This window comes from Myxosarcina sp. GI1, from assembly GCF_000756305.1.
Taxonomy (GTDB): Bacteria; Cyanobacteriota; Cyanobacteriia; order Cyanobacteriales; family Xenococcaceae; genus Myxosarcina.
Genome location: NZ_JRFE01000001.1, coordinates 115,344 through 173,014, shown reverse-complemented (window position 1 = coordinate 173,014; position 57,671 = coordinate 115,344). Strand labels below are relative to the sequence as shown.

Sequence of the window (57,671 nt, the reverse complement as noted above, 5' to 3'; positions counted from 1 at the left end):
TACCAAAAGGCGATAAGCTTAGAACCAAAACATGCCGAGGCTCATAACAATTTAGGAACGATATTACAGGAAAAAGGTGAAATAGAGGCAGCAATAGCATCGTATCGAACCGCTATTAGCTTGCAGCCCGAATATGCTGAAGCCTATTATAATCTGGGAACTGCACTCAAAGAGCAAGGACAAATAGAGGCAGCACTGACAGCATATCAAAAGGCACTAGACCTAAAACCCGATTATCATTTCGCCAAAGTAGGTATAGCAATTGCCCAGCTACCCGTTATTTATTCAAGTAGCAAAGAAATCGAACGAAGACGCAGCAATTATCGGCAGCATCTTCAAAATTTAGCCAATTATTATCAATTAACTGACGATAGAGAGCGAGCCGAAGCTGCTGCTACTGTTGGTTTTCGACAACCTTTTTATTTGGCTTATCAAGGCTTAAACGATCGCGACTTGCAGCAAACCTACGGCTCGATGATTCATCAATTAATGACGAGTCGTTATCCTCAGTGGGGACAACCCCTATCTATACCCAAACTAGCAGCATCTCAAAGGATTCGTATTGGTTTTGTTTCTGGCTTTTTCAATCATCATTCCGTATGGAAAATTCCCCTACAGGGATGGATAGAAAACTTAGACCGCAGCGAATTCGAGCTATTTGGTTACTATACTGGCAGCAGGCGCGATCGCGTGACGACAAGAGCAGCAAAAGCTTTCGATCGATTTGAGGCAGATTTTTTATCTGTCGCTCAGTGGGCAGAACAGATCGTCAAAGATAAATTACAGGTTCTGGTATTTCCCGAATTCGGCATGGATCCAATTGCCGCTCAACTGGGGTGTCTGCGATTGGCTCCCGTACAAATTGCTTTTGGCGGACATCCCGAAACTAGTGGCTTGCCAACTATTGACTATCACTTAACTAGCAATTTAATGGAGCCAGCCAATGCTCGGGAACACTACACCGAGCAGCTAATCAGACTGCCCAATCTGGCTGTATGCTACCAACCCCTTCCCATTCAACCCGAAGCAATTGATAGAGCAGACATCGGTATTGCAGAAAATGAAATCATGTTTTGGTGCTGTCAATCGTTATTCAAATATCTACCGCAGCACGATGATGTTTTTCCGCGAATTGCCAAAGAGTTAACCGACTGCAAATTTGTATTTATCGCTCACGAAAGTGAGTTTGCCACTAATGTATTTCGTCAGCGATTAGTTCGTGCTTTTCAAGAGTTCGAGCTTGCCTGTGAAGACTACTGCCTATTTTTACCCCGATTGAATTCCTATGCTTTTGCAGGTATTACTGCCATTGCCGATGTATTCTTAGACAATATTGGCTGGTCGGGAAATAACACGACTATGGAATCAACTGTCTTCGATTTACCTATAGTTACCCTACCAGGCGATTTAATGCGCGGTCGTCATACTATGGCGATCCTGAAAAGAATGGGTATCGAAGAGACAATTGCCAACAGTAAGAAAGAATACATTGAGATTGCGGTGCGTCTCGGTAAAGATGCTAGCTATCGGCAGTATATCTCTCAAAAAATCGCGCTTAACAAACACAAGCTTTATGATGACTTAAAGCCAGTAAGAGCCTTAGAGGATTTTTTACTCAGTCTGTTTGACAAACCCAGATACAGCAACAAAAAAATAGCTAAAGCCTTTCAATTAGCGGTTCGACATCACCAAGCAAATCGGCTTGAGGCAGCGCAGCAACAATACATTAAAGTTTTAGAAGCACAACCAGAACATGCCGATGCCTTGTATGGTTTGGGAATTTTGGCACAGCAAATTGGCGAGTCTGAAGCAGCAGAGCAGTATTTAAAAGCTGCGGTTAAACTGCGATCGCAATTTCTCAAAGCCTGGTTTAGCTTGGGCAATGTGTGCCAAAGTCGAGGTCAACTTACAACAGCAGAACAGGCTTATCGGCAAGCTCTAAATCTGCAAAACAACTCCGCACCTATTTGTAACAATTTAGGCTATGTTTTACAACAGCAGAATAAATGGCAAGAAGCAGCCTACTACTACAAAAAAGCCTTAGAAATTCAGCCCAACTGTACTGAAGCTGATGTCAATTTGGGTAACGCTCTGTTTGCTCAAGGACAGCTATCACCAGAACAGCAAGTCCACTATGCAGACCTAAACTTTAAACTCGGTTTGAGTCGCCAGCAAGTTGGAGACTGGCATACTGCTGTCATTTACTATCAACAAGCAGTTTCTATGCAGCCCGATTTAGTAGATGCTCGCTACCATTTGGGTTTAGTACTGCAACACCAAAGAAAGTTAGTAAAAGCAACTGCTGCTTATCAGGAAGTTATCCGCTTAAATCCCGAGTACGAGCTAGCTTATTATAGTCTGGGCGAAACATATCAAGACCTCGGCAATTTGTCTCAAGCAACTGCAACTTTTAGACAGGGATTAAAACTGATTAATTCTGACTACGCTTTGGCGATAGAGTCTCATCAGCATGAAGCTACATTTGCCGAGAATTTTACTATTCCTCAAATCCCTCAAGGCGAAGTAACTATTGGTGCATATCAGTTTCCAGTAATTCCCAAGGTACCAGTTTCCGAAGAAAAGCGACCTTTTTGGAGTGTTGTAATTCCAGTAGTAAACCGCCCCGAATATTTTCCCGAATGTCTGGCTAGCGTTCTAGCTCAGTGGACACAAGAAGATATGGAGATTATTGTTTTAGATAATGGTAGCGAACCACCGCAGTGGGAAATTCCCAGTGAGCTAGGTAAAGGAATTGTTCGTTACTATCGATTTCCCAAAACTGTAAGCCTACAGGAAAATTGGAATACTGCTGTATCTCTATGTCGGGGTCAGTGGATTCATCTGCTGCATCACGATGACTATGTTCTCCCCGAATTCTACGAGCGATTACAAGCAAGTTTATCAACCTGTTCGGAATCAGTTGGAGCAGCTTTTACCGCTCATCAAATAATAAATGAAAAGCGTCAAATCCTTTATACAGAAAGACACGAGCTAGAAAACTATCGCGGCATCGTTCGAGATTGGATACGACAGATTGGTGTCGTGAATACAACTAGTCCTCCATCAATAGTAATTAAGAGAGCCGCCTATGAAAAGCTGGGGGGCTATAAACTCGATATTCTCTATACTTGTGACTGGGAATTGTATAAACGTATTGCTTCTGTTTATGATTGGTGGTACGAACCAGAAGTTTTAGCTCATTATCGTCAGCAGCATAATAGTATCACCATTGCTGAAAATACCAACGGTGCTTCGGGATACGATCATCTTCGGGCTATTGAAATTTCTGAAAGCTACTTACCAGAAGAATATCGTGCAGAAATTACGGCAAAATCGCGTCAAAATTATTTTTATTGGTGTTTGGAAAGAGCGAAAATACCGTTAGATGCAGGCAATTGGAATGGAGCATTGCAACTAATCGAAGCTGCGATGCAAATAAATCATTCTGCCGAGGCTGTTGCCGCTCTTTCTACTTGGTTGCAAAACGAACGAGCAGTGTTCCTGGCAGATAAGCTAGCTTTGGCGAATATAGAGTGGTTTAAAAATAAACAAAATGCTGGATAATTATTTTATCTAGAAGCCAACACGACCCCACAGTAGTAATAGTAGTAATTTATTAACTATAGAGGTTCTAAAAATGTTGATAGCCGATCTCTCATATCTCGAACAGATTACAGACAAAAAGACAATTTTAGGTGGTAATTCCGTGTTAGACATTACTGCTAATGCATCTGCCACTGGCGATAATAGTTATACTTTGACTGAGACAGATGTTATTCTCAAAAACAAGAGCAAAAAAACTATGGCTAAGGGCAAAGGAACGGCGTTAGCAATCGGCGAAGATCCTTATGCAAGTGTTGGTGTTTATTACGCAGGCTTCGATCGAGTAAAAGTAAAAACTAAATCTAAAGAAAAAGATAACTACGCTTTTACAGTCGTAAAGGCAAAAGCAAAATAGCAGTTAAAAATTTTCTTTTGTAGTTCGGACTATAGTTTTTGCAGCAAAATGGCAACAGAAAGAACGAGCTATTTTTGCTCCTTCTAAATTTGTTCGGGTTAAAACTATCCGATTTTACAATCGACTTCTAATTACGGTTCCGATTGAGAGATTGGGAGGAAAAAATCTTATGTCCGAAGCAACAGAAGCCGAAATGCTTAAGCTTGCAGAGCAACATATAAAAGATAATCGCCTTGATGAGGCAGGGCAAATTTATCGACAAATTCTCGACCGTCAGCCTGAAACTTGTGAGGCTCTTTACGGACTGGGACTGATAGCTCAAAAAATTGAAAATTTCTCAACCGCAGAGCAAATATTTCGCCAGGCTCTGAGCATTCAACCCAACTCTCTTAAAATATTGTTTAGTTTGGGCAATCTTTATTACGCTGTAACTAATTTACCAAAAGCCGAAGCGTGCTACTCTAAAATTTTAGAACTTCAACCTAATTTAGTCGCCGTATACAATAACTTAGGTTACGTCCGTCAACTGCAAGGTAAAGTAGCAGAAGCTATTGCTTGCTATCAACAAGCTTTGAGTATTCAACCCAACTGTATAGAAGCAGAAGTTAATTTGTCTGGTTTACTTCATCTCCAAGATGAACTATCGCTAGATGAACGAGCATACTATGCCGCAAAAAGTAACAAACTAGGTTTGACTCGAAAAGCCGCAGGAGAACCTAAGACTGCTATAGCTTATTATCAACAGGCGATCGCTTTACAGCCAGATCTAGCTATCGCCCATTACAATTTGGCGGTAGTACTACAAGAACGAGGTAAGCTAGAAGAAGCGATCGCCTGCTATGAAAAGGTTTTAGAGTACGAGCCTGAAGCAGCAAATATACATTACGCGATTGGCAATTTACTGCAACAACAAGATAGAGGCAAGGCAGCGAGCGATTGCTATCAACAAGCCATGAAGGTTAGGTTCTCTAGTCTCGAAATTATTCGACATTCGCCTTATGACAATATTTACTATTGTTGTACCCAAAAAACAGCGAGTCAATGGTTTAGATCTATCTTCGACGACCCAACTTTCTATAAGTATACTGGTTTGGTAACTCATCCTTACGTTCAGTTGGGACTGCGGTATGCTTCATTCGATCGAGCTTTGCCTGATAAAACAATTGGCACCCATTTATATATAGACTATCCAACTTATTCGGGTATTGCCAAACCAGCAAATTATAAAACATTTTTTGTGTTGAGAGATCCTAGAGATGCCGTTATTTCCTGGTATTTTTCCGCTAAATATTCACATTTATTAATCAGCGTCATCCCTAAATTACGCCAAGATCTTGAAAAACTAGACTTTAGTGATGGTTTGAGATATATTATCGATCGCTTAGAGGAGTTTGGCTACTTTGAGACTCAAAGGTCTTGGATGAATATTGACGAGGATGAAAATAAGATCGCTATTTTCCGTTATGAGGATTTGGTCAGCAGCAATTATTCTTTTCTGAAAAAACTGTTTAGCTATTTAAAAATTGCAATGCCAGAAGAGGAACTGCGAACTCTGTGGGAAAGAAATAAATTTGAAAAATTAACCAGAGGACGCAAACATGGCGAAGAAGATATTAACAGCCACTATCGCAAAGGAATAGTAGGTGATTGGAAAAATTATTTCGATAGTTCTACCCTCAATTACTTTCAGCAAGTAACGGGAAACTTAGTAGAAGTGTTAGGCTATTCAGATTCAACAACGAACAATGAACAATGAGCAATGAGCAATGAGCAATGAACACTACAAACGATAAATGTTAAATGCTTAATGTTTAATGATATGATTAAATGTCTCAGTTAGATAAAATCGCTCTGCGTCGCGATTTGTTAACAAAACGGCGAGCGCTTTCAATAGAAGAATGGCAACAAAAAAGTCTGGCTATATGCGATCGCCTGCAAGCTTGGTCTTTATTTACCGAAGCTAACACGGTTTTGGCATACTTCAGTTTTCGGCAAGAACCCAATTTGGAGTTGCTATTTAGTACTCCTAAAAGATGGGGTTTCCCGCGCTGCGAGCAAGCTTCTTTAATATGGCACTGGTGGCAACCTGGAGAAACCCTATTCAAGGGTAAATACGGTATTCAAGAACCGTTAATTGACGCGCCTCTAGTCGAACCTTCAGAGGTAGATTTAATTTTAGTTCCCACTGTAGCTTGCGATCGCCAAGGATATCGTTTGGGTTACGGTGGCGGGTTTTACGATCGCCTGTTAAGTTCTCCTCAATGGTCGCAGATCCCTACAATTGGCATTGTCTACGATTTTGCTTATTTACCCCAGTTACCTATAGAACCCTGGGATATTCGACTAGATTATATTTGCACCGAGACGATTATCGAACGGAGCGATCGCTAGAACGCTCGCTCTTAAAAACAACGCCACTAATAGCCGAGAATAAGATCCAACCGATAGTATTTACTCTCAGGTCGAATATCGTAACATCAAACAAATTAAACAAAATAATACCTGAAAATGCCACCATGTAGGTAAACAAGATCGAATGTTCGCCGCTAACTATAGTTTTTTTGGGTTCTTTTAACAACCATATTGCTTTTGCCATTACCCAACCGACAATCGATAGCAACAACAAAGTCCCAACTATCCCCGTTTCTGTCGCCAGCATCAACGGCAAACTATGAGGATGCCCAAACCAAACATTCATCTTAGCTTCGTAGAGAGGGGTAAAGTTACGCAAACCCCAGCCAATTACAGGACGTTCTTTAATCAAATTCCAGCAAAACCGCCACTGAGTCAGACGTAAAGTTTCTACGGGGCGATCTGGATACATGCGATCTGAAAGTCTCGCCCAAATAAATACAGGAACGATTTTACGCCACCATATTCCACCCCAATTGGGAACAAAAGCCGCCCAACAAATGACAGTTACTATAGCAGCTATCGAGCCAACCAACCACCGCCAGCCAGCATACATAGCAAAGGCGATCGCGCTAAAAAAAGCTATTCCCCAGGCATTACGAGAGCTAGTTAGTACTAAGCCAACGCTATTAATAAGTAAGATCGCCGTCAGTGCAAATAAGATCCAGCCAGATCTAGAAGTTCTTTTCGATCGCCACCGCTGCCAGGTTTCCAGCCACAGTCCCAAACAGAGAGTAAAAGCGGTCGTTAGATAAACGGCTAAAAAATTAGCATAAATAAACACCGATGACATTCTTCCTGCTGGTTCCCCTACAGCAACCAAACCCCAGCCAAAAATAGTCTGCCACCAGGAAGGAGTCTGCCAGCCAAGATATAGTTGTCCCAAACCTAAAATAACTATTGCTGGAGAAGGAATAACTAGCAATCTAGCTAACTGTCTTAACTGGTGCGATCTCTTTATCAATACGTTTAAAGCTGCAAATAAGGCAAAAAAAGGTAAAAAGTTTGCCAAACCCAGCCAAGATTCCAGAGGACGATAAGCAAAGAGCGAACAAACAATCAGCCAGATACTTAAAACTGCCAATCCCCAATTGAGTGGAAACCTAATTATTTGACGATAGCGCGATCGCCAAACCCAAACCAAAACTACCGCTAATCCTACCTCTCCCAAAGCAGGAAACAACGGCAACGCTAAAACGCTAAACTGCAAACATCTCCAAACCCAATCTAATTTTGGTCGTCTATTATTCACTAACTAAAAAGCGATCGCCTTAATTCTACAAAAGATGAACTAGATTTTATAGTTTTTGTGCGAATAATATTCAGTATGTTAGAAAAGTTAAAAGGTCGATTGAGTTTACGCTATTTAGCCTATGAAAAAAACTAAAATTGGTAAATTAACTTTTTTAGAAAACAATGACAGCATAGAAATTATAATTCCACCAGCAAGGTTTAATAACTATATGACAATTGTTTTAATTGTTATGAACCTTATTCTTTTATTTCCCCTGTCTGCGATCGCTTATGGAATTTATTCTACTGAGCCTATATACACAATTATTTTAGTTTTCTTTTTGTTTCCCTGGCTTGGTGGTGTTGTATTTGCTAACTTTTTTTGGAAAGAGTTATTTTTTAATTCTACTCGTATAAATGTCAATAACGAACAAATTTGTATTTCTCGTACTTTAGATAAACAAGCCAATTCTTTGTTGCTACACACAGAAGAAGTTAATAGCTTGAAAATATTGAAAGTTCATACAGATTCACCAGCTTGTTTTCCAACTATCTTATTTTTGGTTTCCGATATAGAATACGATCTTAGAGTTTTTACGTCATTTAGATTGGATGATGAAGAAATTGTTTTAATAGCAAATAAACTTAATAAATATCTCAAAACAGAGATCGTAGAATAATTTATTTGCGGAGAAATATTTATTTTGTATCTTTATTACCTAATTAATAATTGCATTTACTTCAATAGCAACATCGGGAAATGCTAGAGAATAAATTATTCCCGTATTTAAAGTCGATCTTGAAGCGTATTCGGTTTCTTGTGGTTCTCTAAATACAATTAGCTGTCTTTTTTTTAGATTTATCACCCAGTATTCTTTAATCCCTACCTCTGCATAAATTTTGGTTTTTATATTCAAGTCTTTTTCCAAACTAGAGTTGGCATATTCTATTAACCAAAAAATATTTTTGGGATAGGGATGATGAGCTAAATATTCTCGTCCTAACTTTTGAACGACTGCAATATCTGGTTCGGGTTCGCTGCTGTCGGGAAGTGTAATTGGTTTGCCAGAGCGAATTGTAACGCGATTACCAAGTAAACCTCTTAAATAATCTTCTGCTTCACTACTAAAATATGCGTGGGCTTCCCCTTCAGGCGACATTTCAACGATCTCCCCTTTTAGTAATTCCACGCGGCGATTGTCTAGTAAACCCGTCTCAATCATGTGGTGGTATTCGTCTATAGTCCATTTAGCTAATGTTAAAGACATCTGGTTTGAGCATCTTAATAAGACAGTAATGAATTTTAAGTAACTATTAAAACTAATTTACCTACAAGATTCTTAAGCCGTTGCCCAATATTCGCCGCGAGTCAAGCGTATTTGCGCCAGGGTGAAAATAATCGGAATTACGCGACTATAATTAGTAGCGATCGCCTTCCAGCCCAAATCGGCAACAAAGTAGCCCCACATTATCGGACCAATCAGACCAAACACACTTCTAGTCACCCCGTAACGCGCTGCATTCACCGCCATACCTCGTTTTGCTGTCTGCAAGGCTAACTGACTTTGCAGTCCTGCAACCGCTACCGTTCCCCCTTTAATTAATGCTGCTTTAGCGGTTTGGTAGGTAGCAAAATGGATGGCAAACTGCTGGGCAATGTGTTTTAACAGCCAAGTTTTAAGTAGAGAATTGACGGCAAAAATACTGCTGCCCTTAAGCAAAATCTTGAGGGGATCGTGCTGTAGCTGAACGGGTAAAGCTTCAGGTGGATTGGCTGTCGCCAAAGATGTACCAATTTTTTGTTGTAGAGACAATTGTTCCTCAGCAGGTAGTTTATCCCAAGCTTTACTTACCAAATGCAAAAATATTTCCGCTTCAATATTGGTAGTATTCATCTGCTGAGAATAGGGAATCTTGAGATAATGACAAACCTGGATCAGTATTTGTCGATAAGACAATTCTTGAGTTCGGTTTCGCAATACAGTAAAACCATCGGCAGCAAGATAGCGAAATCGCCGATCTAATGAAGTGAGCCAAGAATCCCAATCTTGACTTTGAACGTAAATAGGTTCGGGCGTTTGCCAATAATCTAAAGGATTAAAGCGACGACGAAACAGAATCTGGGTGATCTGCTGCAATTCTTCTTCTGTAGCCAATTCCAGTACTGAATTTAGTTCGTCCAATGTTGTTGCCTCCACAACATCACGTTATGCTACGGATTTATATCTGATGTCAATACTTTATAATAACTCTTTTAAAAAAATTGGAATAGATCGAGAACTGGCAAACAAACGTTATAAAAATAACTCAAATCCTACACCAACTCCGATAAAAATGGTGGTGAGGAAATAAGCTATGGTTAACAGGCTATCTCCCTCAAACAAATGTTGCCGCAAACAATAGCTTAAATTAAATATTTCGGCGATCGCAATTGCGGTTGAAATCGCTACTGCTGGTTGTTTGCCTAGTACGATCGCGGCAATAATTACTAACAACACTGGTATGGCAACGGCTATAGTTATAGCCGATCTGCTCGTCGTTTCCTCAGTAGCGGCAATGGTAGTAGCGGCTAACTCGATCGCGGTAATTACTACCACTGAGAGTAAAAAAATTGCCAAATTAACGGTAGTGCGATCGAGATGATGGAGGGCAAAATTAACCGCAGCAACGCCAAAGGCACTCAAACCTGCCAGAGTAAACGTACCTAAGACAGCTTTTTTTGTAGGACGGTTAAGAGAAAAAGTAGGTTTAGTAGCTAGCAATAGGCGATCTAAATTGACTTTGACAATACTACTATTTTCACTTGGCTGTAGCGCGATCGCTTCTAAAGCGGCTTTAGCTGTAGCTGCATCTGCAAAGCGTTTGTTAGCCTGTGGCTGCACCATTTTGTCCAGCCAGCTTACAAATTGACGGTTTAAGGGAGGTAAATGAGATTTAAACTGAAGCTGATAGGGATTATCTTCACTAGCTAGTTCGCTAATCTCCCAACTTTTTTTTCCTGTTAGCAAACAAATAGCTGTAACACCTAAACTATAAAGATCTGAAGCGGTAGTAGGCTTAGATATTTGCTCTGGGGGCATAAATCCTGGTGTTCCTCTGAGGATGCTGCTTACAGAAGCTTCTTTATCACCCAAGCTAGCAAAGCCAAAGTCAACCAAATAGACGTGTAGGCGATTGCCGATTAAAATGTTTTCTGGTTTGAGATCGCGATGAAATACGGAGGGATTTTGCTGCTGGAGATAAATTAAAATATCTAAAATTTGCAATAAAACCTGCTTGGTTTCTTCTAAGTTTAACTGTCGAAAATCACTTAAGTTTGGTGCGTCTATATATTCTTGAATTAAACAAAAACCATTATCGGTTTCCAAACTATCGATAAACTTAGGAATACCAGAATGTTCTAATTTTGAGAGCAGTTCTATTTCACGTTCGTATGCTCGATAACCAGACCAAGTCGAATCAGCCGTTGCAAAGCAAAACTGTTTGATAGCTACCAGTTCTTCTGTAGCCAAATTGGTAGCTTTCCAAGTAATACGTCCTCCCTCTCGATTATTTCCTAATTCACTTTCAATGCGATATTGATGTTCGCTTAGGTCGAGAAGATTAGTTACCATAGTTAATTTCTAATTCGCGATTGAGGTCTGTTAATTTGATAACCACTATTATGTATATCTCTAAGGTATCTTAGAAAACTAAGATCTAATGCAATAGTGAAATTTTATGCGGCTATTGAATAAAATCGCCCAAACAATATTAATAAACTCCACAATTAAGAATTATCTTTCAACCTCTAAAATTGCTCTAATGTCGATATATACTTACTAGCAAATTCAACTCAGGCAGAATAAATCCGATTAAATCTACAGATAATGACAAATTTTAATATTTTTGCTCAAAAAACTAGTTCTTTTCTGTTAGCAGGAGCTTTACTATTTACTTTAGGTGCCTGTGGCGGTGAAGAGAATACTGCTAACAATGGTGAAGGTGAAGCTGCTGGTGGTAATAGTATTTTGAGTACGGTTAGCGGACGAGGAAACTTAGTCTGCGGCGTAAACGGTCAGCTTCCAGGCTTTAGTTTTGTTAACGAAAATGGTGAATATTCTGGTTTAGATGTCGATCTTTGTCGGGCAGTGGCAGCAGCCTTATTTGACGATCCGACAATGGTAGAATTTCGCGATCTTAGCGCCCAAGAGCGTTTTACTGCCGTACAGTCTGGTGAAGTAGACTTGCTCAGTCGCAATACTACCTGGACTCTAAGCCGCGATACTTCGGTAGGAATGGAATTTGCTCCTACTACTTTTTATGACGGGCAAGGATTATTAGTCTCTCAAGGTAGCGGCGTTCGAGAATTAGCAGACTTGGAAGGAAAATCAGTTTGCGTGTTGTCGGGAACCACTAACGAACAAAATTTGGCAGATAGAATGCGTAAGCTTGGGGTTAACTACACTCCAGTAGTTTTTGAAGATGTCGATGCCCTTTATGCAGCTTACGAACAAGGACGCTGTGGGGTAGCTACCAGCGATCGCTCGCAACTTACGGCTCGTCGGGCAATTTTAGCCAACCCAGACGAACACGAAGTTTTAGGTGTGGTTTTATCGAAAGAACCTTTAGGACCTTTGGTCGCTGATGGTGATGCTCGCTGGTTTGATGCGGTCAAGTGGATTACCTACGCGATGATTGAAGCTGAGGAACTGGGTATTAATTCGCAAAATATTAACGATTACGCCGAAACTGAAGATCCTGAAATTAGACGCTTTCTCGGTCAAGAAGGCAACTTGGGTGAAGATATGGGACTACCCAATGATTTTGCTGCTAGAGTTGTCCGACATGTAGGCAATTACGGGGAAGTTTACGATCGCAACATCGGTCAGCCTTTTGAATTAGAGAGAGGGCTTAATGATTTGTGGACTAACGGCGGCTTGATGTATTCTCCCCCATTCCGCTAGGAAAGACTGCCGATGACAGCAAAAAAAATTCCCTTTTGGCGCGATCGCCAGATAATTCAAATTGCAGGACAAATTTTAGTTCTAGTATTGGTTATTGCGGCGATCGCCTATTTGGGCAACAATCTAGTCAATAGTTTTCAAAGACTCAATCTTACCTTTGGGTTTGGCTTTCTCTCCCGTTCCGCTTCTTTTGGCATTGGCAACCCGCCCATTAGCTACAGTCCTACCGATCCCTATACCCGTGCGATTTTAGTCGGACTGATTAATTCGCTGATAGTTATGTTTTTTGGCATTATTATCGCCTTGCTATTAGGAATTACTATCGGAATCGGCAGATTGTCCGATAACTGGCTCGTGCGTCAGCTAGCTACTGTTTATGTCGAAACTCTCCGCAATACGCCTTTACTGTTACAACTATTTTTCTGGTATTTTGCCGTTTTTCTAAGGCTGCCAAGAATAGAACGTCCCGTAGTATTTGGCAACATAATATTTCTGACCAATCGCGGGCTAGATCTACCTTGGTTGGCAGCAACTGCTCGAACTTGGCTGGCAGTTGGCGCGATCGCCCTGGGGATTATCTCAGCCATACTTTTTTGGCGTAGGGGGATAAAAGCTGTCGAAGCTGGGGTATCGGCTGCCAAATGGTGGTGGTTGATAGCAATTGCTGCGATCGCTACCGTGTTAGTTTTCTGGTTTGGTATTGACTGGCTAATACCTCAATTTACAGGAAATTCAATTACAGGAGGCATTAGCCTCTCGCCAGAGTTAGCTACCTTGCTAATTGGCTTGAGTATTTATACTGCTGCATTTATTGCCGAAGTAGTGAGAGCGGGCATTCAATCAGTTAACAAAGGTCAGTGGGAAGCAGCGAGAGCTTTAGGTTTAAAACCTAATCTGGTCATGCAGTTAGTCGTATTTCCTCAGGCTTTGAGATTGATGATTCCGCCTTTAACTAGCGAATTTCTCAATTTGGCTAAAAACTCCAGTCTGGCGATCGCTATAGGCTATAACGATATTTATGCAATTTCTAACACCATCGCCAATCAAACAGGCAAAGCTGTAGAAATGTTGCTAATTGTTATGGTTACTTACCTCACAATTAACCTGATTATTTCCGCCATCATGAATCGGTTCAATCGTGCCGTTCAACTAAAAGAAAGATGAACGAGGCAAACATACAGGGGTAGTGCGATCGATTGCAATAAGTAAAGCTTTAAGTAGCACCCAACAAGCCGCACTGCTAACTTGCTTCTTTGCTTCTTTTAAGCTATCAATGCTTCCATAACTTGTTTAAAACTCACGATTGAGTACAACTTAAAATTCAATCGGTAACATACGGAGAAGTTGTTTATTTAACCCCCGATCTATACAGTAGTTAGTAATATTAATTAGTACAGTTTTATCTCAATCGCTTTACTGTTATCTTTTAATTTTTATTTGTGTTCGACAGACAGTTTTTAGGGCGACCGCTTTTTTTTTGTTTATTAGAAAATAATAAGCACGGTCGTAAATATTATACAATCTACCGTGACTATTTTTCTTAAATATTGTTGTTTTTCTTATTTAACTTGTGAAATATTGTTGGCAATAAGCAGTGATTGAAAAAACCTGGTAAATCAACGAATAGAAGCGGCAACAACGGCAGCATACAAATAAAGTGATTTAAATTTTTGCTTGGTGTCTAGTTAGAATAGTCCAAAAAAATTAAGTTTTAAAATTTCTTTAGTGATAATGCGGTAAGATCTAAAAATTTATCAATTAGGTTTTCTAAAATGTATTATTTAAACTTAACTATTGAAATCTATCTTTAGTAATTGCAGAACGTATCATGTAAAAACTATTAATTGTAATTATTTTAAATATTTATTTAGTTGCTATTAAACCCCTAATATGAGATTCTTTATTTATTAGGCCTTTTGTATGAATAAATAAAAAAGAGATTGTCTTTAAATTCTCAACACTGTGTTAGTGCAGGTTCTAATTTAGGAAACCTTTAAAGTTTAAGAGATGTCTTGAGTTTTAGTGGTGTATAAACGTTTGAACCGTAATGACGACACAGAGAGATAGTGCAGTTTAAAGCGAATGGGATGCCGAGTTTATTTTGGCATACCCAAAGCTAGCCATGACTGGCGACATAAATGCCTGCGGATCGGAAACCTCTGTAGGCTTTCTAGCTCAATCGAAGCTTTGATAGTTTTATTAATTGAATAGCGACTAGCGACTGTCAGATCTTTTACAAGTTATATCCCTTTGCACTATTACCAAGATAATTATCTAGTGATTCGTGCAAGAAGCCTATTAAAATTTCTGATGTTTTAATTTTAATGATGAAAGTTTTCAAAATCGCCCGAAAAGCCGTATCTTTAACTCTTGCTGTACCTTCGGTATTTATTTTAGTAGCTTTTTCTGCGTCGAGTTTAGCTCAGGAAGATGCTCCCGAATGGTCCTATAGTGGTGCTAATAATCCAACTAAACCGCATCTACTTTGAAAACCGTAGTTTTTCTTCTTCTGGATCGAGGTGTTTTTTAACCCACAAGCGATCGCTTAAAAACAGTGGAGTAGTATTAATTAGATGCTGAAAATCAGCAACAGCAGAAATTAACTCTTGTTGTTGGTCATAACAAACATGATAAGTTATGTCTTCTCTGAGCCATTGCCAAAGATGTTCGACAGGCATAAAATCTGGGCTATAGCCAGGTAATTGTAGAAGATGGATGTCCATTGCTGATGCTGCCTCGGTGACCACTTTAGCACGATGATATGGTGCGCCATCCCAAACCACAGTTATTTGTTGCTGGGGAAATTCGACTCGCAACTTTTTGAGAACATCAATGGTATTAATTTTCTCTGCTTTCTCATAAGGAAAAATTCTGGTTTGCGCCTGATTATAGAGGTAAACACCATAAAAAGAGACTTTCTTTCTTCCAGGAGAACTAGAGCTGACCCAAAACCTTTCTCCCCGAATTGACCAACCGTAACCTTCATCGGTATCTAAATGTATATGGGCTTCATCAATATAGATAATTAATCGCTTTTGATGAAGTGCATCCTCTAATAATTCAGTAATTTGTTCGACAAATTCAGCTCTTTTGGCGGTATTGCCTTTATTAAGCAACTTCTTCGCTTTCTTCCAGGAAAAACCCATCTGCTTAAGAGTTTTTCTGACTGTCTCTCGACAACAATTTATCTTCCACTTCTGTTTCAGCCAGTGGACGAATCTTTTTAACGTCCAACGTGGAAACCCTTGAGATTTCCTCCCTCTTTCTTGTGGTGCTAATGCTGACCTTAAAAGAGCTTTCTGGATTTGATTCCCTAAATCTTTTCGCACCGTTTCGGAAAAAAAGGGTTTCTTCCTCCCGTTCTTTGATACTCGACGGCTTTGAGACCTTCTTGATTATAACGATGCACCCATTCCATTACTGTTTGGGGATTTCTTCGGGTTTGTTCCCCTACCTTTGTAGCACTTTTCCCTTCACTAATTTCATACAATGCCATCAGTCTCTCTCTTGTTCGAGGATGTTTGGCAGCCAATGCCTCTGTTCTTAATAACTCTTTGCTTTGATTCCAACGAGCGTAATCTACTTTTAACATCAAATCGATCTTATTTTTCTTCTCTTAATCAGCCTATTTGATTTTGAGCCAAAACTCCAGTTTTCAAACTGGACGGGGTTTAAGTGGGATAACTTGAGTAATGAGTTTGCTCAATGTGAAATGGGAAGAGATCAATCTCCTGTAAATATTGAAGATGCTGCTAATGGCAAACCAGCAGAAATAAAATTTAACTATAATCCAGTTCCGTTAGATGTGGAAAATACTGGTAGCACTGTTCAAGTTAACTACGAACCAGGTAGTACTGTTACTATCGATGGAGAAGAATACGAACTAGTACAGTTTCATTTTCATACGCCTAGCGAGCATGTTATCTCAGGAGAGGCTTCTGCGATGGAATTACACTTAGTTCATAGTAATGAGTCAGAGGAGTTAGCAGTTGTTGGCGTTATGTTGGAACCAGGAACAGCACATCCTTTAATTGATACAGTTTGGGAAAATATACCTCAAGAAGAAGGAAATAATATGGTCGAGGGCGTGACAATTAATGCTGCCGACCTATTACCCGAAGATCAAACTTATTTTAGTTATGCAGGTTCGCTCACTACGCCACCTTGTAGTGAAAACGTAAAGTGGAACGTGTTAGTAGAAAAAACTCAAGTTTCGGAAGAGCAAATTGCTGCGTTTGAAAACTTATTTCCAGTAAATGCTCGTCCAATTCAAGCTACTAATGGAAGAGTTATTGAATTACACAAAGAATAATCTGTAGTTGATTCAAACGAAATCTTGTTTGATGTTTGTTAAAACGTTTTAAGCTGACGTTTGCTACCACTACCTTTTGCTTTTGGTAGTGGTATTTTTTGGCTCTACTTCATCTATAACATCTTTGACTAGTCCGACATCATCGATCTTAGAGAATATAGACAAGCACGTTTGCATCCATGCAAATGCCTGTTTTCTAATTAGAAGGAGAGGTAATTGCTCACTGCTCATTGTTCATTGGTGAACCCATTAATGCTAAAAGATCGCGTAATTGAGTAATATTGACTACCAAATCTCCATCTTTTTGACGTACTTCTCCTCTGGGAGGTTGGCAACCCAGACAGCCATATTTAAAGCCCATTCCTCTGGCTAGATTGGCAAATTCTCGACCGACATAAGCACCAAATAATTCTAAAATAATTGGATTATCGGCAAAAATGAGATTGGTTAAACCAGCACCGTGAGGGGCAACAATTACTTTAGCCTGGGCGAATAATTTTACTTGTTCTACATAGCTCATTTCTTCTAAAATATAAGTTGCAAATCCCAGTGGTTTTAGAGCTTCTATAACTTCGTTTTCATTAATAATTCGCCTTCCCAGGGCTTTACGTCTGGAGATAAATACTTTAGGAGAAAATAGGCGATCGCACTTTATATTAGTAAGATTACTGAGAATTTTTTGTCTCAGCCATTGGCAGGCATTAACCGAAATTTCTCCGTGTAGATCTTCATAGGAACGGCGAAAAGAAGGAACGATTAATTTATTAACAGTTCGTCTAAAGTCTTGCCAAAAAATTAAATCGGTTTCATCATAACCTAGAAGTTCGAGTGAATCTTTTTGCCACGATCGCAAGTTAGAATTTACAATTAGCTTGGGTTTAATTCCCGTTTGTTGTTGATAGTGTTCGATACCTTCTAGCTGTGTTAGAGTATCTACCGTCCAGTGCCAGAAGTTACTACTCCAAGGATTGGTAAGTATGCAGGCAGTTTCAATTGCTGGCTGTCGATTTTTTTTGCCAAACTGCGAGGCAATTATAGTTTTTATCGAGACATTTTTAGCAATATGAGCTTCAACTGAAGTAAATCTGGGTAGAGTTGTTTCTAAAATTAAGTTTCCTTCGCAATCGAAAGCTACGGGAAAATTACCAATTATTTCTGCTCGTTCTATTTCACATACAAACGGTCTGGCGATTTTTTCTTTCATCGGATATATTCGAGCGGCAATGCGATCGGGAATCGGCTTAAATGTATGAAAATCTCCAAAACTTACCAGTTCTTCTGAGCCGAATTCTTGTAAGTTATATTTTTGACTAGAGATCGATAAGTCATTTCTAGTAATTGCTTTAAAGTTAGATTTTTTTAAATAAAAGCCAAACAGTAATACAGATGCTTTTCTCCAACTATGATAAAATTCTCGATAAATTACTCTAAGTTTTTTATATTTTTTAAAATAAACTTTTAATTGGTTATTCATTACGATCGTCTTTATTAAGTTTAAAAAATTTCGGTCTATCTGCAATCGCTTTTTTTTTGCTACTGTTTTTGTCAAACTATTTAGACTATTTTATTTTTTTAACACGTACTAACTTTTCTGTCATCGAACAGCGTCTCGATTTAAATAAAAATTAGAAAAATGTCTAAAGCTTTTAAAAGATGCTTTATTTTTTGTCAACCGTAAATTTACTATCAAACAACAATGGCAATTAATACGATCGCTTGAAATAGTTAAAAACAGGGTGGTCGAACGAATGTCTGCTAATTTACGATGGACGAGAAGAAAAATCGTATTAAAAAATGGAGTAATTTTAGAATTTTTTTGAAGTAATAAAGATACTTATACTTGGGATTCTAATCGGAGGCTGAAAAGGAATGTCGATCGCCGTAGGGCAAAAATTTAGCTTTAGCGTTTACTTAAGCATGGTTATAACAATCGTGTTTAATGCCACATCGACTATGGCTCTACCTCTTTCGCCTGGCGATCGCCTCGAAGTTTCAATTCCCAATGAACCCTATTTTAGTCGCGTGTATGAGGTCAACGAAGAAGGAAATTTAGAAGTACCTTATCTTGGTGCGATGTCTGTAGCTGGATTAGAACCATCTTATGTCGAACACAAACTCGCCCATGCGTTAGTTAATAGAGGTTTTTTTCCGCCCAATACTTTGCAAATGACAATTCAGGTAATTGAATGGTCGCAAATAACAGTAAACATAGCGGGAGAAGTGTTTCAACCAGGAGCAATTCAAATCAATCTTCCTTATTATCCCGAAGAATCGGCAGTATCTCCCGATGCCAATCAAATTACGGGAGAATTTCCCTATCGCAGAAATTTGACAGATGCTCTTGAGGCAGCAGGCGGAGTACTACCTACTGCCAATGTCAAAAAAATTCGCTTAATTCGCAATGGCAAAGAACGAGTTTTCGATCTTTCTGGTGCGTTGACGGGGGAACCAATTGAAAATTTACCTTTAATTGCAGGCGATCGCATTATCGTTCCTGGTGCCGATCGGTTTCAAGCTGAGTTAGTTCGCCCTTCTGCTATTACCCGTGCTGGGATGAAAGTTTTCGTTTCTAACTTGACCATTCCTTCTACCAGTAACGCCACTTCATCGATTAACAACATGGAAGAAGGGATTACTTTTCCCTATGGCGCACGTTTTAGTCAGGCGGTGATTGCCACTAACTGCGCTGGTGGTACTGATGCTACGAATGCCCATCGTCGGGCAATTTTAGTAAGGGTAGATCGCCTAACTGGGGAAACAACGCACATGGATCGGGGGGTAGAAGAACTGCTGCGTAATTCACACGACAATGACGATAATCCTTTATTGATGCCTAAAGATGGTGTAGCCTGCTATGACTCTGCCGTAACTAACGTCAGAGATGTTTTTCAATTCCTGGGTGATATTTTCACTCCTATAAAAGACATATTTTTGCCGTAGCAAATGTTTATGCCATCATCATCCGAATCCTTAGTTACTATCAAAAACAAGAAAACCAGCAGAAATCAACTTTTATGGCGTTGGCTGAGATATTTACTGGTAGGCGCGATTTGTAATGGTGCTGTCTGGGGACTGGCACTTTCTTATCTCAAAAAAACTCCTCTAACTTTTACTAGCGATTCTGTAATTCATGTAGCTGGCGGTTCTCCTGGGGTTAGCGTCAATCTACCCAGTATCGGGCAAGCAAATACATCTAGCGGTACATCTTTTGGCGCGCATTCCGATCCTCGCGAAAACTACAAGCTAATGATGACTAGCGAGACAGTATTAGAAACGGCTGCCCAATCTTTAGATATACCTAAGTCTGAGTTTGGTCAACCAAATGTCGAGTTGATTAACAATACTACCCTGTTAAAAATAGAAATTGGTGCTAAAAGTCCCGAAGTTGCCGAAGATAAAGTTTGGGCACTCTATCAAGCTTTTTATAAACGACTGAATGTCTTGCGGTCGCAAGAACAAGAAGAACGCGATCGAGCAGTTCAACAAGCTTTAGAAGATACTCGCGTTAAATTAACCGAAGCGCAAAACAAGCTATCTGATTACAAGTTAGAATCGGGATTTAATTCTTCCGATCAAATAAAAGATTTAATCGGCAACATAGGTAATTTACAAAACCAGTTAATCGAAGAGACTGCAAAATATCGGCAGGTAAACGATAGCTTACAACAGTTATCTACTACTTTAGATTTATCACCACAAAAGGCAGCCGATGCTTTGGTTTTACAAACCGACAGAGTATTTCAACAACTTTTAAGCGAATACACTGAGGCTACGACGCTATTAACCAATCTTTTACCCAGTCGCGGACCAAACTATCCCGACGTAATTGAGGCCAGGCGAGAACGGCAAGCCGCTTTAAAAGCCTTACTAGCAAGAGGACAAGAGTTATTAGGTATCCCAATAGAGCAACTCAGCTTAGAACGTTTGAATTTAGATAATAGCAATGGTTCGGGAGTCAAACGGGGCGATCTATTCGTACAGTTAGTAACCATGAATGCAGAGCTAGAAGGACTAGATGGTCAGATAAAAACTCTTAAAGAACAACTCAACAACTTGGAGGCAGAATTAAATATTCTAACCAAAAAAGAAACTATTCACGACAACCTAGACCGCGATTTACAAATAGCTCAGGCAGTATTTGCTTCGACTCTCACCAAAATCGATCTTAGTAAAGGCGATCCTTTTGCCTCCTTCCCCATGATTCAAATTATTGAAGAACCGACTCTACCAGAAGAACCTAGTGCGCCAAAACCCAAACTGGTAATGGCTGGAGCGTTTATCGGTTCGCTATTTGTAAGTGCGGGATTGACTCTGCTGTGGTGGCGTGAACCCCTATTAAAAATTTCCAAACAAATCGTTAAAAAAGCGATCGAATAGTTCTTTCTGGAGTGTAGTAAAGTGATTTTTTCCAAAGAGATTCAACCGCAAAATTTTCCCGAACGAGTAGTTTGGTATTCAATGACCTGGACGTATTTTTCTTTTCTTCTCGGTGCAACTTACGTTGTTGGTTCGGTAGTCGCCTGGATTTTATTTTTCTATCTGTTACTCAAACTTTGGCTGCAAGATGAATATACTTCCGAAGCTGAAAGAATTACCATTCCCTGGATTACCTGGGTTTGGATTATCGGTATGTTGATGATGGAAGTGGCTTTAATTTTTGGGCATTTAGACTACAATCTTCCTACTTCCCAAATTATTAAATCTTCTATTGGTTGGGCAAAAGGTTGGGCATTAATTGCCCTTTATCCTCTGGCGGGCTGTCTGAATATAAGACCGCAAATAATTTATCGTGCTGCCTGCGTTATTTGTTTTCATACTTTGGTAATTTCACCGCTACTAATCCTCGCACCAATCTTAGGGTTGCCAGAAACCTTATATGTTTCTCCCCTTAAAGCCGTAGGTGCAGGACTAGGTCCAATCTTTTTTGATGTTTCTTTATATGCAGTTGATTTTGACGGACAAATACGGCAACGTCTATTTACTCCCTGGGGACCTGCCCTCGGTTTTGTAGCTAACGTTTATTTTACTCTGGCAGTGCGAGAAAAAGATAAAAAGTGGCGTTGGTATGGAATTATTGGTGCGATTTATCTTTCGCAAATTTGTAAATCCCGTTTGGCACAGGTATGTATTCTCAGTACGCCGATCTTTATTTTTGTACTGTCGCGGTTAATCCGTCCTTATATGCTAATGCTGATGGGTGGGGCTAGCGTCGCCGTCGGCATTCTCGCTACCAACATAATGAACGCTATAGCAGCTTTCTGGAAAAATTTTAAAGCCCAGAGAGCGGCATCGAGTAGGGTTCGTGCGGCATTAAAAGAAATTGCCTTCTATCGAGCCGAAACCGAAGCACCGATTTGGGGTCATGGCATATTGCAAATGGGTCCTCACGTAGTCGAATTTATGCCTATAGGCTCTCATCATACCTGGGCAGGTCTGGCTTTTGTTAAAGGAGCGGTTGGTTTTTATTCTTTGGCTATTCCGATGTTTGTAGGTTTTTTATTCTTATTAGTTAAAGCGCAAAATAACAAAGATGCAGGAACGGCGTTAGCTATTTTGTTTATTTTATTCCTCTATACTTTCGGAGAAAATTTGGAAATTCTGGCCTATCTTTATTGGCCTGGATTGATAATGATCGGTATTGGATTCAGGAAAAGTAAGACCGAGCAAAGCTCAAACAGTATAGTTTCTGAATCTGCTTAAAATTGTATTTTGTTTTAAAGTGTCAATTACAATCAAGATAAAATAAAAAGCCTGGCTTTAGTCAATTTGATAGCACGATAGCTTAGATTTATGTAATTTTTCTTATAATTATGTTATTAACTAAAAAAACAAACAAAAATTGTCAATCTCAATCAGAAAATATTTGGTTTTAAATTTTTAAGATTTTAAGTCTTAGTTTATTTCTAGCTTTGGGTATTCGCACCTTTGTTGCTGAAGCGCGTTACCTTCTTTCTGAATTGATGTTGCCTACGCTACAAATTAACGATCGCCCTGTCGATCTATTAAAAGGTCATAGGTAATTATAAATATAAAAATTAAAACAACAACTGCAACAACTTTTTGTGCTAAGTAAACATTTTAATGGTGTATTTTATCCGTACAATCATAGTTGGTCTATTTGCTAAATTTTCAGATTGAGTTTAATACGGCTAGTATTGATGAAATTGCATTGCAAAACGAAATAAGGTCTTCGTTACCGAAGACCTTAAAAAGGTTATTATTAAATCTCAATTGTGAATAGATTTAAGCTATGAGGGAGTTTTTTAAGTATAAATGCTACGCTTTCTTTTTTTCTGAGTAATTGTACCTGAAAAAGGTTGGATACCAACTGCTGGATAGTCGTCGTGACTAGGACCAAACAATTCTAAGAAAGCTTCGGCAAAATACTCTGTAATCCGTCGAACATTAGAGGAAATAATCATTTTTTCTGCTCTTTTAACTGAATTGTTTAAACTTAAACATTCTCTATGTCAGTCCTATCCCAAAGCTGTGACGATGTTGTGTCGGCAAAATACTGCCATTTTCAGTTGAATAGAATACAACTAATAATCTTTTTTCTCCTGTCTCTTGTATTCTCTGCAATACTGAAGTGTGTCTACCCAATCAAAAACTGTTGTAAATTTTTTGTTATGGCTTTGCCATTTTAGATTTGAAAAATTGCTTGTAAATAGAAACTTTTCCCTATATAGACTGTATTTATCAAAATAAAGCCGCTCAAAATTTCTTTTTAACTAACAGCGCACTTTGGTAATAGCCTTTTCTACCTATCTAAACCGATGGCGGTTGAGTTGGAAACGATTCTGGATTTGGCTTGGAGGTAAGTTCATCAAAAAACGTCATAACTACGACCGCAGCAGGTATGGCAAAAACAACCCCAATCAAACCTAACAATTGACCCATGACCAAAACTGCAATAATCACGGCAATTGGATGCAGATTTACTTGTTGCCCGACCACGATAGGTTGAAAAATATGAGCGTCAATTTGGTTGAGCAGTAAAAATAAAACTAACACCAGAACTAACTTCAACGGTGAGATAGTAAAAGCTACCAACGCTGGCAAAAATCCGCCAGCAAAACTACCAATATAAGGAATAACTTCAAACAAACCAGCAATTAAACCAAAGGGCAAGGGCAAAGGAATGCCCAAAATCCAAAGTCCTATTGTCACACCTACACCGAGAAACAGCATTGCTAGTAATGTACCGCTCATCCAGCCTTGAAGACGCAATCTAATACTTTTAAATAAATGCCGTACCTGCTGATGATGTTGGCGTGGTATGAGTCGTAACAAGCCGCCAGAGAGAAAATTGGGATCGTAAGTAATATAAAGAGCCAAAATTATGGTAGCAAAAGCTTCGATTGTAATACCAAAAGCTTGTTCGAGCAATCGAGGGAGTCCTGTTAATAGTCCATAAACAAAATCATTAAGTCGGGCAATTTCTTGAGAAATATCGGGAACGAAATTAAACCGAGCGTGAAGATGTTGCGATTTTTGAGTCAAACTATTTAAATACGCCGGTAAATCGGTAGAAAGCTGCTGCAATTCTTTTAACAAATCGGGGATAATGACAATTGGTATCAGCACGCTTACGCTAAAAATGCAGAACGCTAAAACCAAAACTGCCAACCACCGTTGTTTAATCACTCTATGTATACCATTAAGAAGCGTTTGTAGAATCAGCGACAATAAAATAGCGATTGCAATTAGTTCTAAAACCGAGCGCAGTTGATAGACAATCAAAAGAGAGAGCACCAATAAAACTGCCAGAGGTGCGCCTTCAGTCAGCTTGTCTTTTAAAGAACGCGATGAAGCGTATCCTTCAGGCAATCGCTTTTGAGTCATAGTTCAATTTTTGCCTCAGATATTGATAACCATAATTGTCCAATACCACTAACCGAAACAGAAGTTTTACAGCTTTGACACAATTCTGACACAGCCAATTTTTATACTGCGAGCGTGAGTAAAATTAATTCACATAGATGAAAAATGAATCTTTTATCTTGGCTCTGTTTGGGACTAATCGCTGGCGTTATTGCTAAATTTATCGCTCCTAATACTAACACTGGTGTAACTATAGGAAGCTTGATGTTTGGAATTATTGGTGCTTTTTCAGGTGGTAGCTTTGCCATTTTTTATCTCACGGGACATTTAGTATTAACGACAAATCACTTCAGCATTCTGGGTGTCTCTTTAGCCATTTTAGGAGCGAGTGTAGCTGTGTTTCTCTGGCAAGTTATTATTCGTAGTTCATATTCATAGTAATAATTTATTAGTAACAATTAAAAATTATGCTACCACCTTTTTTATTCTTTGGATTTTTAAGCTTGCACATTTTGTTTGCCTTATTGGTTCTGACTTTTTTATTCCCCGACAGTGATGCTGCCGATGAAGATTAACTTTTTATATTTTTTTATTTACAGCAATTTTTAGTTGGATGAGGTATACTTTGGATTAGTCAAGTACTAGGTACTAAAGGTACAGCAATTATCGTTTAGTCTAAATTTGTACTTAATTAATATGAAAATTATTGTAGGAATGTAATAACGACATAATTACAACTTACAATTTTCCACAACAAAAAATTGATATACACCTGACATACAATTATTGCATTTTGTTGGCAACTTTAGAAAGTTTTTGTTTAAACTTATAAAGGATATAAACAAACAATTCTTATATAATTCTGAAAATATTTAGCATTTTTGTTATTTTTAATTTAAAACTTTATTTAATTAAAATGTAAATGTCATAATCTTTATTTTGACTGCTATATTTCGCACTTTGCTCAAAACTTTAACAGCATTGACACCAATTTGTCATCAAACTGACACTAATACTGTCTATATTCTAAATATTCAATCATAAAAGACAATTTTTAGATAAATGATGACAAAACAATATAAAGCTGTAGGTGCTTTTCATACCCGTAGAGATACAGAAACAGCACTTAGATATTTAATCAAACAACACGGCTTTCCTATAGATAATGTATCTGTTATTGCCCAACATCGCGAACGAGGCGATATTAATGATATTGATGACTTGGATGACGAGATCATAGAACATAGCAAAAACAATTCTACAGGCATAACAACTAGTGTGGTAACTGGCGGTATGGTAGGTGGATTGACTGGATTGCTAGTTGGTTTGGGAACTATAGCTATCCCTGGTATCGGATCGATTATATTAGCTGGTGCTACAGCTACGGCGATTGCTACTACTGTTGCTGGCAGTGCTATTGGCGCGGTTACTGGTAGTTTGGTTGGTGCGTTAGTCAGTTTGGACATTCCGAAAGACAGAACTAAAGCCGATCGCGCTATGGTAGCTGAGGGTGGTTTTTTGGTTGTCGTCGAAGGTACGGTAGAAGAAATTCAAATTGCAGAAGAAAAATTAAACCAGCATGAAATTGAGGAATGGGAAGTTTATGATGCTGGTTCTACCGAAACAATAGAAGAACCTATCGAAAATCATCACCTACGCATTATGGGAGCTTTTCCCAATCTCTACCAAGCTAAAACTGCGCTCATCGACTTGGTTAATATAAGCTATCCCTTAGAGCGAGTTACTCTATTTATCAACGATGACGATCGCCATGATTGGTTTCCCAGTCTTAAAGTTTGCGATCGCCTCGACTATAGCTTTTCTCGCCTTCCAGAAACCAAAAAATTATTCTTTCAAGATTGTTTCGCTCTCGGTCAATATATTTTAGTAGTAGAAGGTACTGAATCGGAAATTTATCGTGCAAAAACTATTTTAAAACAACATCAAATAGAGGGATTTTATACTTTAAATTCTCCCGTTCGAGAGCTGCGTACAGAAAATTTACCAGTAATCAATTTTTGACCTATCGCTTTTTTCTAAAATAAACTATAGGTCTGTCTTTTAATTCTCAACTAAATGAACAATTCAACCGCTCCTACTATTATCGTCGGCGGAGGCTTTGTCGGTCTTTTTACTGCTTTGCATTTGAGCCATCGTCATTACTCTAATCCCGTAACTCTTATCGATCCTCAAGAACGTTTTGTATTTAAACCTTTGTTGTATGAATACCTAACGGGAGAAATGCAGGACGAACAAGTGCTTCCTCGCTACGAAGAACTGTTAGAAGGCAGTAAGGTAAATTTTGTACGAGACAAAGTTAATAGCATCAACTTAGAAGAGTGTCGAGTAGAATTAGCTTCGGGTCTGCATTACAACTATCGCTATCTGGTGTTGGGAGTAGGAAGTACGCAGGGTTATTTTGGTACGGAAGGAGCAGAAAAAAATGCTTTCTCGTTTCGGACTCAGAAAGATGCGATAAGGTTGGAAGAACATTTGAGAGAATGCTTACAACAAGCTAGCCAGACTGAAGATGCCGAGGAACGACGTAGCTTACTTACGTTTGTAGTAACGGGGGCTGGTCCTTCGGGCGTAGAAATGGCGGCAACTTTAGCAGACTTGTTACCTAATTGGTATCTTAAGTTAGGAGGCAATATTCGAGACATTCGCATTATTTTGGTCAATCATGGAACGGAAATTTTAGCGGGAGATGTTAATGCTCATCTTCGAGAAACTGCCCTTAACGCTCTAAACAGCCGCACCATACCCGTAGAACTACTCTTAGGAGTAAAAGTAACTGCAGTAGATTTAGACGGTTTGCAGTATCAGGCTAAAGATAAAAATGAAGTAGAAACATTATCTACCCACACTACAATTTGGACGGCAGGTACGGCAACTAACCCTTTAATTGAATCTCTTACGCAGATTGCAGACGAAAATAAAGACAAGCACGGCTTACCTTTAGTAACCCCTACTTTGCAATTACCTGATTTTCCTGAAGTATTTGCTGCTGGAGACTGTGCGGTAGTCAAAGAACATTCCTTCCCTCCAGTCGCTCAAATTGCTTATCAACAAGGAGCGGAAATTGCTCGTAATTTGATTGCTTTATCTCAAGGTAAGGAACTCCATCCCGTTAATGCAACCATGCGAGGAACGCTGATGAAACTGGGAATAAACAATGGGGTTGCAAACCTATTCGACAAAATTCAAATTAATGGTAAGACAGGAGATTTAATTCGCAACGGTACTTATTTAGAACTGCTACCTACACCAGTTCATAATTTTAAGGCAACTACAGATTGGTTGACAGACGAAATCTTTCACCGCTATCACTCACCAAAACCGATCGCAACTCAGAGAAAAAATCGAACTGCTACTTGGATTGGCGGTACGATCGCGGCGATCGCCTTAATTGCTGGAGCGGTTGCACTATGGCGTATGACTCAACCTTCTCCTCAGCCACAACCAACTCAAGAACAAAATTCCCTCGAACAATAAATCGTGTTTTTTGATTTTAAAAGCCAAGAGGCATTAACCCTATCACCGAGACAGCAAATAATCGTTCAAATCAAACAGCCGTCAGAGCGCTCGCAACGAGATCCTTTAATTGATTATAGTGCGGAGCATTTAATCGATTTTGGCGTGGTTTTACTAGCTGTTACTGTTATTCTCATTATCGGTATGCTTAGCAAGCAGATGGAAATAGCCATTTTGTTTGCTTTAGCATTATCTACTTGTTTGATAATTGTTTTGTGGAGTATTTAGAAAAGCAAACTTAAGTTTTATTTATACTAATTTTTTCTACCGTCACATAATCGACATAGCTCCGACATTTCAACTGTTTAGTTTGTAGATAGTAAGAGTTGTAGAGAAATTAAACATGAAATGGACTGTTTGGGTAATAAAAACATACATCTTAGATGCTTTGCTGCTGTCGGTTGCTTTGGTCTGCATTGAAGAACTAATTCGTTATAGCCAATAGTTCTCGTCTGGAAAAAATTGACTTAAGTTGCCATAATAATATTACGTATCCTAAGTATTTGGTAAATGCCAACTGAGTCAGCTAATTTTAATTTAAATTCTCAACAATACAAACAAGTTACAGCTCCACAGAGTATAGGCTATCGCATCAAGCTACTATCGCAGTTGATGGCACGTAATTTTCAAGATAGATTAGAACCTTTGGGACTAACCCCTTTTCACTGGGTGGTGTTGTGTTGCCTTTGGTCGGAAGACGGTCTGGCAACTTCTGCAATAAGTGAAAAGCTGCAACAGGTGGGGGGAACCCTAACAGGTGTTTTAGATCGTATGGAAGAAAGAGGCTTAATTCGACGCGAACGCGATCGCTGCGATCGGCGGATGGTGAGAATTTGGCTTACGGATACAGGCAGAGAACTAGAAACTGTTTTGCCTCCTATTGCTTTAGAAATGCGCGAACGAGTCATGGCAGGGTTTACCGATAGCGAACGGAAGCAGTTTTCCCAATTAGTAGATCGCGCGATCGCCAATTTATCATAGCTCGCTAGATACCGAGCGATTTCGATCGAATCTATACATTCAAAACGTAATTTTTTGTTGAGTGTTGCGTAAAATATAATAATTTATTATTTTAATTCAGTTCTGGTTCTACTAGTCGAGGTGTTATCTGTTGTAAATAGCGATCGAGTATACCGTCGTATTCAGCATTCAAGCCTGTCGGTCTAGCTTCTCAAAAAAGTAAGAGCATGAATACGATTAGCTCGGACATAAAACATTACTTTGTGGCAATATCGTCGATCGCGATCGCCTTACTTCTCACACTAGCGATCGAGAATTTATTCGAGCGTTCTTTGGTTGCACCGTTTTTGGCTGCTGTAGCTATTACCTCCTGGTATGGAGGAATGAAACCAGGGAATGTCTCGGTTATCTTAGCAACTATTGCCTGCAATTACTTTATTTTTGCTCCACTCGATTCGATTAACACTGGAACTGCTGCTAGCTTGGTTCGCAACGCCCAGTTTATTCTCGTAGCTTATGCAATCTGCTATCTTACTGGAAAATTGAGATTTACGACTCAAAGTCTAACTCGCACAAATCAAAAATTGGAGAGGGAAATTCAAGAACGCATCAAGGCAGAAACAGCCCTCAAAACCTCGCAAACAGAACTTTATGCTCTATTTTCGGCAATTCCCGATCCGCTTTTTGTTATCGATGCTGAAGGATGTATCTTAAACGCAAATCTCATTTCCTCAAAGAAAAGTTATCGCCCGATTGACGAACGAGTAAATTATACATTAGACGAAATCTTTGGAGATCTAGAAGCAAATAGATTTCTCGGTTGTATCCAACAAGCGTTACAGACTCAACAAATCGTGAAGGCTGAGTACAGTTTAAAAATCGAGGAGCGAGAAACCTGGTTTTGTGCTCGCATTTCACCCATCTCAGAAAAGATGGTTATTTGGTTGGCAAGAGATATTAGCGAACGGCGTAACGCCGAGCTACGCGAACGCAAACGTGCTGAAGCAGCGTTAATTTTAGACGAACGTAACCGTATGGCACGAGAAATTCACGATACTTTAGCTCAATCTTTTACAGGTATTCTCGTTCAAGTTGGAGCGGCAACGCAGGTACTCGCATACGATTTAGAAGCAACTCAGGCACATCTAGATACGATTGATGAGTTGGCACGAACTGGACTGATTGAAGCACAGCGTTCGGTGGCGGCACTTCGTCCTCAGTTGTTAGAGCAAGGTAATTTATCTAGTGCTCTGCTGCGTATGGTCACTCAAATGAGAGCCGTTACCGATATCGCTCTTATCTACGAAATTAAAGGCAAGGCTTATTCTCTATCTGTTGAAGTTGAGAATAACATTCTACGGATGGGTCAAGAGGCTTTAACCAACGCTATCAAACATGCCGATGCCGATGAAATTAGGATCGATCTAGCTTACGAAGACATGCAATGTATTTTACGCGTCAAAGACGATGGGCGTGGTTTTGGAGTTGCCAATATTTCATCTTTAAATGGATTTGGCTTATTAGGGATGAGCGAGCGAGCAGAAAGTATTGGAGCACAACTGACAATTCAAAGCCAACCAGGACGAGGAACAGAAATTATGGTTGCAATTAATAAAGAGTAAAAATTATGCAGAGCCAAACTACACCAATTCGCGTACTAATTGCCGACGATCACTCTATTGTCAGACAAGGGTTAGTCACCATTATTAACCGCGATCCGCAAATGAGCGCGATCGCCCAAGCGGAAGATGGTAAACAGGCAGTATCCCTGTTTCGCGAACATCAGCCCAATGTAACGCTAATGGATTTGAGAATGCCACAGATGGGAGGAGTTGAAGCTATTACCGCTATTCGCGCTGAGTTCAAACAGGCTCGAATTATAATACTAACGACTTACAACACTGATGAGGACATCTATTGCGGTTTGCAAGCAGGTGCTCAAGGATATCTACTCAAGAGTGCCAAGCCAACGGAGTTGCTAAACGCGATTCGCATAATTTATAGCGGTCAGAAGTATGTTCCGCCAGAAGTAGGTGCCAAGCTGGTACAGCGCATGAGCAATCCAAAATTGAGCGAACGAGAGCTAGAAGTATTACGTTTGATGGCGCAGGGAATGAGTAATCTAGACATTGCTAAAGCTTTAGTTATTGGCGAAAGTACCGTTAAATCTCACGTCAATCGGATTTTAAGCAAATTAGCAGTCAACGATCGCACTCAAGCCGTAATAGTGGCTGCCAAACGAGGAATTGTCAGTTTGTGAGCTAAATTTATATCCAACTTAGGTTTGAACTAGCCTTCCGCTTTAAGCAGGACAGTTCCATCGCTCTCATTATCGAGCAAAATTATCAACTCTATGTGGACGACAAGTTCTGGTCGATTGCCTATATTAAATTTAGACAAACTTAAATAGCAATTGAGCTGCATAGTTTGATTTCCCTCGATACAGACAATCTATACATACCTACGCTAGATCGTATTCAAAGGAGTTTTTACTGTGAAAAAAATAATTTTTTCTGGTTTGGCAACGGCAACCATACTATTATTTAACGCTACTGCAACGAGTACCAAAGCTCAAGGATTGGAAAACGCAACCGACAGAGTCCAGCAAGGATCGGAATATAGTGAAAAGCGCATCAGCCCATTTTCTTTAGTTAGTGCTGCCTATAGAGGTAGATTTGAAAACTGGAATATTCCAGGCTACGAACGATTGGAAAGCAGTTATCAAAATAACAAAGTAACTGCCAAAGATCTGGTAAATGCGGGGATTGAAGCGGGAGAGCTATCACCACAAGCAGCTAACGATGAAGGATACATCAATAGTGTAGATGCACAACTTAACGATCTGAGTGTAAGCGAATAGAGGATAGGTTTATGTCATTTGTTTCATTATCGTCCCCAAATGATTTTCAGCCTGCTGAGTCTTCTGAAATTGAGCTTTTTGATGATACCTCTGTGAATCATGCACTCATTGCTGTTGCATTAGAGGTTGCCAAGCTGCTCGAACGAGTTAATTTTTCAGAAGTTGACAGCAGTAATGATAAGTGCAAAAAAGTAGTTTCCATCCATGGCTATAGTTGATGGCGACTGGATACATACTTACTTATGTTCTATTTGCTAAGAGCATTGCTTAACACTAGCGTGACTTCAGGTGTTGAGTTTTACATGGGTCGTAAGTCATTTTACGACAATTATTTTTTGCAGGAGAGCAAAACGATGAAAGCTGTCGGTTTAACTCAGTATTTACCAATCGAAAACGATAATAGCTTGCAAGATCTTGAAATCGAGCGACCCGTAGCTGGCGGTCATGACCTATTGGTAGCAGTTAAAGCAATTTCAGTTAACCCTGTGGATACGAAAGTTCGTAGTCCTAAAGATAAAACTGAAGCTCAACCCCGAATTTTAGGTTGGGATGCCGCTGGGGTAGTTGCAGAAGTAGGGGAAAAGGTAACGAAGTTTAAACCTGGAGATGAAGTTTATTATGCAGGTGATATTACCCGCTCTGGCAGCAATAGTGAATTTCAGTTGGTAGACGAACGAATTGTCGGACACAAACCTGAGAATTTAAACTTTGCTTCAGCAGCAGCTTTGCCTCTAACCACTATTACCGCCTGGGAAGCTCTCTTCGAGCGATTGAACATTAGCAAAGATGGGGCAGATGCAGGTAAGTCCATTTTAATCATTAGTTGTAAATAGTCAGGTTGATTCCGCACCCACATTAAGTCCTATAGATTTGGAAAAAATTATTGCTACCGCACCTAAGTATGGGATTGAAATTACTCCGCTCTCTTCTGTTGAGTAAGACAAGTTAATTACTCAATCCGAACTTTACGTAACACAAAAATTTAGCCTGTTTATTGAGGTATATATGACAATTAAAGCTTATGCAGCCTACGAACCAGGCGGAACTCTCAAACCCTTTGAATACGATCCTGGTTCTCTTGGCAGAGATCGAGTCGAAATCGACGTTGAGTTCTGCGGAATTTGTCACAGTGACTTGAGCATGTTGGACAATAAGTGGGGTATGACTGAATACCCATTCGTACCAGGACACGAAGTAGTTGGCACTATTGCCGCCGTAGGAGAACTCGTCAGCGAAATTAAAGTTGGACAACGGGTAGGACTAGGATGGTTTGCTGGCTCCTGTATGCATTGCGAATGGTGTATGTCGGGCAATCATAACCTATGCCGAACGGCAGAAGCGACTATTATCGGTCGGCATGGAGGATTTGCCAACAAAGTTCGCGCCCACTGGAGTTGGGTATTTCCCCTCCCAGAAGCTAGCGATCCTGCTACGGCAGGTCCGATGTTTTGCGGCGGCATTACCGTTTTTAATCCAGTCGTTCAACTCAACGTTAAGCCTACAGACCGCGTTGGGGTAATTGGTATCGGCGGACTCGGTCATTTAGCCCTGCGTTTTCTCCACGCCTGGGGGTGCGACGTTACTGCTTTTTCGACTAGTCCAGATAAAGAAGAGGAAGCCCGACAGCTTGGTGCGAACCACTTTGTCAACTCTCGCGATCCTAATGCCCTCGAAAAGTTAGCTAATTCTTTTGACCTAATTCTCTCAACCGTTGGTGTCGATCTCGATTGGCAGCTTTACATTGCTGCTTTACGTCCTAAAGGTCGGCTACATCTAGTGGGAATTGCTTCTGAAGTTTCTAGTCAAGTTTTTCCGCTAATAGATGGTCAAAAGTCCATTTCTGCAACTCCCTTGGGTAGCCCGACAACTACCGTCAAGATGATAAATTTTGCTGCCCGTCATGGTATCGAGCCAATTACCGAAATGTTTCCCTTCGATCGCGTCAATGAAGCCATGGAAAAACTTCGCAACGGCAAACCGCGATATCGTTTGGTACTAAAGCACTAACCAAAAACCGATTGACGGCAGATAACCAATATTATTTACACAATAGGAGACTCTAATGCCTTATCTTACTGTCGGTAAAGAAAACTCTGGAAGTATCGATATCTACTACGAAGATCTGGGAGCGGGTCAACCCGTGGTGCTAATTCACGGATTTCCTCTCAACGGTCATTCCTGGGAAAAACAAATTCTAGTTTTACTCGAAGCAGATTATCGGGTTATAACTTACGATCGCCGAGGCTTTGGTAATTCCAGCCAGCCATCTTGTGGCTATGATTACGATACCTTTGCAGCAGATTTGAACGCACTCATGAGCGAACTCGATCTCCGCGATGCAGTTTTGGTCGGTTTCTCGATGGGAACGGGGGAAGTAACCCGTTATCTTAGCAAGTACGGTTCGGAGCGGGTTAATAAAGCAGTGCTGATGGCTCCAGTCCCACCTTTCCTACTAAAGACAGACAATAATCCTGAAGGAGTCGATCGCAGCGTCTTTGACGGAATTATGAAGAGTATTGTTGCCGATCGCCCTGCTTATTTGTCAGCATTTTTCAAAGACTTTTTTAACGTGGATGAGCTTTATGGCGATCGCATCAGCAACGAAGCCATTCAGATGAACTGGAATATAGCAGCAGGAGCATCTGCTAAGGCTACTTTAGACTGCGTACCAGCTTGGCTAACCGACTTTAGAGACGATTTGCCACGCATCGATGTACCGACTCTAATAGTTCAAGGAGATAGCGATCGCATTCTGCCACTTAAGTCTACAGGAGCGAGATTGCCACAGTTAATTAAAAACAGTCGTCTGGTAGTTATACCAGACGCTCCCCATGCACTTAACTGGACTCATTCAGATCTGGTTAACCCAGTGCTGCTTGACTTTCTCCAACAAGAAACCTAAATGAACGCAGAACACTACGACGATATTATTATTGGCGGTGGCAAAGCAGGTAAAACCCTGGCACCCGATCTGGTCGCTGCTGGACGCAAAACCGCTTTGATCGAACGCAGCTTAACCAACATCGGTGGTGGATGTATCAATCTTGCCTGTATTCCTACTAAAACAATGGTGGCAAGTGCCGAGGTAGCCGAGATAGTGAGAAACAGCAGTGCTTATGGCATTAAAACAGGAGTGCCTATCGTCGATTTACCATCTGTAATTCAGCGCAAACGAGCGGTTGTCAGAGGAATGCGCGAGATGAATTTGCACAATTTAGAGACGGCTTTGGATTGCGATCTAATTATTGGAACGGGACAATTTACTGCTGCTAAAACACTCGCGGTAACGACGGATGAAGGCAATACTCGCTATCTCACCGCAGAACGTTTCTTTATCAACACTGGCACTCGTCCGCTAATTCCTACTATTCTCGGACTACAAGAGGCTGGTTTTCTAACCAGCGAGTCAATTATGGAGTTAGAAACATTACCAGAGCATCTAATTGTACTCGGTAGTGGCTATATTGGCCTGGAATTCGCCCAGATGTTCCGTCGCTTTGGCTGTCGCGTTACGGTAATTGGACGAGGGGGGCAAATCTTATCATCGCAAGATTCCGATATGGCGATTGCGGTACAAACACTTTTAGAACGAAATGGAATTGAATTCATGCTCGATGCCAGAGTATTAAAGGTCGCGCGCCTTGGCAATAAAACTATTCTTCACGTTGGGTCTACCGAGGGGGAAATACAGCTTCAGGGTTCGCATTTACTTATTGCTGTGGGTCGTGCGCCCAACAGTGAAGCTTTAAATTTATCTGCTGCGGAAATAGCAACAGATACACGGGGATTCATTCAAGTCAACGAGCGTCTAGAAACAAACATATCGGGAATATGGGCGTTGGGCGATATTAATGGTGGTCCCCAATACACTCATATATCTCTGGACGATTATCGCATTGTCAAAGCCAATTTACTCGATGGCGGCAATCGTAATACGGGCGATCGCCCTGTTCCTTCCTGTCTATTCATCGAGCCAGAACTGGCACACGTGGGTCTGACTGAAACCGAAGCACGGCAGCAGGGGTATGAGATTCGGGTGGCAAAACTGGAGGCAGCGGCTATTCCCAGAGCCAAAACTCTCGGACAAACTGAGGGAGTGCTAAAGGCGATTGTCGATGCTGAAACAGGGCTTATTCTTGGCTGTTCTCTCTTGTGTCATGCAGCAGGTGAAATGATTTCCACCGTGCAGATGGTGATGCAGGCGAAGCTGCCCTATACTGGTCTCCGCGATGGTGTGTTGACCCATCCTACTATGACTGAAGGGCTAAATCTGCTGTTTTCTAAATTGTAAACAAGCAACGAGTGTAGTAAATCTAATACAGAGGTTAAAAACAACTATAAATTTGCACTCGTTAACTATGCCTTGGAATTGTTGAAAGGGGCAACCCAGATGGAGCGGTCGCTAATTTGTCACAGAACAGTAACTTGCCATCAACCCTAAGAAAGATGCAATTACTACCTTATGTTTGCAAAACTAAATATTACGTACACTAAATAAAAGACTACTTATTAATTTATAAATTTATTTTTAGAGGAATCAAGCAAATGCAAACTATAGACGACAAATCCTCTGATAGAGATAGAGAAAGAATCACCGAACGCTTTGCAGACTCACCCCAAAAAAACTCTCCAGAAACAAACGGCAAAATCCCTAAAAAATCTGGTAAAAAACCCTCGAAAATACTTATTTGGGCGGCAGTAGGAATTGGAGCAATTGGGGCGAGTGTCTTTGGCTATCGCTGGTGGCACTATGCGTCTACTCACGAAACTACTGACGATGCTTATGTTACGGGACACGTCCATCAAATAAGCAGCCGTATTCCTGGAACGGTAACTGAAGTAGATGTCAACGATAACCAACAGGTCAATACAGGAGAGCTATTAGTCAAACTCGATCCTGGCGATTATCGAGTTGCAGTATCTAAAGCAGAAGCAGCACTAGCAACCGCACAAGGACAGGCAAACGCCGCTAAAGCCAATATTTCCCTCGCTTCAGAAACTACCAAAGCTACATCGACTCAAGCACAGGGAGATATTAGCGATGCTACTGCCAACATTGCCACTGCCAAAGCTGCCGTATCGGGGGCAAAATCGGGAATCGGTTCGGCGAAAGCAGAGTTAGCTAGAGCCAATGCCAATTTAAACAAAACCCAGCAAGATTACAAACGCTATTCGACTCTATACCAACAGGGAGCAGTTTCTCAACAGCAACGGGATAATGCCCAAGCCGCTTATGAAGTGGCACAGGCAGAAAAAAATGCAGCAGAACAAGGAGTAGAGCAGGCTCAAACTCAGCTAGCACAGGCGCAACAAGGGGTAGTTAGTGCCAATGCCAAACTCGCCGCCACCAAAAGCGAATTACAGCAGGTATCGGCTAGCGGACAACAAACCGAAGCCAACCGCGCTCAATACAGTGCCGCTCAAGCTCAAATAGCTCAAGCTCAAGCTGCCCTGGAAGATGCCCGCTTACAGCTTTCCTATACCAACATTACCGCACCTACAGGGGGAAAAGTGGGTAGTAAGACGGTAGAAGTCGGACAAAGAATTCAAGCAGGAACGCCTTTAATGGCAGTTGTCGGCAACGATTATTGGGTTACGGCAAATTTTAAAGAGACTCAGTTAGGAGAAATTAAGCCAGGGGAAACGGTAGAAGTTAAAATCGATGCTTTTGACAACCGCGCTTTTGTCGGCAAGGTAGACAGTATTTCTCCTGCTTCGGGCGCAGAATTTGCTCTATTGCCCCCCGATAACGCTACGGGAAATTTCACCAAAGTAGTACAGCGTATCCCTGTCAAAATTGTTCTCGATCGCCAGAGTATTAACCAGAGTATTAAAGGGTACGAATCGCGTATAACTCCAGGAATGTCGGCAGTCGTCAGCGTGGAGTTAGAACAATGAGCAATGAACAATGAACAATTATGACTGTTAAATGTTAAATGAAAAATGGGCGATCGCTCTTAGTGTAGCTTTGGGGGCAATTCTCGAAGTCATAGATACCAGTATTGTTAACGTTGCCCTGCCCGATATTCAGGCAAATTTAGGAGCGACAATTACCGAAATTGGTTGGGTGGTTACGGGTTATGCGATCGCTAATGTAATTATCATTCCTTTAAGTGCTTGGTTGGGGGAACAGTTCGGACAAAAACGCTACTTTATCTTTTCCCTAGTTGGTTTTACCATTGCTTCTGTACTGTGTGGCTTTGCCTCAACTTTACCGTTTCTAATTATTTCGCGCATTCTTCAGGGTCTTTGTGGCGGTGGGTTACTTGCCAAAGCACAGGCAATTTTATTTCAAACTTTTCCTCCCGCAGAACAGGGCATCGCTCAAGGGGTGTTTGGTATGGGGGTAATCGTTGGTCCCGCGATCGCTCCTACTTTGGGTGGTTATTTAACCGATAGCGTCGGCTGGCGATGGATCTTTTTTGTCAATATTCCCTTTGGGATTTTAGCCGTAATGATGTGCTGGTTGTTTCTGCCCACAGATGCCAAAGTCAGACGACAAGACAAACGTAGAGTCGATTGGTTGGGAATTTGTTTGCTGGCGATCGCAGTAGGCAGTTTGCAGACTTTTTTAGAAGAAGGTGAACGGGACGACTGGTTCAACTCTAACTTTATCGTGGTTCTGGGAATTGTCGCAGCGATGGGAATGGGTTTATTTATCTGGCGCGAACTTACTGCCAAACGTCCCGCTGTAGATCTGCGAATTTTGCGTTACCGTTCTCTAGCTGCTGGCAGTCTTTATTCGGCAGTTGTAGGGATGGGACTTTACGGTGCGTTGTTTGCCGTGCCAATTTTTGCTCAGAATGTACTGGACTTTACCGCCATGCAAACGGGTATGCTGTTGTTTCCAGGGGCGTTAGCCGCAGCGATAATGATGCCGATATTGGGTAGGGTGGCAAGTAAAATCGACCCCAGAATTTTGATTGCTAGCGGGGGCATTATTACCAGCTTAGTCATGTTTCAACTGGCAAAGATTAACCCCGATACGGGAACCGAAGCCTTATTTTATCCGTTACTCTGGCGCGGAGTCGGTATGGTGATGATGTTTTTACCCCTGAGTCTGGCTACTTTGGGTTCGTTGCCTAAAAACGATGTTCCTGCGGGTTCTGGCTTTTACAATCTCACCCGTCAACTAGGCGGCAGTATCGGTATTGCTATTCTTACTACTTTACTTGCTCGACGAGAAGACTTTCACCGCGGCATCTTGAGCGATCGCGTCAGTCTTTATAACTCTCCAACCAACCAGCGTTTGGAAGCTCTAACCAGTGCCTTTCAAAATCGGGGAATAGATGCCGATACCGCCCATCAGCAAGCACTAGCGGCAATATCTCAGGCGATCGATCTTCAGTCGGCAATTTTATCCTTTGAAGATATTTTTAAATTCGTCGGCGTTGCTTTTTTATGTACTCTACCTTTGCTATTACTTCTCGGTAAGGGGAATAGAAATAGAGTGACAGGGGTGCATTAATAAATTAGGAGTTAAAAGTTAGAAGATAAATAATTAATGTCAAATCAAAAAAAGATAGATATATGATTACCATAAAGATTTTTGTCAATCTACCCGTATATAATCTCGATTCCTCTATATATTTCTTTACTAAACAGGCTCGCATTTGAGAATTCGTGTTTATGGAATCAAGTGCGATCGACCGCGATTAAAATCGAGCGAATAATTTTACGAAAAACATTTAAAGCTCAACCATAATTAACAATAAAAACACTCTAGTGCAATTACAGGAGGCTTAATGACAATTACTAACCACTCGCTTTTCATATTAAAGCTTTTCGTAGTTTTAGGCTCTGGATTGGTAGCAGGAGTCTTCTTTGCTTTTTCATCCTTCGTAATGAAAGCTCTAGCTAGACTCAAACCCTCAGAGGGTATTGCTGCTATGCAGTCTATTAATATTACCGTAATTAATCCCTGGTTTATGACAGCATTGTTTGGTACGGGAGTAGTTTGTTTATTTTTAGTTAGCTTTTCATTGTTAAAGTTGCATCAATCGGCTTCAATTTACTTACTAGTTGGCAGCATACTTTATATTGTTGGTACGGTAGGCGTAACAATCGTTTTTAATGTACCTTTGAACGAAGCTCTAGCGAAAGTCGAGCCAACAAGTACTCAAGGCGCAGCATTATGGGAGAGCTATCTTACTGATTGGACGTTTTGGAATCACGTTCGGACTATAGCAGCGTTTTTAGCTACAGGAGCGATCGCTCTGAGTTTAGTTTGATAAAAAATTTAATTATTAGGTTTGAAAACAGCGATCGCTTTGAATTTTTTCTAACTCCTCACTCTCGATCCTCCTACCCAATAACATAAAGTGTCTCAAATAAATACAGTCAAACTCCAGCAAGATACGGTTAGTCTAAAAACCTGGATCGGTATCGCAGGTGCCATGTTGGGTGCGTTTATGGCGGTGCTGGATATTCAAATTACCAATTCGTCTTTAGAAGAAATTCAGGCAGCATTAGGAGCAACCTTAGAAGAAGGTTCCTGGATTTCAACGGCTTACTTAATTGCCGAAATCGTGGTAATTCCGCTAACGGGTTGGTTATCCCAGGTATTTTCGGTACGACGCTATCTTTTAGTTAACGTTACTTTATTTATCTTCTTCTCTATCTGTTGCGCTCAGGCATCGAGCTTGGGAGTAATGATTGTTTTTCGTGCCTGTCAGGGGTTTACGGGAGGGGTTTTAATCCCGATGGCGTTGACTATCGTTCTAACGTTTTTACCTCAATCGAAACAGCCTGTAGGAATGGCGTTATTTGCCATGACTGCCACTTTTGCACCTTCCATAGGTCCGACTATTGGCGGTTGGCTGACAGATAATATCGGTTGGGAATTTAACTTCTATCTTAATATTATTCCTGGATTAATTATGCTAACGGCGATCGCCTATGCTATTCCTGCCAAACCAATGCAGCTTCACTTACTCAAAAATGGCGACTGGTGGGGTATTCTCAGTATGGCGATCGGCTTGGGTTGTTTGGAGATATTTTTAGAAGAAGGCAATCGTAAAGACTGGTTCGGTTCGGAGTTGATTGTTCGTTGCGCTATCTTTGCCGCGATTTTTATCACTGTTTTCTTATGGATCGAACTAACTCGCCGTCAGCCTTTTATCAATCTGCGTTTGCTGCTCAGGCGTAACTTTAGCATTGGTAGTATAGCGGGACTGGCTTTGGGTTTGGGCTTATACGGCTCGGTTTATATTTTGCCCCTATATCTAACCCAAATTCAAGACTACACGGCAATGCAAATTGGGGAAGTAATTATGTGGTCTGGTTTACCGCAGCTATTATTAATTCCTCTAGTTCCCAAACTGATGCAGCGTTTTGATGTCAGGTTTTTAGCAGCAGTGGGATTTAGTATTTTTGCTTTAAGCTGCTTCATGAATTCTAGTATGACCAGTCAAACAGATATTACTCAATTACGCTGGTCGCAGTTGGTTAGGGCTTTAGGACAACCTTTAATGATTGTTCCTCTAACTACCATTGCTACGGGCAATATCGAACCCAAAGAGGCTGGTTCGGCTTCTGGCTTATTTAATATGATGCGTAACTTAGGTGGCTCGATGGGTATTGCTGCTTTATCGACTTTACTTTCCAGGCGAGAGCAATTTCATTCCAGTCACATTGGCGAAGCGGTTTCTCTGTACGATCCCCAAACTCAACAACGAATAGATCGCTTAATTCAAACCTTTATATCTCGCGGTAGCGATGCGGTAACGGCAAGACAACAGGCGATCGCAGTAATTGATAATCTCGTCCGTCGTGAGGCTTACACGATGGCTTATAACGACTGCTTTTATTTTATGGGATTTGCTATCTTACTCTGCGGTCTAGCGTTAATTTTCTGTAAAAAAGTCAAAACTGGTGGTAATACTGCCGCACATTAATTTAACTATGGGGTTTTTACCGTTTGTTTGTAGAGTGTTAAATAATAAATAATGCAGATAGAAAATAAACACGATCTGACCGCCAATGTCTCATAAAATATTGATTGTCGAAGATGAGGCTGAAATTGCTCGTTTAATTACTCTCAATCTGGAAAAAGAAGGATTTGATTGTCAGCACTGTCGCGATGGCATAGCGGCTTTAGCAGTATTTAAAGAACAGCAACCAGACGTAATCGTTCTCGATCTAATGTTACCAGGATTAAACGGCTTGGAAGTATGTACTCGTATTCGCCGCGAAACTGAAGGCAAAGATCCCTATATCTTAATGCTTACGGCAAAAGGAGAGGAAATAGATCGGGTGGTCGGTTTGTCTACGGGTGCTGACGATTATCTAGTCAAACCTTTTAGCGCACCAGAGTTAATCGCCAGAATTCGTGCTTTGTTGCGACGTAGTTTGCGACATATAGAAACTGAAGACTTACAACTTCGTACCCAGCATTTTTCGGTCAACGAAACTCAACGCATCGCAGTCAAAATTGAGGGCAGCAAAGAGCAAGAGTTGAATTTAACATCAATTGAATTCGATCTGCTCAAAACTTTTGTCAGTCAGCCTAATCGCGTTTGGAATCGCACTCAGCTAATCGACCGTCTGTGGGGAGATGATTTTTATGGTGACGATCGTGTCGTAGATACTCACATAGCCCGACTGCGTAAAAAAATCGAACCAGATTCGGCTCATCCTCAGTTTATTAAAACAGTGTTGGGAGTAGGGTACAAATTTGAAGACGAGAAAACCTCATAAAGCAGTGAACAGTGTTTACCGATCCGTTGATAATTGCTCATTGCTCATTGTCGAAGGGTTGGGCATTTTAGTTTTAACTTGTGACTTTTGCTATAAATATTGTGGCTAACTTTTTCTTGCGATTAAAACCCCTTTCTCTAGCAACACGCTTGTTTTTTTCTCATTTACTAGTAGCAATTGTCACCGTAAGTTTTCTGGTGATTGTGGGGAAAGCTGCTTCTCCCATTCTGTTTGCCAGACGTTTAGAGGCAATTGAAGCTAAAGGTTTCGATTTTCAGGATGTTCGTTCAGAGGTGGTAGAAGGCTTTGATAGTGCATGGCATAGTAGCACCTTGTGGTCGGTAATTGTCGGTACCACTGCCGCAGGAGTTTTGAGCCTTTGGGTAGCGCGGCGAATTACCAAACCAATGATAAAGATCGAAAGAGTTATACAGCAGTTTGCCAGGGGAAAGTTGAGTCAAAGATTGCCTCCTAATGATATACCCGAACTAAATCGACTTAGCACTAGTTTTAATCATATGGCAAGCAGTTTGGAAGGTGTAGAACAACATCGTCGAGAATTGATTGGCGATCTCACTCACGAACTACGAACCCCTTTGACAATTATTTACGGATATCTTGAAGGAATTACCGCTACTCATATTGAAGCTACCCCAGAAGTATACGAGCGACTGATGAAAGAAACCAAGCGGTTACAGCGTTTAGTCAACGACTTACAAGAATTATCCAAAGCTGAAGCAGGGTATTTAACCATTCATCTCGCGCCGATAAACTTGTATCCTCTATTGTCGGCTCTTGTAGAGAGGTTTGCCGCTCAGATACTAGAAGATTTGACCATTCGCCTGGAATGTCCGCCGACGTTGCCCCTAGTTTTAGCCGATTTAGACCGCTTAGAACAGGTTTTGGTAAATTTGCTGGGTAATGCCGTATCCTACACCGAAGCAGGCTCGATCGCCCTTAAAGTTTGGCAAACAGGGAAGCGAGTATGGCTAGAGGTAAGAGATACGGGAGTTGGAATTGCTCCAGAAGATTTACCCCATGTCTTCGAGCGTTTTTGGCGTTCCGAGCGGGCGATCGCTCGACAGAGTCGCGGTAGCGGTATTGGTTTGGCTATTTCTCGTCATTTAGTAGAATTACAGGGTGGCAAGATAGAAGTTGAAAGCGAGTTGGGTAAAGGAAGTACTTTTCGTTTTTCTCTTGTCGTTGCCGATCTTAGTTGATGCTTGCGATTTTATAACTATTAAATATTTTTGGATTTCATATTATTTTTCAGCTAGCGATCGCTACAAACGACTAGGGAAAAATAATTATATTTAGCCTCCCTGTTTTTAGCTTCCATGCGTATTCCCAAGAAGGAAGATAGATATTTCAATAAAGAAGTCAAACCATTCGCTCTACGATACTCCAACAACTTTCTTTGACTCCCGCACAAATATTCGATTTTTACTAAACTAGAGCTAACGCTTCGTAGCATCATAATATTCTCAGGTATTAAACTACTGGAAACTAGTTTATTATTTATGACTAGACTGACAATTTTAAACTCTAATTAATGAGATTGCCTCAGCTAAATTTAAAATTACGCGCTCTTAGCTCTAGAAATTATCGACTTTTCTTTTTCGGACAGGGAACTTCTCTAATTGGTACCTGGATGAATAACGTAGCCGCTATCTGGGCAGTCTATCGTTTGACTGATTCTCCTCTGGTGTTGGGAGTATTTGGTTTTTTGAGTCAGAGTCCCGCAATCTTGGCACCGTTGGCTGGCTCTTATGTCGATCGCCACAATCGCCGTCAAATTTTGTTAGCCACTCAAATGATTTCCATGTTGCAGTCTTTGACTTTAGCAGCATTAGCTTTGACAAACACTCTCAATATTGGAAATTTAATTATCTTAAGCTTTATTCAAGGTGTTATCAATGCTCTCGATCTGCCGACTCGGCAGGCTTTTTTACCAGAAATGGTAGATAAACGAGCAGATTTAAATAACGCGATCGCTCTTAATGCATCGCTTCTAGGTTTGTCGCGGTTACTCGGTCCTGCAATTGCCGGGGTGATAATTGCCAGGTACAGCACGGGAATTTGCTTTCTAATCGATGGACTTAGCTATATTGCCGTGCTTGCTTCGCTGTTGGCAATGAAGATTTCACCGAGTCAGACCTTACAAACTACGCATACCAAATTTTCTCAGCGCGAACTAATTGCTGGTTTCCGCTATGCTTTCAACTCCATACCAATACGAGTTATTTTGATATTGTTGGCTTTAGTCAACTTTATGGGTACCCCTTTGATTGCTTTAGGACCTGTCTTTGCCAGAGAATTTCTGGGCGGTAGTTCCCATACTTTTGGGTATATGATGACGACTTCAGCAGTAGGAGCTTTAATTGGTGCGGTTTATTTAAGTCTGCGTTCTGGTTTAGTCGGGTTGGAAAGGTTGTATGGCTTTGCCGCAGCTATGCTAGGTGTCGTACTGATTGTTTTTTCTCAATCGAGGGTTGTTTGGTTGTCATTTATGGCAGTTGCTTTTATCGGCTTGTTTTTAATTATTAATAATGCCGCTAGCAATACAATGATTCTGACTATGACCGAAGCCGACAAACAAGGCAGAGTTATGGGTATATATACCATCGCCTCTGACTCGATTATGCTACCCTGTGGTAATTTATTTGCTGGTGTCTTGGCGTATTTTGTCGGTGCGCCATCGACAATGCTGATTGAGGGTATATGTTGTCTAGTTGGGGCGATAATTTTCTGGCAATATTTACCTATAATTGAGCGATCGCTTAAAAATATTAGTTAAAGATAATTAAAACTCGTATCCCAAACTTATTTGACCTGGAGTCAAATAAACTTCTGTAGCTGTTTCCGTCCTAACGATTAACTTTCCCTCTGTCGTTACTCCTGTTACCGTTCCCCAATCGCCATCTATATTAATTTGCTGTCCCAAATTAATTAATAACTCTGAATATCTAGCTACAAGTTGTTTTGCACCTACTTTAAGATAATGCTGATATCCAAAAATAATACCGTAGGTGGCGATCGCCACTAGCTCTTCTAAAGAAGATAGGCGATCGCGATAAGACAATAGATTAATTCCTATTGCGGGGACGGGATTTGTCCAGTTAATTCCCACGCCAACAACGGCTTGCGTTATACGTTGCCGTTTAGCGCGAGTTTCAATTTTTATTCCTCCTAATTTGCGTCCCGACAAAACTAAATCGTTAGACCATTTGATCGAGACTGGTACATTGTAGCTGCGTAAGGTAGTAGCGATCCCCCAAGCCGTAGCCATTATCAAATGAAAATTGTTATTTAAAGCAAGATCGGGAAACAGCGATACTGAAAGATACATCCCGCCACTAGGAGACAGCCATTGTTTGCCCCATTGTCCCTTTCCTGCGGTTTGCTGTAGGGCAATTACCCCTAGAGAAATTTTAGAGTCGCGCTCGATTAATTGCCAAAGCTTTTGATTTGTAGATGGTATGCTTTCAAAAATATGTAAAGGTATAGGCGCAATTATTTTATTATGATTTTTACCTAAGTTTAAAAATACTTGTTGATATGTTTGGCGATTGAATACCATTTCAGCTAATAAAAACTTGCATAATTTTAACTAGCTAATTTTACTAAAAAATCGGGGTACAGTATTACTGTACCCCGATTAAATTATATAAATAACTTAAATGCTAAAAATACTAGTCTACTGCTTTTTTAACACTATCTTTTACGTCTTCTTTTGCATGTTTTGCGGAAGCTTCGGCTTGCTTAGACTGACCTTCTGCTTTATGTTCGGGATCGCCTGTAACTTTACCTAAAGCTTCTTGTGCTTTACCCTCTATGTTTTTAGCAGTAGCATTTGCTCTATCTTCGGTACTCATAAGTATCTATCTCCTGAATTTATATTTTTATCTTTGATTTAATTTTAGGTTTATAAATACAAACTATCATCCATCAAAAGTTTTATTATTATGCAATTTTTTAATAGTATTAAACACAAATACTTCTTAAGTGTGCAACTAAAGATATAGAATATTTTTGATTAATAACTCAATCTTTAAATTTGAAAAGAAAAAACAAAATTTGTATTGTTTCAAAGTTCAAGTTTAGTACTTTAGCTCAAACGCCGCGATCGCAATTTATACACTAGTGCAGAATTTGGCGTAGTATCAGTAAAAGCCAATTAATATTTAGCCCTCGTATATGCCACGAAAAGTTGTTATTGCCTCGGATGCTCAAATTGTAGTAGATGCTGGTGCTGCCGTAGCCGATCGCGGAGGTAATGCAGTTGATGCGGCGATCGCTGCAACTTTAACTTCTATGTGTACCAACCTCGGTATTATTGCTCCTGGTGCTAGCGGCTTTATTACTATCTGGCGCGAAGGCGAAGAGCCAACTGTTATCGATGCCTACGCCGAGATGCCAGGAAGAGGTTTGGACTCGGTAAAGTTTGGCAGTGGGATGCAAGAGGCATTTTTTGATTATGGTGGCGGTACGAGTACGATGGTAGGCTATGGTTCTGTAGCTACCCCTGGAATATTTGCTGGGTTGAATTTGGCAGCAGAAAAATATGGCGATCTTCCCTGGTCGGAAATAGTGGCTCCAGCCCAACAGCAGGTAATTAAAGGCTTTCCTCTATCGGCAGTAACGGCAAAATACTTTTCCTATACCCATCAGGTTATTTTTGGCTGGCATCCTGATAGCTATAGTGCAATACACAAAGCCGACGGCAGCCATTTAAGCTCTAGTGATTTGGTGCGACTGCCCGAACTAGCTCGAAGTTTAGAGCTTATCGCCGAACGGGGAGTGGATGTTTTATATGGTGGCGAGTTAGGCAAAAAAATTACCGCCGAAATTCAAGCCAATCAGGGTTTATTAACTCTGGAAGATTTAAAGTGCTATCGAGCGATCGAGCGATCGCCAATAACGATAGAGTTTGGAGATTGGGAAATTGCTACCAATCCTGCTCCAGCAGTGGGAGGTACTTGTCTGGCAGCGATGCTGTTGTTGCTAGACAAGCGATCGCATCAGGAATGGAATGCCCAAACGGTAAAAGAAATAGCCGAGATCCAGCAGGCGGTATTGCAATATCGCAGTAACTATTTAGAAGGAGTCAGCGAAGAGCTAATTGAAAAAGAGGCAGTTCGATTACTAGAAATGGCGGCTAAAGACGACTGGCAACAGTTAACTAAATCTCCGTCTACGATTCATATTTCAGCAGTAGATAGTGATGGTTTGGCTTGTTCGATTTCAGCTTCTTCGGGATATGGTTCGGGGGTAATGCCTGGAGGTACGGGATTGTGGCTTAATAATTCGTTAGGCGAACTTGAGTTACATCCCCAGGGTTTACACGACTTATCCCCAGGTACTCGTCTTACTTCTAATATGGCACCGACGATATGTCGGCACACCGATGGTTCGGTGCTAGCGATTGGCTCTCCTGGGGCATCTCGCATTACTACCGCAATCGCACAAGTATTATTTAATTTTATTAGTCTGGATCTATCTTTAGAACGAGCCATATCTCACCCCCGACTGCACTTTGAAGTTTTTAACCAGTCACCTGCGATCGCGTTTGAAACTGGGTTGAACGTAGAGACACTAGATTTATCTACCCGTCAATTTGAAAAGCTTTCGATGTATTTTGGGGGAGTGCAAGCTGCTTTGTGGAGTTCTACTAATGGTTTGACCGCTGCTGCCGATCCTCGTCGTACTGGCGGCATCGCCTGGGGAGAAAATTAACTGAAATAATTGAAGCTGCTTTACAAGAGCAAACTTAATTGAGTTTAATTCTCCCAAACTATTTATATTATATTTTTTATAATTACTATAGTTAATAGAATTTCATCCAAAAAACATATTATTTATATTTGCTATAATGTAGGCATCTGTATAGAAAAGCTGTATATTTTCTATATTAGTTTGATTTTTCATAGCGATCTAAGTTGTTTTGTTTGGCAAACAAAAGAAATTTCAATATTATTGCTAGTTAATATCAGTTTTTTATCAAAAAAACTAGACAAATATTGGTTTTCTAAGTTTAAGAAAATCAAGCTAAATCACAACTAAATATTATCGTTGGGGGAGGAAATACAATATGCCCCAATTAGCACCACACATTTTTGAACTACTGCACCAACAAGGAGTACAACACTCTTTTGGAATTCCAGGAGACTTTGCTCTAACTCTTTACGATGCCCTGGCAGAAAGCAAAATTGAACCCATCGTCATGACTCACGAACCCTGTGTTGGCTTTGCAGCCGATGCTTACTCTCGCATTCGCGGCTTGGGATTGGCTGTTGTTACCTATAGTGTTGGTGGGTTAAATATGGTTAATGCCGTAGCGGGGGCTTACGCTGAAAAATCACCCTTAGTGATTTTAAGTGGCAGTCCTGGTGTTAGAGAAAGACAAGAAAAAAAATTGCTGCATCATAAAGTAAAAACTTTCGATACCCAAAGACGAGTTTACTCAGAAATTACACTTTATACTGCACTCTTAGACGATCCTGCTACTGCCGACGTGCAAATTCATCGCGCGATCGACTACGCTACAACTTTTAAGCGTCCAGTTTACTTAGAAATTCCTCGCGATATGGTGTACGCAGAAATTGAAGAAGCCAAACACTTACCACCACCAATTAAGCAAACAGTACCCGAAGCACTACTAGAGGTAATAGCAGAGACTTTAGAGATGCTGCATGCGGCTCGATCGCCAGTATTAATGGTTGGTGTAGAATTACATCGCTTTGGTTTACAAGATAAAGCAGTTTCCTTAGCAGAAAAACTTGGTATTCCAGTATGTTCGACCATGTTAGGTAAGTCGGTGTTCCCTGAAAAACATCCGCAATATATTGGCATTTACAACGGAGAGGCTGGCGATCCTTACGTACGCGACACAGTAGAAGAATCAGACTGCTTGCTAATGCTAGGGGTATTTATGACCGATATTAATTTAGGCATGTTTAGCTCTCATCTAGAGCCAAAGCGCACTGTTTATGCTACTTCCGAAAGTATTGCCATCAAACATCATGAGTATCGTAACGTACTGTTTGCAGATTTTGTCACGGGTTTGGCTGATAGTAAAAATTTACCCAGTTACGATTTAGCTTCAATCTCAGCAATGCAACCAAGGGTAGCTCCTGCTTACGGCAATATCTCCATGAGTGGCTTACTATACGAACTCAATCAATTTATCGATCGTCATACTTTGTTAATAACAGATGTCGGAGATACTTTGTTTGCAGCCGATGATGTCCAGATGCACGAAGGAACGTCATATTTATGCCCTGCTTTCTACGCTGGTATGGGTTTTGCCATTCCAGGAGTTATTGGGGCGCAATTAGCCGATCCATTTCGCAGAGCGATCGCGCTGGTAGGAGATGGAGCATTTCAGATGACAGGTATGGAACTGTTAACAGCTAGGCGATTGGGTCTAAAGCCAATAGTCATTGTAGTTAATAATGGCTCGTACACTTCTTTGCGTTCGATGGCTCACGAACGAGCAGATTTTGTTAAAATTTCGAGCATGAACTACGCTCAGTTTGCTAATTTACTGGGCGGTGGCGGATTTATCGTTGAAACTGGCGCACAACTACGACAAGCATTACAGCAAGCTCGTGCGAGTGAAAATTTTAGCATTATTGATGTACGCCTGTTACCCGAAGATATTTCCCCTGCAATGCAGCGATTGAGCGATTTATTTGCCAAAACTTTAAAAGGATAGCAAAGAAATACATTTTAAAATTTGCTTTTTAGTCAGTCAGCATTAATATTCATTGATAAGGAATCGCTAGTTACTAACTGATGAACGGTTCTCAATAATTCCTCATTAGTATAGGGTTTGTCGATAAAAGCCGTAATATTAGAATTAATCTCGGCGATAATTTCTTGACTGGAGATTAAGCCACTAACGGCGATTATTTTGATTTCTGGATTGATTTTTTTAAGAGTACGAATTGCCGTTTTACCATTCATTCCAGACATCATAATATCCATAATCACCAGGGCGATCGCCCGATCGTTTTGGACGTAAGTGGCGATCGCATCGATACCGTTACTAGCGGTTAAAACTCGATAGTTAAAAGTTTCTAACGTAGCTTGAGTTACTTTTGAGATTGAACTTTCATCATCGACAACCAAAATTAATTCGCCATTACCAGAAGGTATCTGTTCTGTCTCTGCTGAAGATGTCGATAATGTCTCGCAAGCTGGTAAGAAAACTTTGAATTGAGTTCCCTTACCGTTATGTCTTCTGTCGCTAACCACATCGATGAAACCACCATGACTTTTGACAATACCAATGGCGGTGGATAAACCCAAACCCGTACCCCGACCGATTTCTTTAGTGGTAAAAAACGGTTCAAAAATGCGATCGATTATTTCGGGAGCAATTCCCATACCAGTATCGGCAACGGTAATTAAAACATAAGAACCTTCACTGGCATCTAAATGCAGTCGAGTATATTTGGCATCAACGGTAAAATTTTCAGCGGAAATGGTTAGTGTGCCGCCTTCGAGCATGGCATCTCTGGCATTAACTGCCAAATTCATCAATACCTGATGTAGTTGATTGACATCGCCATTAATCGTCCACAGGTTTTTGGGCGCATCAATATTTAAGTCAATAGTTTTAGGAAAAGTTTCGGTGACTATTTGTCCGATCTCGGCAATTAAATGACGAATTTGTACGATACCGCGATCGCCTTCCAAGCCTCGGGCGAAGGTAAGAATTTGTTTTACCAAAGCCGCTCCTCGCTGGGCATTGGTTTCCATAATTTTAAAAAACTCTTTGGTTTGTTCGTCTAAGTTAGTCAACTTGAGGGGCAGTAGTCGAGAAAACCCCAGAATCGGAGCCAGAATATTATTGAGATCGTGAGCGATACCACCAGCCAGAGTGCCTAAACTTTCCAAGCGTTGGGTGCGAAGAAATTGCGTTTCTAGCTGTTTTTTCTCGGTAATGTCGGTGTTTACTACTAAATATGCCTGTAAATTGTTTGAGTCGTTTTTTACTAAGGTCCAGCGACTTTCAACCGTAATGGTTTTACCTGCTTTAGTAATGTGGTTGAGTTGTCCCTGCCATTCACCTCGTTGTCTAACTGTCTGGCTAATTGTGCTTAATTCTGCTGTAGATTCTCGATTGAAAAGCCGAGCGGCATTTTTATTTACAGCTTCTGCTTTTGTCCAACCATACAGTTTTTCAGCTCCCTGATTCCAAAACGAGATTCGGTCGTCTAAACCTCTAACCATAATTGCATCGTTAGCAACATCTAATAAAGCTGCCTGTTGACGAATTTTTTGTTCTGCTTGCTTGAGATTGGTAATATTTCTCCCTTCAGGAATTAGCAGCGTAACTTTTCCCGTATCGTCTTTTACTGGAGTGAGAGAAAAGTCTACAGTAATGACGCGATCTTCAGTGCCTGGATGATCCACTTCAAACCGAACAAATTCTCCTGTTGCCGCACGCGCAACCGCACTTTTAAGAAGTTGTTGACTTTCTTCAGACATCGACCACCAGGGAGTGTCCCAAAAAGGTTTGCCAATTACATCTTGAGGAGTCAAGCCGACAAAGTCCAATGCAGTTTGGTTAGCTTCAATAATCTTGCCATCGGGTTCTAGAAGTCCCATAAACTGGAAAGTTCGGTCGAATATTCCTCTGAATTTACGTTCGCTGGTTTTTAGGGCGGCTTCGCTTTGCTGTCTGCGATTAGCTTGAGCGATAATGTTAGCGATCGCCTGGATAAAATTAATATCTTCTGGGCTGAAAATTCGTTGTTTGGTTGTATGAATACCCAAAATGCCGAACGGTTTATCTTTACCAGCAATAATTACGCTCACTCCGCTTACTACCTGGTGAGCGAGTAATAAATCAGGTCCGCTAAAGCGAGTTTCTGAAGCTAACTCTCTTACTACTACTGGTTCGGCACCAAGAAGAGTATAACCAGCTTGAGAGTTGGTATCGGCTCTGACTGTAGCAACTCCCACCAAACCTTGATGCCAGCCTACTCCTGCTTTGAGCAAGAGGTTTTTTCCATCGGGAAGTAATTCTAAGACTTTGCAGTATTCTACATCTAATACTAGAGCTACCAAATTTACCGTTCGCTCCATTAAAGATGATATATTTTCTGCTAAAGCATATTGCCCTAGTTGCGCTATTGCTTCTTGCTGTTTGGCTTTAGTCTGAAGCTGTATTTGAGCTTGTTGCCGTTCTAATTCGGCTGTAGCGCGGCTAGCAAAAATTTTTAATACTTCTTCAACTAGCGCAAGATCTTCCAAAGGTTGGCTGTCAACAACAGCAATTAAACCCGAAACTTTTCCCGATTCATCAAAAATCGGCATTCCCGCATAGCTTTCTGCTTGCATTACTTCTAAAGGTGGAATGTGGGGAAATAGTTGTCTAACCGCTTGAGGATAAACACAGAGTCCTCGTTCGATGACCTTGCCACAAGGGCTATCAGCTAGATCGTATTCAAAATTGCTAATAATTTGACCTTTACCATATACTGCTATGGTTTCGATCTTGTCTGCATCTGGCTGAATTAGTTTGCCCACGAAAGCATAATCTACTTTTAGCGTCTTGCTCAGATACTCAAATAAAGATGGCAAAAAATTTGCTCCTGCTTCAACTGAGACTCCAGAAGCAATGTCTTTTAAAACTTCTTCGCGTCGTTTGCGATCGCTAATATTAGTTACCGTACCTAAATATCCCGTAACTTTTCCCGAAGCCTCATAAAGAGGAACTGCATTACCTGCAACCCAAATTGTTTTATCTTCGGAGGTTCTAAAGCGATATTCCAGGTTAAACTCTGTTTGAGTTCGTGTTGCATCGTACCATTCAGCAAAGACGCGATCGCGATCTTCAGGGTGTAAAGCCTCAACCCATCCTTGCCCTAATGTTTCGGTAACAGACCTTCCAGTCATTGCCTGCCATTTAGCATTAACAAATATACAGTCGCCCTTGGCATCAGTTTGAAAAATTCCTACTGGGGCAAAAGTTATCAAAGTTTTATACAAATTTTCAGCCTGTCTGCGCCGATTGAGTTCGGTTTGTGCCTGCCGATATAGTTCTCCTTGTTGGATGGCGATTTCTACATTAGTAGCTAATAACCGCAGTAGTTCTAGTTCGGATTCTTGCCAATTTCTCGGCGCAGAACATTGATGAACGATTAACAATCCCCACAGATGGTCGCTTTCAGAAGCTTCATCGCTCAACACAATCGGAATAGCTATGTTAGCTCTAACTTGAATACTAGTTAAAAATTCGAGGTGACACTGACTTAAATGAGCGCGGTTAATATCTGCTAAAGAAAAAATACGCTTTTTTAGCTCTGAATCACGCCAGCTTGGTTGAAAACAAGAGTCTGCAAAAGTGCGATCGGCGATCGACCATTGAGGATTACTTACGGCTTCATTAGTAACCGTACCGCTGCCATCTGGTTGAAAACGGTAAATCAACACTCTGTCTGCTTCGATAAGCTGTCTGACTTCGTCTACAGTATTGTTTAAAATCGTTTTTAAATCTAATGACTGACGGATACGTAGAGCGATCGCTGCCACTATTTGTTCTCTAGATAATCTTTCTCGAACTGCTCGATCTTGCTGGCGATTATCTATTAACGATAAACTATTGCTTGACTTTTGCTCGGCTTGATTGACTGAGTTTTCTCTCAGTTCGATTCTTTGAAAAATACTATCGCGACTAATTAAGCCGATAAGCTGGCAGTCATTGTCTATTACTGGTAAGTAACTAATCTGATGCTGGCGTAGTAAAGCGATCGCCGTAGAAATATCTTCCGAACCAGTTAGTCGTAGTGCAACAAATTCTCTGCACATTACTTCACTAACAAATGTAGCTGCTAAATCTCTATTTGCGGCGATTGAGTCGATCGAGTCTCGCTCGGTAAATATTCCCTGAAGACGGGCATCTTCAACTATTAAAACGCAGCTATTGTGAAAGCGATCGGCATAATTTGAATCTAAAGAATTATTATTATTGCTTGCACCACTCTTTTTTTTCTGCATCAAGCGAATAACTTCCGCAACCGAGGTTTGGGAAGTTACTGCTAGAGGCTGGCGATCGATTACTCGTTCTAAAGAGAAAAAGTGATTTGGCTGCATGAAGAATTTAATTGAAAAACATTTCGAGCAATACTTATGTTAGATAAAATTAGATCGAAATACAGTTGCTAATATCAATTAGGTTACTCTAAAGACAGGTAGATTTGGAGTGTAAAATTTGTTGTTGGCGGTCAACTACTAACTATTATCTACCAATTGTCTCCCTAATAGTTAGTGAGAATGTTTGAGTATAGTAAAGTTTAAATAAACAACGCTCAATTTTTACATCTAAATCAATTGCTCTAGCTGCATAGAGAGTAACTAACGCGATCGCTTCATAAAGTGACTTTACGTTCTGCTGGCAGACAATTGGCAATTTAGCCGAAGTTTCTCTGGCGCGATCGCTTTTTCGCTAATTTAGCAAACGGGAAAAATACAGGCGTTAGCAGCTTCATAACGAGTTGCCATACTCTAACGGGCTTACCAGCAGTCATCCATCTGTTTCTTCATCAGTTCAAATGTTAAATAACAATTGTTTATTGATAACTGCTTATTGCTCATTAATAAGCGGCTACTTTTTCTTGGCGTGTAAACTTGCTTTATAATCTCCGTAATAACAGCTAAATTCCCAAAATTTTTGTACCCATACTTTAGCTTTTTTGGTTACAATCAAGACTTTGTTGTTATCGCTTGTTGGATAGTTTGTGTTAGTTCTATAAAAGTTCATTGGTTTACTCCTTTTTAGATTGTTTTTTCAAATAGCTTTATGAGCTGCGATAGCTTTTATCGCTCCGAGTTCTTACATATTTATCCAAATCAAAATATCGAACTGACGTTATTTTCACATGGCAATTTATTTTTTCTTGGCGTGCAAACTTGCCTTATATTCTCCGTAATAACAGCTAAATTCCCAAAATTTTTGTACCCATACTTTAGCTTTTTTGGCTAAAGCTATAACTTTGTTATTGTCGCTCGTTGGATAATTTGCGTTAGTTTTGTAAAAGTTCATTAGTTACTCCTTTTTAAATTGTTTTTTTTAAGTAGTTTTATAAGCCGCGCATGCGTTTTTCTATCCAGATTCTTACATCCCCATCAGAACCAAAAGTATGAGATTTACGAGTAATAGGGTCGTACACCTGCCAAAATAAGTGACCGTAGCGATCGCATTTTTGTTCGACTTGAAGTTCGTTTTTTGGAACGAACAAACTATGTCTGATATTTGTTAAAATTTTGGCGGCAAACCCAATAATGTTTATCATAAAAACCTCCAATTGCTATATTTGCAAACATTTAAACAAGGCACTCACAACCCTGTAAAATTGAAATAACTTAAGAATTACGATAATTCTCAATCGAGAATAAGTAGGGTACTGTTGCAAAATTGGTAAATAAACAAACAGGAAGATTTGTTATAACTTTGCTTTTGCCCTGTTAATTTAATTTATTCTTGTTTTACGAGTTGCAATTGCTTTATTATTGTTGGTGAATTTGGCTCGTAAATTACCAGTCAAGCCAGCTGCTCGATCTAATAAACCAATTAAATAAGCTTGATTTTCTGCTATTTCGCGATCGCTTATATTTCGCGCTTCTGTTTGTAAAATAATTTTCATAACTAACTCCGATTTATTTGCTTTAAATAAACTGTAGCGATTTAGTTTTTTAGATACAAAACATTGTCTGCATAGTAAGTATGAATAAAATTAATAGTTCTGGATTTCAGTCCCTATCTACTTTGTAGGATAGTCAGTAAAGATCGGATTGAAAAGCAACTTGGTAATCTTGCTAAGATATTGCACAAAGATTGACCATCAAACCTATGAGCGCGATCGATCCGTACAAACTAAAAATCTCACAGCTACGAACTTTGGTTGCGGTGGCGGACTATCACAATTTTAGTGAGGCAGCTTTACACCTGGAGATTTCCCAGTCAGCAGTCAGTCATGCGATCGCAGCTTTAGAAACAGAATTAGGAGTAATTTTATTTCATCGCGGGCGCAATGGTGCAGATCTTACGGCAGTAGGAAAGCAGTTGATTGTGCCAGCCAGAGAAATTTTGGATTTGCTACAAAAAATTGCCACAGAAGCCAATCGAGCCAAAGGTTTAGAAGGGGGAAATATTAGATTAGTATCTTTTCGCAGTGCCGCAACACATATATTACCCGCACTCATGGCTCAGTTTCGCAGTCGGTTTCCCGCGATCGAGATTGAAGTTAATGATGTTGACGAACATTTTGAAATTGAAAGTATTTTACGTTCGAGCAAAGCCGATATTGGAATTATTGATTTACCGTGTTCTGAAGAATTTGAAACTTGGGAAATTTATCGCGAAGAATATGTAGTGTTGTTGCCTCGCAGTGCAAATTTAAAACAGACACAGTTAACTTGGGAACAACTGGCTACATATCCTTTAATTATTTCGGCAAAAAATAGCTGTTCTCTAGAACTTCGCAAATACTTACAGCGATCGCCCAAACCAGTAAATATTGGTTATGAAATGCGGGAAGATTCTACTATAGTCGCTATAGCAATGCAGGGTTTAGGTGCTGCAATTATGCCTCGTCTTGCTGCCGAACCTATCCCCGAACAGTTAAAAGTTTATTCTTTACCAACTTCTCTAGAAAGAAGTATTCAAGCGGCAGTGCTAAAAGATGCTCTTCACACTCCCGCAGTTTTTGCTTTTCTCGATGTTTTGAAAAAATACAGCGCACTCTCTAAAGCAAATCGAATTGCTGGTTAGCTATCTAGACTGGAAGATATAGTTTTTATTCAGCCAAAAAAGCCTACTCTTAAGAAATGCAACATTAATCTAGATGTAAATATGGTTTCAATTCAAAATCGGATTGTATTGGTTACAGGTGCGAGTAGTGGCATCGGTGCAGCTTGTGC

General features: G+C 40.5%; 49 protein-coding genes and 2 pseudogenes (2 of these 51 cut by a window edge). 37 read left to right on the top strand and 14 right to left on the bottom strand.

The features are described 5' to 3' along the window. The 4 genes from KV40_RS00725 to KV40_RS00705 all read left to right on the top strand — a co-directional run. Positions 1-3,564: the 3' portion of a tetratricopeptide repeat protein gene (locus tag KV40_RS00725; RefSeq protein ID WP_052055224.1), read on the top strand. It extends 126 nt beyond the left edge of the window; 3,564 of the gene's 3,690 nt are visible here — the last part of the coding sequence; its start codon lies off the left edge, out of view; it ends in the stop codon at positions 3,562-3,564. 73 nt (positions 3,565-3,637) lie between these two features. Further along, entirely contained in the window at positions 3,638-3,958 is a 321-nt protein-coding gene (locus tag KV40_RS00720; protein WP_036476808.1) for a hypothetical protein, read from the top strand. A 169-nt stretch (positions 3,959-4,127) separates the two neighbouring features. Further along, positions 4,128-5,714, top strand: a complete 1,587-nt coding sequence (locus KV40_RS32920; protein WP_072013743.1) for a tetratricopeptide repeat protein — start codon at positions 4,128-4,130, stop codon at positions 5,712-5,714. Positions 5,715-5,785: 71 nt separating this feature from the next. Next, complete coding sequence (locus tag KV40_RS00705) at positions 5,786-6,349, top strand: 5-formyltetrahydrofolate cyclo-ligase (protein ID WP_036476806.1); 564 nt, start codon at positions 5,786-5,788, stop codon at positions 6,347-6,349. Here the strand turns inward: KV40_RS00705 and KV40_RS00700 are convergent. Continuing rightward, the gene (locus tag KV40_RS00700; RefSeq protein WP_036476803.1) at positions 6,327-7,622 is read right to left on the bottom strand and encodes an O-antigen ligase; all 1,296 of its coding nucleotides are present in this window, start codon (positions 7,620-7,622) and stop codon (positions 6,327-6,329) included. The genes KV40_RS00705 and KV40_RS00700 overlap by 23 nt on opposite strands. A 121-nt stretch (positions 7,623-7,743) precedes the next feature. On the opposite strand from KV40_RS00700, the gene KV40_RS00695 reads away from it, so the two are divergent. Next, a complete protein-coding gene (locus KV40_RS00695) occupies positions 7,744-8,283 on the top strand; it encodes a hypothetical protein (protein ID WP_036476800.1) in 540 nt (179 codons plus the stop codon). A 39-nt stretch (positions 8,284-8,322) separates the two neighbouring features. On the opposite strand, the gene KV40_RS00690 is transcribed toward KV40_RS00695, so the two are convergent. The 3 genes from KV40_RS00690 to KV40_RS31695 form a co-directional block, all read right to left on the bottom strand. Then, positions 8,323-8,871: a Uma2 family endonuclease gene (locus KV40_RS00690; protein ID WP_072013742.1), complete on the bottom strand. Its 549-nt coding sequence runs from the start codon at positions 8,869-8,871 to the stop codon at positions 8,323-8,325. A gap of 72 nt (positions 8,872-8,943) precedes the next feature. Continuing rightward, positions 8,944-9,786 carry a YaaW family protein gene (locus KV40_RS00685; protein ID WP_036476795.1) on the bottom strand — a complete coding sequence of 281 codons (843 nt, stop codon included), beginning with the start codon at positions 9,784-9,786 and terminating at the stop codon, positions 8,944-8,946. A gap of 111 nt (positions 9,787-9,897) precedes the next feature. After that, positions 9,898-11,217 carry a serine/threonine-protein kinase gene (locus KV40_RS31695; RefSeq protein ID WP_052055223.1) on the bottom strand — a complete coding sequence of 440 codons (1,320 nt, stop codon included), beginning with the start codon at positions 11,215-11,217 and terminating at the stop codon, positions 9,898-9,900. 255 nt (positions 11,218-11,472) lie between these two features. Between KV40_RS31695 and KV40_RS00675 the strand changes: the two genes are divergently transcribed. The 3 genes from KV40_RS00675 to KV40_RS34480 all read left to right on the top strand — a co-directional run bounded on the left by KV40_RS00675 (position 11,473) and on the right by KV40_RS34480 (position 15,038). Continuing rightward, positions 11,473-12,549, top strand: coding sequence for an amino acid ABC transporter substrate-binding protein (locus KV40_RS00675; protein WP_052055222.1), 1,077 nt, complete (start codon positions 11,473-11,475; stop codon positions 12,547-12,549). A gap of 12 nt (positions 12,550-12,561) precedes the next feature. Continuing rightward, complete coding sequence (locus KV40_RS00670; RefSeq protein WP_036476793.1) at positions 12,562-13,713, top strand: amino acid ABC transporter permease; 1,152 nt, start codon at positions 12,562-12,564, stop codon at positions 13,711-13,713. 1,160 nt (positions 13,714-14,873) lie between these two features. After that, positions 14,874-15,038, top strand: coding sequence for a hypothetical protein (locus KV40_RS34480; RefSeq protein ID WP_156113893.1), 165 nt, complete (start codon positions 14,874-14,876; stop codon positions 15,036-15,038). On the opposite strand, the gene KV40_RS00665 is transcribed toward KV40_RS34480, so the two are convergent. Together KV40_RS00665 and KV40_RS00660 are read right to left on the bottom strand one after the other, a co-directional pair. Further along, positions 15,030-15,878 (bottom strand): IS630 family transposase, encoded by an 849-nt coding sequence (locus KV40_RS00665; RefSeq protein ID WP_072013741.1) that lies wholly within the window; start codon positions 15,876-15,878, stop codon positions 15,030-15,032. The genes KV40_RS34480 and KV40_RS00665 overlap by 9 nt on opposite strands. Continuing rightward, complete coding sequence (locus KV40_RS00660) at positions 15,863-16,141, bottom strand: helix-turn-helix domain-containing protein (protein WP_036476788.1); 279 nt, start codon at positions 16,139-16,141, stop codon at positions 15,863-15,865. The genes KV40_RS00665 and KV40_RS00660 overlap by 16 nt, the downstream gene beginning before the upstream one ends. Positions 16,142-16,234: 93 nt before the next feature. Here KV40_RS00660 and KV40_RS00655 point away from each other — a divergent pair, with 93 nt between their 5' ends. Further along, positions 16,235-16,861: a carbonic anhydrase gene (locus tag KV40_RS00655; RefSeq protein ID WP_256381097.1), complete on the top strand. Its 627-nt coding sequence runs from the start codon at positions 16,235-16,237 to the stop codon at positions 16,859-16,861. A 220-nt stretch (positions 16,862-17,081) separates the two neighbouring features. On the opposite strand, the gene KV40_RS00650 is transcribed toward KV40_RS00655, so the two are convergent. Then, complete coding sequence (locus tag KV40_RS00650) at positions 17,082-18,335, bottom strand: DUF563 domain-containing protein (RefSeq protein WP_081942701.1); 1,254 nt, start codon at positions 18,333-18,335, stop codon at positions 17,082-17,084. 395 nt (positions 18,336-18,730) lie between these two features. Here KV40_RS00650 and KV40_RS00645 point away from each other — a divergent pair, with 395 nt between their 5' ends. The 4 genes and pseudogenes from KV40_RS00645 to KV40_RS37135 all read left to right on the top strand — a co-directional run. Next, positions 18,731-19,801, top strand: a complete 1,071-nt coding sequence (locus KV40_RS00645; RefSeq protein ID WP_081942700.1) for a polysaccharide biosynthesis/export family protein — start codon at positions 18,731-18,733, stop codon at positions 19,799-19,801. 9 nt (positions 19,802-19,810) lie between these two features. Next, positions 19,811-21,238, top strand: a complete 1,428-nt coding sequence (locus KV40_RS00640) for a hypothetical protein (RefSeq protein WP_052055220.1) — start codon at positions 19,811-19,813, stop codon at positions 21,236-21,238. A 24-nt stretch (positions 21,239-21,262) separates the two neighbouring features. Further along, positions 21,263-22,561, top strand: coding sequence for a capsular biosynthesis protein (locus tag KV40_RS00635; RefSeq protein WP_052055230.1), 1,299 nt, complete (start codon positions 21,263-21,265; stop codon positions 22,559-22,561). Between the two features lie 173 nt (positions 22,562-22,734). Then, positions 22,735-22,851 (top strand): annotated as a pseudogene (locus KV40_RS37135) (signal peptidase I); the annotation flags it as partial. 273 nt (positions 22,852-23,124) lie between these two features. On the opposite strand, the gene KV40_RS35555 reads toward KV40_RS37135, so the two are convergent. Beyond that, positions 23,125-23,283, bottom strand: a complete 159-nt coding sequence (locus KV40_RS35555; RefSeq protein WP_172657209.1) for a hypothetical protein — start codon at positions 23,281-23,283, stop codon at positions 23,125-23,127. A gap of 346 nt (positions 23,284-23,629) precedes the next feature. Continuing rightward, entirely contained in the window at positions 23,630-24,706 is a 1,077-nt protein-coding gene (locus KV40_RS00630; protein ID WP_052055219.1) for an AI-2E family transporter, read from the bottom strand. Positions 24,707-24,850: 144 nt separating this feature from the next. On the opposite strand from KV40_RS00630, the gene KV40_RS00625 reads away from it, so the two are divergent. The 20 genes and pseudogenes from KV40_RS00625 (at position 24,851) to KV40_RS00530 (ending at position 45,534) form a co-directional block, all read left to right on the top strand. Beyond that, the gene (locus KV40_RS00625; protein WP_036476783.1) at positions 24,851-25,123 is read left to right on the top strand and encodes a GlsB/YeaQ/YmgE family stress response membrane protein; all 273 of its coding nucleotides are present in this window, start codon (positions 24,851-24,853) and stop codon (positions 25,121-25,123) included. A 624-nt stretch (positions 25,124-25,747) separates the two neighbouring features. Next, positions 25,748-26,707 carry a hypothetical protein gene (locus tag KV40_RS00620; protein WP_156113892.1) on the top strand — a complete coding sequence of 320 codons (960 nt, stop codon included), beginning with the start codon at positions 25,748-25,750 and terminating at the stop codon, positions 26,705-26,707. 54 nt (positions 26,708-26,761) lie between these two features. Then, positions 26,762-28,180, top strand: a complete 1,419-nt coding sequence (locus tag KV40_RS00615; RefSeq protein ID WP_036476781.1) for an NAD(P)/FAD-dependent oxidoreductase — start codon at positions 26,762-26,764, stop codon at positions 28,178-28,180. 3 nt (positions 28,181-28,183) lie between these two features. Next, on the top strand, positions 28,184-28,447 hold the full coding sequence (locus KV40_RS00610) for a hypothetical protein (protein WP_052055217.1): 264 nt from the start codon (positions 28,184-28,186) through the stop codon (positions 28,445-28,447). A 282-nt stretch (positions 28,448-28,729) separates the two neighbouring features. Further along, complete coding sequence (locus tag KV40_RS00605; protein ID WP_036476778.1) at positions 28,730-29,200, top strand: MarR family winged helix-turn-helix transcriptional regulator; 471 nt, start codon at positions 28,730-28,732, stop codon at positions 29,198-29,200. A 206-nt stretch (positions 29,201-29,406) separates the two neighbouring features. Next, positions 29,407-30,801, top strand: a complete 1,395-nt coding sequence (locus tag KV40_RS00600) for a histidine kinase (RefSeq protein ID WP_052055216.1) — start codon at positions 29,407-29,409, stop codon at positions 30,799-30,801. Positions 30,802-30,806: 5 nt separating this feature from the next. Next, the gene (locus tag KV40_RS00595) at positions 30,807-31,439 is read left to right on the top strand and encodes a response regulator transcription factor (RefSeq protein WP_036476776.1); all 633 of its coding nucleotides are present in this window, start codon (positions 30,807-30,809) and stop codon (positions 31,437-31,439) included. A 234-nt stretch (positions 31,440-31,673) separates the two neighbouring features. Then, on the top strand, positions 31,674-32,039 hold the full coding sequence (locus KV40_RS31690) for a hypothetical protein (protein ID WP_052055215.1): 366 nt from the start codon (positions 31,674-31,676) through the stop codon (positions 32,037-32,039). Positions 32,040-32,050: 11 nt separating this feature from the next. Continuing rightward, positions 32,051-32,257: a hypothetical protein gene (locus KV40_RS00585; protein WP_036476774.1), complete on the top strand. Its 207-nt coding sequence runs from the start codon at positions 32,051-32,053 to the stop codon at positions 32,255-32,257. Positions 32,258-32,392: 135 nt separating this feature from the next. Continuing rightward, positions 32,393-32,860 (top strand): annotated as a pseudogene (locus KV40_RS00580) (alcohol dehydrogenase catalytic domain-containing protein); the annotation flags it as partial. A gap of 184 nt (positions 32,861-33,044) precedes the next feature. Continuing rightward, positions 33,045-34,046, top strand: a complete 1,002-nt coding sequence (locus KV40_RS00575; RefSeq protein WP_036476772.1) for an NAD(P)-dependent alcohol dehydrogenase — start codon at positions 33,045-33,047, stop codon at positions 34,044-34,046. A 55-nt stretch (positions 34,047-34,101) separates the two neighbouring features. Continuing rightward, on the top strand, positions 34,102-34,941 hold the full coding sequence (locus tag KV40_RS00570; protein WP_036476769.1) for an alpha/beta fold hydrolase: 840 nt from the start codon (positions 34,102-34,104) through the stop codon (positions 34,939-34,941). After that, a complete protein-coding gene (locus tag KV40_RS00565; RefSeq protein WP_036476768.1) occupies positions 34,942-36,330 on the top strand; it encodes a mercuric reductase in 1,389 nt (462 codons plus the stop codon). A gap of 254 nt (positions 36,331-36,584) precedes the next feature. Further along, the gene (locus KV40_RS00560) at positions 36,585-37,937 is read left to right on the top strand and encodes an HlyD family secretion protein (RefSeq protein ID WP_036476765.1); all 1,353 of its coding nucleotides are present in this window, start codon (positions 36,585-36,587) and stop codon (positions 37,935-37,937) included. Positions 37,938-37,968: 31 nt separating this feature from the next. Continuing rightward, a complete protein-coding gene (locus KV40_RS00555) occupies positions 37,969-39,507 on the top strand; it encodes a DHA2 family efflux MFS transporter permease subunit (protein ID WP_036476762.1) in 1,539 nt (512 codons plus the stop codon). 277 nt (positions 39,508-39,784) lie between these two features. Next, positions 39,785-40,270 carry a DUF1772 domain-containing protein gene (locus KV40_RS00550; RefSeq protein ID WP_036476760.1) on the top strand — a complete coding sequence of 162 codons (486 nt, stop codon included), beginning with the start codon at positions 39,785-39,787 and terminating at the stop codon, positions 40,268-40,270. Positions 40,271-40,360: 90 nt separating this feature from the next. Further along, positions 40,361-41,935 carry a DHA2 family efflux MFS transporter permease subunit gene (locus tag KV40_RS00545; protein WP_036476757.1) on the top strand — a complete coding sequence of 525 codons (1,575 nt, stop codon included), beginning with the start codon at positions 40,361-40,363 and terminating at the stop codon, positions 41,933-41,935. An 85-nt stretch (positions 41,936-42,020) separates the two neighbouring features. Beyond that, positions 42,021-42,737 carry a response regulator gene (locus KV40_RS00540; protein WP_036476755.1) on the top strand — a complete coding sequence of 239 codons (717 nt, stop codon included), beginning with the start codon at positions 42,021-42,023 and terminating at the stop codon, positions 42,735-42,737. A gap of 80 nt (positions 42,738-42,817) precedes the next feature. Next, complete coding sequence (locus KV40_RS00535) at positions 42,818-43,957, top strand: cell wall metabolism sensor histidine kinase WalK (protein WP_253274115.1); 1,140 nt, start codon at positions 42,818-42,820, stop codon at positions 43,955-43,957. A gap of 332 nt (positions 43,958-44,289) precedes the next feature. Beyond that, positions 44,290-45,534 carry an MFS transporter gene (locus KV40_RS00530; protein ID WP_036476753.1) on the top strand — a complete coding sequence of 415 codons (1,245 nt, stop codon included), beginning with the start codon at positions 44,290-44,292 and terminating at the stop codon, positions 45,532-45,534. A gap of 6 nt (positions 45,535-45,540) precedes the next feature. Here the strand turns inward: KV40_RS00530 and KV40_RS00525 are convergent, their stop codons facing one another. Then, a complete protein-coding gene (locus KV40_RS00525; protein WP_036476751.1) occupies positions 45,541-46,317 on the bottom strand; it encodes a biotin--[acetyl-CoA-carboxylase] ligase in 777 nt (258 codons plus the stop codon). Between the two features lie 112 nt (positions 46,318-46,429). Next, complete coding sequence (locus tag KV40_RS00520; protein ID WP_036476748.1) at positions 46,430-46,612, bottom strand: CsbD family protein; 183 nt, start codon at positions 46,610-46,612, stop codon at positions 46,430-46,432. Positions 46,613-46,934: 322 nt separating this feature from the next. Between KV40_RS00520 and KV40_RS00515 the strand changes: the two genes are divergently transcribed. Next, entirely contained in the window at positions 46,935-48,473 is a 1,539-nt protein-coding gene (locus KV40_RS00515; protein ID WP_036476746.1) for a gamma-glutamyltransferase, read from the top strand. 355 nt (positions 48,474-48,828) lie between these two features. Then, on the top strand, positions 48,829-50,454 hold the full coding sequence (locus tag KV40_RS00510) for an alpha-keto acid decarboxylase family protein (protein ID WP_036476743.1): 1,626 nt from the start codon (positions 48,829-48,831) through the stop codon (positions 50,452-50,454). Positions 50,455-50,486: 32 nt separating this feature from the next. Here KV40_RS00510 and KV40_RS31685 read toward each other — a convergent pair whose 3' ends face one another. From KV40_RS31685 to KV40_RS34465, 3 genes are all read right to left on the bottom strand, one after another. Then, positions 50,487-54,845 carry a PAS domain S-box protein gene (locus KV40_RS31685; RefSeq protein ID WP_052055214.1) on the bottom strand — a complete coding sequence of 1,453 codons (4,359 nt, stop codon included), beginning with the start codon at positions 54,843-54,845 and terminating at the stop codon, positions 50,487-50,489. A gap of 986 nt (positions 54,846-55,831) precedes the next feature. Then, a complete protein-coding gene (locus KV40_RS00500; protein WP_036476742.1) occupies positions 55,832-56,044 on the bottom strand; it encodes a hypothetical protein in 213 nt (70 codons plus the stop codon). A gap of 177 nt (positions 56,045-56,221) precedes the next feature. Next, complete coding sequence (locus KV40_RS34465) at positions 56,222-56,395, bottom strand: hypothetical protein (protein ID WP_156113889.1); 174 nt, start codon at positions 56,393-56,395, stop codon at positions 56,222-56,224. Between the two features lie 191 nt (positions 56,396-56,586). Here KV40_RS34465 and KV40_RS00495 point away from each other — a divergent pair, with 191 nt between their 5' ends. Together KV40_RS00495 and KV40_RS00490 are read left to right on the top strand one after the other, a co-directional pair. Then, on the top strand, positions 56,587-57,522 hold the full coding sequence (locus KV40_RS00495) for a LysR family transcriptional regulator (protein WP_216595474.1): 936 nt from the start codon (positions 56,587-56,589) through the stop codon (positions 57,520-57,522). An 81-nt stretch (positions 57,523-57,603) separates the two neighbouring features. Then, positions 57,604-57,671: the 5' portion of an SDR family NAD(P)-dependent oxidoreductase gene (locus KV40_RS00490; protein ID WP_036476736.1), read on the top strand. 706 nt of this gene lie beyond the right edge of the window; 68 of the gene's 774 nt are visible here — the first part of the coding sequence; its start codon is at positions 57,604-57,606; its stop codon lies beyond the right edge, outside the window.

Bases quoted from the DNA above. Each gene is read 5' to 3' on its own strand.
- KV40_RS00510 (WP_036476743.1), top strand. From the start codon at position 48,829: ATGCCCCAATTAGCACCACACATTTTTGAACTACTGCACCAACAAGGA.
- KV40_RS00530 (WP_036476753.1), top strand. From the start codon at position 44,290: ATGAGATTGCCTCAGCTAAATTTAAAATTACGCGCTCTTAGCTCTAGA.
- KV40_RS31685 (WP_052055214.1), bottom strand. From the start codon at position 54,845: ATGCAGCCAAATCACTTTTTCTCTTTAGAACGAGTAATCGATCGCCAG.
- KV40_RS00575 (WP_036476772.1), top strand. From the start codon at position 33,045: ATGACAATTAAAGCTTATGCAGCCTACGAACCAGGCGGAACTCTCAAA.
- KV40_RS00515 (WP_036476746.1), top strand. From the start codon at position 46,935: ATGCCACGAAAAGTTGTTATTGCCTCGGATGCTCAAATTGTAGTAGAT.
- KV40_RS00640 (WP_052055220.1), top strand. From the start codon at position 19,811: ATGCCATCATCATCCGAATCCTTAGTTACTATCAAAAACAAGAAAACC.
- KV40_RS00605 (WP_036476778.1), top strand. From the start codon at position 28,730: ATGCCAACTGAGTCAGCTAATTTTAATTTAAATTCTCAACAATACAAA.
- KV40_RS00630 (WP_052055219.1), bottom strand. From the start codon at position 24,706: ATGACTCAAAAGCGATTGCCTGAAGGATACGCTTCATCGCGTTCTTTA.
- KV40_RS00500 (WP_036476742.1), bottom strand. From the start codon at position 56,044: ATGATAAACATTATTGGGTTTGCCGCCAAAATTTTAACAAATATCAGA.
- KV40_RS00620 (WP_156113892.1), top strand. From the start codon at position 25,748: ATGATGACAAAACAATATAAAGCTGTAGGTGCTTTTCATACCCGTAGA.
- KV40_RS00705 (WP_036476806.1), top strand. From the start codon at position 5,786: ATGTCTCAGTTAGATAAAATCGCTCTGCGTCGCGATTTGTTAACAAAA.
- KV40_RS00520 (WP_036476748.1), bottom strand. From the start codon at position 46,612: ATGAGTACCGAAGATAGAGCAAATGCTACTGCTAAAAACATAGAGGGT.
- KV40_RS35555 (WP_172657209.1), bottom strand. From the start codon at position 23,283: ATGATTATTTCCTCTAATGTTCGACGGATTACAGAGTATTTTGCCGAA.
- KV40_RS00695 (WP_036476800.1), top strand. From the start codon at position 7,744: ATGAAAAAAACTAAAATTGGTAAATTAACTTTTTTAGAAAACAATGAC.
- KV40_RS00720 (WP_036476808.1), top strand. From the start codon at position 3,638: ATGTTGATAGCCGATCTCTCATATCTCGAACAGATTACAGACAAAAAG.
- KV40_RS00660 (WP_036476788.1), bottom strand. From the start codon at position 16,141: ATGTTAAAAGTAGATTACGCTCGTTGGAATCAAAGCAAAGAGTTATTA.
- KV40_RS00570 (WP_036476769.1), top strand. From the start codon at position 34,102: ATGCCTTATCTTACTGTCGGTAAAGAAAACTCTGGAAGTATCGATATC.
- KV40_RS00560 (WP_036476765.1), top strand. From the start codon at position 36,585: ATGCAAACTATAGACGACAAATCCTCTGATAGAGATAGAGAAAGAATC.
- KV40_RS00555 (WP_036476762.1), top strand. From the start codon at position 37,969: ATGTTAAATGAAAAATGGGCGATCGCTCTTAGTGTAGCTTTGGGGGCA.
- KV40_RS00595 (WP_036476776.1), top strand. From the start codon at position 30,807: ATGCAGAGCCAAACTACACCAATTCGCGTACTAATTGCCGACGATCAC.
- KV40_RS34480 (WP_156113893.1), top strand. From the start codon at position 14,874: ATGATGAAAGTTTTCAAAATCGCCCGAAAAGCCGTATCTTTAACTCTT.
- KV40_RS00540 (WP_036476755.1), top strand. From the start codon at position 42,021: ATGTCTCATAAAATATTGATTGTCGAAGATGAGGCTGAAATTGCTCGT.
- KV40_RS00585 (WP_036476774.1), top strand. From the start codon at position 32,051: ATGTCATTTGTTTCATTATCGTCCCCAAATGATTTTCAGCCTGCTGAG.
- KV40_RS00550 (WP_036476760.1), top strand. From the start codon at position 39,785: ATGACAATTACTAACCACTCGCTTTTCATATTAAAGCTTTTCGTAGTT.
- KV40_RS00615 (WP_036476781.1), top strand. From the start codon at position 26,762: ATGAACAATTCAACCGCTCCTACTATTATCGTCGGCGGAGGCTTTGTC.
- KV40_RS00625 (WP_036476783.1), top strand. From the start codon at position 24,851: ATGAATCTTTTATCTTGGCTCTGTTTGGGACTAATCGCTGGCGTTATT.
- KV40_RS34465 (WP_156113889.1), bottom strand. From the start codon at position 56,395: ATGAAAATTATTTTACAAACAGAAGCGCGAAATATAAGCGATCGCGAA.
- KV40_RS00565 (WP_036476768.1), top strand. From the start codon at position 34,942: ATGAACGCAGAACACTACGACGATATTATTATTGGCGGTGGCAAAGCA.
- KV40_RS00690 (WP_072013742.1), bottom strand. From the start codon at position 8,871: ATGTCTTTAACATTAGCTAAATGGACTATAGACGAATACCACCACATG.
- KV40_RS00650 (WP_081942701.1), bottom strand. From the start codon at position 18,335: ATGAATAACCAATTAAAAGTTTATTTTAAAAAATATAAAAAACTTAGA.
- KV40_RS31695 (WP_052055223.1), bottom strand. From the start codon at position 11,217: ATGGTAACTAATCTTCTCGACCTAAGCGAACATCAATATCGCATTGAA.
- KV40_RS00525 (WP_036476751.1), bottom strand. From the start codon at position 46,317: ATGGTATTCAATCGCCAAACATATCAACAAGTATTTTTAAACTTAGGT.
- KV40_RS00670 (WP_036476793.1), top strand. From the start codon at position 12,562: ATGACAGCAAAAAAAATTCCCTTTTGGCGCGATCGCCAGATAATTCAA.
- KV40_RS00600 (WP_052055216.1), top strand. From the start codon at position 29,407: ATGAATACGATTAGCTCGGACATAAAACATTACTTTGTGGCAATATCG.
- KV40_RS00645 (WP_081942700.1), top strand. From the start codon at position 18,731: ATGTCGATCGCCGTAGGGCAAAAATTTAGCTTTAGCGTTTACTTAAGC.
- KV40_RS00675 (WP_052055222.1), top strand. From the start codon at position 11,473: ATGACAAATTTTAATATTTTTGCTCAAAAAACTAGTTCTTTTCTGTTA.
- KV40_RS32920 (WP_072013743.1), top strand. From the start codon at position 4,128: ATGTCCGAAGCAACAGAAGCCGAAATGCTTAAGCTTGCAGAGCAACAT.